Source organism: Phycicoccus avicenniae, from assembly GCF_050496545.1.
Lineage (GTDB): Bacteria > Actinomycetota > Actinomycetes > Actinomycetales > Dermatophilaceae > Phycicoccus > Phycicoccus avicenniae_A.
The window spans coordinates 56253-111049 of record NZ_JBNVZV010000001.1; the positions used below are offsets into that span (position 1 = coordinate 56253).

At 73.2% G+C, this 54797-nt stretch carries 58 protein-coding genes (1 of these 58 only partly in view); 22 read left to right on the plus strand and 36 right to left on the minus strand.

All coding sequences use genetic code 11. From position 1 onward, the window contains the following. Nucleotides 1-161 precede the first annotated feature (161 nt). Nucleotides 162-1517, minus strand: a complete 1356-nt coding sequence (locus ACQZ2A_RS00280) for an MFS transporter (RefSeq protein WP_430206487.1) — start codon at nucleotides 1515-1517, stop codon at nucleotides 162-164. Nucleotides 1518-1718: 201 nt separating this feature from the next. Between ACQZ2A_RS00280 and ACQZ2A_RS00285 the strand changes: the two genes are divergently transcribed. Next, the gene (locus ACQZ2A_RS00285; protein ID WP_430206488.1) at nucleotides 1719-2078 is read left to right on the plus strand and encodes an RNA polymerase-binding protein RbpA; all 360 of its coding nucleotides are present in this window, start codon (nucleotides 1719-1721) and stop codon (nucleotides 2076-2078) included. Nucleotides 2079-2160: 82 nt separating this feature from the next. Here ACQZ2A_RS00285 and ACQZ2A_RS00290 read toward each other — a convergent pair whose 3' ends face one another. The 6 genes from ACQZ2A_RS00290 to ACQZ2A_RS00315 are packed head-to-tail and all read right to left on the minus strand — an operon-like array spanning nucleotide 2161 to nucleotide 7773. Then, nucleotides 2161-2652, minus strand: a complete 492-nt coding sequence (locus tag ACQZ2A_RS00290) for an FxsA family protein (protein WP_430206489.1) — start codon at nucleotides 2650-2652, stop codon at nucleotides 2161-2163. Next, a complete protein-coding gene (locus ACQZ2A_RS00295) occupies nucleotides 2649-3428 on the minus strand; it encodes a polyprenol monophosphomannose synthase (protein WP_430206490.1) in 780 nt (259 codons plus the stop codon). The genes ACQZ2A_RS00290 and ACQZ2A_RS00295 overlap by 4 nt, the downstream gene beginning before the upstream one ends. Further along, a complete protein-coding gene (lnt, locus tag ACQZ2A_RS00300) occupies nucleotides 3421-4983 on the minus strand; it encodes an apolipoprotein N-acyltransferase (protein ID WP_430206491.1) in 1563 nt (520 codons plus the stop codon). Before lnt ends, ACQZ2A_RS00295 begins: the two co-directional genes overlap by 8 nt. Before the next feature lie 14 nt (nucleotides 4984-4997). Next, a complete protein-coding gene (locus tag ACQZ2A_RS00305; RefSeq protein ID WP_430206492.1) occupies nucleotides 4998-5390 on the minus strand; it encodes a hotdog domain-containing protein in 393 nt (130 codons plus the stop codon). Beyond that, entirely contained in the window at nucleotides 5387-6178 is a 792-nt protein-coding gene (locus tag ACQZ2A_RS00310; RefSeq protein ID WP_430206493.1) for an OAM dimerization domain-containing protein, read from the minus strand. Before ACQZ2A_RS00310 ends, ACQZ2A_RS00305 begins: the two co-directional genes overlap by 4 nt. Next, complete coding sequence (locus ACQZ2A_RS00315; protein ID WP_430206494.1) at nucleotides 6175-7773, minus strand: lysine 5,6-aminomutase subunit alpha; 1599 nt, start codon at nucleotides 7771-7773, stop codon at nucleotides 6175-6177. The genes ACQZ2A_RS00310 and ACQZ2A_RS00315 overlap by 4 nt, the downstream gene beginning before the upstream one ends. A gap of 171 nt (nucleotides 7774-7944) precedes the next feature. Between ACQZ2A_RS00315 and ACQZ2A_RS00320 the strand changes: the two genes are divergently transcribed. From ACQZ2A_RS00320 to ACQZ2A_RS00340, 5 genes are all read left to right on the plus strand, one after another. Further along, nucleotides 7945-8481, plus strand: coding sequence for a hypothetical protein (locus ACQZ2A_RS00320; protein ID WP_430206495.1), 537 nt, complete (start codon nucleotides 7945-7947; stop codon nucleotides 8479-8481). Between the two features lie 37 nt (nucleotides 8482-8518). Beyond that, on the plus strand, nucleotides 8519-9106 hold the full coding sequence (locus ACQZ2A_RS00325) for a GNAT family N-acetyltransferase (protein ID WP_430206496.1): 588 nt from the start codon (nucleotides 8519-8521) through the stop codon (nucleotides 9104-9106). A 115-nt stretch (nucleotides 9107-9221) separates the two neighbouring features. After that, the gene (locus ACQZ2A_RS00330; protein WP_430206497.1) at nucleotides 9222-9911 is read left to right on the plus strand and encodes a hypothetical protein; all 690 of its coding nucleotides are present in this window, start codon (nucleotides 9222-9224) and stop codon (nucleotides 9909-9911) included. Next, the gene (locus tag ACQZ2A_RS00335; RefSeq protein WP_430206498.1) at nucleotides 9856-10668 is read left to right on the plus strand and encodes an HNH endonuclease; all 813 of its coding nucleotides are present in this window, start codon (nucleotides 9856-9858) and stop codon (nucleotides 10666-10668) included. Before ACQZ2A_RS00330 ends, ACQZ2A_RS00335 begins: the two co-directional genes overlap by 56 nt. Nucleotides 10669-10955: 287 nt before the next feature. After that, nucleotides 10956-11306, plus strand: coding sequence for a hypothetical protein (locus ACQZ2A_RS00340; protein ID WP_430206499.1), 351 nt, complete (start codon nucleotides 10956-10958; stop codon nucleotides 11304-11306). Nucleotides 11307-11323: 17 nt separating this feature from the next. Here ACQZ2A_RS00340 and ACQZ2A_RS00345 read toward each other — a convergent pair whose 3' ends face one another. Beyond that, nucleotides 11324-12880, minus strand: a complete 1557-nt coding sequence (locus ACQZ2A_RS00345) for an amidohydrolase (protein WP_430206500.1) — start codon at nucleotides 12878-12880, stop codon at nucleotides 11324-11326. Between the two features lie 39 nt (nucleotides 12881-12919). Here ACQZ2A_RS00345 and ACQZ2A_RS00350 point away from each other — a divergent pair, with 39 nt between their 5' ends. Then, entirely contained in the window at nucleotides 12920-13321 is a 402-nt protein-coding gene (locus ACQZ2A_RS00350; RefSeq protein WP_430206501.1) for a nitroreductase family deazaflavin-dependent oxidoreductase, read from the plus strand. On the opposite strand, the gene ACQZ2A_RS00355 is transcribed toward ACQZ2A_RS00350, so the two are convergent. After that, nucleotides 13308-14363: an L-erythro-3,5-diaminohexanoate dehydrogenase gene (locus ACQZ2A_RS00355; protein WP_430206502.1), complete on the minus strand. Its 1056-nt coding sequence runs from the start codon at nucleotides 14361-14363 to the stop codon at nucleotides 13308-13310. The genes ACQZ2A_RS00350 and ACQZ2A_RS00355 overlap by 14 nt on opposite strands. 88 nt (nucleotides 14364-14451) lie before the next feature. Between ACQZ2A_RS00355 and ACQZ2A_RS00360 the strand changes: the two genes are divergently transcribed. Together ACQZ2A_RS00360 and ybaK are read left to right on the plus strand one after the other, a co-directional pair. Further along, the gene (locus ACQZ2A_RS00360; protein WP_430206503.1) at nucleotides 14452-15897 is read left to right on the plus strand and encodes a KamA family radical SAM protein; all 1446 of its coding nucleotides are present in this window, start codon (nucleotides 14452-14454) and stop codon (nucleotides 15895-15897) included. A gap of 24 nt (nucleotides 15898-15921) precedes the next feature. Then, a complete protein-coding gene (gene ybaK, locus ACQZ2A_RS00365; RefSeq protein ID WP_430206504.1) occupies nucleotides 15922-16407 on the plus strand; it encodes a Cys-tRNA(Pro) deacylase in 486 nt (161 codons plus the stop codon). Here ybaK and ACQZ2A_RS00370 read toward each other — a convergent pair. Further along, nucleotides 16404-16985, minus strand: a complete 582-nt coding sequence (locus ACQZ2A_RS00370) for a helix-turn-helix domain-containing protein (protein WP_430206505.1) — start codon at nucleotides 16983-16985, stop codon at nucleotides 16404-16406. The two genes, ybaK and ACQZ2A_RS00370, sit on opposite strands and share 4 nt — an antisense overlap. Nucleotides 16986-17035: 50 nt before the next feature. Between ACQZ2A_RS00370 and ACQZ2A_RS00375 the strand changes: the two genes are divergently transcribed. After that, nucleotides 17036-18007, plus strand: a complete 972-nt coding sequence (locus ACQZ2A_RS00375) for an NAD(P)/FAD-dependent oxidoreductase (protein ID WP_430206506.1) — start codon at nucleotides 17036-17038, stop codon at nucleotides 18005-18007. A 12-nt stretch (nucleotides 18008-18019) separates the two neighbouring features. Here ACQZ2A_RS00375 and ACQZ2A_RS00380 read toward each other — a convergent pair whose 3' ends face one another. Together ACQZ2A_RS00380 and ACQZ2A_RS00385 are read right to left on the minus strand one after the other, a co-directional pair. Further along, nucleotides 18020-18595 (minus strand): DinB family protein, encoded by a 576-nt coding sequence (locus ACQZ2A_RS00380; protein ID WP_430206507.1) that lies wholly within the window; start codon nucleotides 18593-18595, stop codon nucleotides 18020-18022. Beyond that, nucleotides 18592-19014 (minus strand): Lrp/AsnC family transcriptional regulator, encoded by a 423-nt coding sequence (locus ACQZ2A_RS00385; protein ID WP_430206508.1) that lies wholly within the window; start codon nucleotides 19012-19014, stop codon nucleotides 18592-18594. The genes ACQZ2A_RS00380 and ACQZ2A_RS00385 overlap by 4 nt, the downstream gene beginning before the upstream one ends. Before the next feature lie 79 nt (nucleotides 19015-19093). On the opposite strand from ACQZ2A_RS00385, the gene ACQZ2A_RS00390 reads away from it, so the two are divergent. Further along, nucleotides 19094-19453: a nitroreductase family deazaflavin-dependent oxidoreductase gene (locus tag ACQZ2A_RS00390; RefSeq protein ID WP_430206509.1), complete on the plus strand. Its 360-nt coding sequence runs from the start codon at nucleotides 19094-19096 to the stop codon at nucleotides 19451-19453. A gap of 9 nt (nucleotides 19454-19462) precedes the next feature. After that, on the plus strand, nucleotides 19463-20407 hold the full coding sequence (locus ACQZ2A_RS00395) for a 5'-3' exonuclease (RefSeq protein ID WP_430206510.1): 945 nt from the start codon (nucleotides 19463-19465) through the stop codon (nucleotides 20405-20407). A 13-nt stretch (nucleotides 20408-20420) separates the two neighbouring features. Here the strand turns inward: ACQZ2A_RS00395 and ACQZ2A_RS00400 are convergent, their stop codons facing one another. From ACQZ2A_RS00400 to ACQZ2A_RS00430, 7 genes are read right to left on the minus strand one after another with little or no spacing between them, the layout of a single operon-like run. Further along, on the minus strand, nucleotides 20421-23231 hold the full coding sequence (locus ACQZ2A_RS00400; protein ID WP_430206511.1) for a DEAD/DEAH box helicase: 2811 nt from the start codon (nucleotides 23229-23231) through the stop codon (nucleotides 20421-20423). 21 nt (nucleotides 23232-23252) lie between these two features. After that, nucleotides 23253-24140 carry a YegS/Rv2252/BmrU family lipid kinase gene (locus ACQZ2A_RS00405; RefSeq protein WP_430206512.1) on the minus strand — a complete coding sequence of 296 codons (888 nt, stop codon included), beginning with the start codon at nucleotides 24138-24140 and terminating at the stop codon, nucleotides 23253-23255. A 27-nt stretch (nucleotides 24141-24167) separates the two neighbouring features. Continuing rightward, entirely contained in the window at nucleotides 24168-24980 is an 813-nt protein-coding gene (gene tatC / locus ACQZ2A_RS00410) for a twin-arginine translocase subunit TatC (protein ID WP_430206513.1), read from the minus strand. A gap of 20 nt (nucleotides 24981-25000) precedes the next feature. Continuing rightward, a complete protein-coding gene (gene tatA / locus ACQZ2A_RS00415; protein ID WP_430206514.1) occupies nucleotides 25001-25306 on the minus strand; it encodes a Sec-independent protein translocase subunit TatA in 306 nt (101 codons plus the stop codon). A 34-nt stretch (nucleotides 25307-25340) separates the two neighbouring features. Continuing rightward, nucleotides 25341-25655 carry a hypothetical protein gene (locus tag ACQZ2A_RS00420; protein ID WP_430206515.1) on the minus strand — a complete coding sequence of 105 codons (315 nt, stop codon included), beginning with the start codon at nucleotides 25653-25655 and terminating at the stop codon, nucleotides 25341-25343. A 3-nt stretch (nucleotides 25656-25658) separates the two neighbouring features. Beyond that, entirely contained in the window at nucleotides 25659-26648 is a 990-nt protein-coding gene (locus ACQZ2A_RS00425; protein WP_430206516.1) for a helix-turn-helix transcriptional regulator, read from the minus strand. Then, nucleotides 26648-27661: a helix-turn-helix transcriptional regulator gene (locus ACQZ2A_RS00430; protein ID WP_430206517.1), complete on the minus strand. Its 1014-nt coding sequence runs from the start codon at nucleotides 27659-27661 to the stop codon at nucleotides 26648-26650. The genes ACQZ2A_RS00425 and ACQZ2A_RS00430 overlap by 1 nt, the downstream gene beginning before the upstream one ends. Before the next feature lie 35 nt (nucleotides 27662-27696). Between ACQZ2A_RS00430 and ACQZ2A_RS00435 the strand changes: the two genes are divergently transcribed. Beyond that, a complete protein-coding gene (locus ACQZ2A_RS00435) occupies nucleotides 27697-28785 on the plus strand; it encodes a DUF3866 family protein (protein WP_430206518.1) in 1089 nt (362 codons plus the stop codon). Nucleotides 28786-28792: 7 nt separating this feature from the next. On the opposite strand, the gene ACQZ2A_RS00440 is transcribed toward ACQZ2A_RS00435, so the two are convergent. The 7 genes from ACQZ2A_RS00440 to dop all read right to left on the minus strand — a co-directional run bounded on the left by ACQZ2A_RS00440 (nucleotide 28793) and on the right by dop (nucleotide 35040). Further along, nucleotides 28793-29170 (minus strand): FKBP-type peptidyl-prolyl cis-trans isomerase, encoded by a 378-nt coding sequence (locus ACQZ2A_RS00440; protein WP_430206519.1) that lies wholly within the window; start codon nucleotides 29168-29170, stop codon nucleotides 28793-28795. A gap of 41 nt (nucleotides 29171-29211) precedes the next feature. Continuing rightward, nucleotides 29212-30159: an FKBP-type peptidyl-prolyl cis-trans isomerase gene (locus ACQZ2A_RS00445; protein ID WP_430206520.1), complete on the minus strand. Its 948-nt coding sequence runs from the start codon at nucleotides 30157-30159 to the stop codon at nucleotides 29212-29214. A gap of 110 nt (nucleotides 30160-30269) precedes the next feature. Further along, entirely contained in the window at nucleotides 30270-31649 is a 1380-nt protein-coding gene (gene pafA, locus ACQZ2A_RS00450) for a Pup--protein ligase (protein ID WP_430206521.1), read from the minus strand. Further along, entirely contained in the window at nucleotides 31646-32458 is an 813-nt protein-coding gene (prcA, locus tag ACQZ2A_RS00455; RefSeq protein WP_430206522.1) for a proteasome subunit alpha, read from the minus strand. Before prcA ends, pafA begins: the two co-directional genes overlap by 4 nt. Then, nucleotides 32455-33276, minus strand: coding sequence for a proteasome subunit beta (gene prcB / locus ACQZ2A_RS00460; protein ID WP_430206523.1), 822 nt, complete (start codon nucleotides 33274-33276; stop codon nucleotides 32455-32457). Before prcB ends, prcA begins: the two co-directional genes overlap by 4 nt. After that, complete coding sequence (locus ACQZ2A_RS00465; protein WP_430206524.1) at nucleotides 33273-33467, minus strand: ubiquitin-like protein Pup; 195 nt, start codon at nucleotides 33465-33467, stop codon at nucleotides 33273-33275. The genes prcB and ACQZ2A_RS00465 overlap by 4 nt, the downstream gene beginning before the upstream one ends. 34 nt (nucleotides 33468-33501) lie before the next feature. Next, on the minus strand, nucleotides 33502-35040 hold the full coding sequence (dop, locus tag ACQZ2A_RS00470) for a depupylase/deamidase Dop (RefSeq protein ID WP_430206525.1): 1539 nt from the start codon (nucleotides 35038-35040) through the stop codon (nucleotides 33502-33504). A 20-nt stretch (nucleotides 35041-35060) separates the two neighbouring features. On the opposite strand from dop, the gene ACQZ2A_RS00475 reads away from it, so the two are divergent. The 5 genes from ACQZ2A_RS00475 to ACQZ2A_RS00495 all read left to right on the plus strand — a co-directional run bounded on the left by ACQZ2A_RS00475 (nucleotide 35061) and on the right by ACQZ2A_RS00495 (nucleotide 39665). Continuing rightward, complete coding sequence (locus ACQZ2A_RS00475) at nucleotides 35061-36044, plus strand: alpha/beta hydrolase (protein WP_430206526.1); 984 nt, start codon at nucleotides 35061-35063, stop codon at nucleotides 36042-36044. A 5-nt stretch (nucleotides 36045-36049) separates the two neighbouring features. Then, nucleotides 36050-37042: a ribose-phosphate diphosphokinase gene (locus ACQZ2A_RS00480; RefSeq protein ID WP_430206527.1), complete on the plus strand. Its 993-nt coding sequence runs from the start codon at nucleotides 36050-36052 to the stop codon at nucleotides 37040-37042. Continuing rightward, nucleotides 37039-37386, plus strand: coding sequence for a DUF3054 domain-containing protein (locus tag ACQZ2A_RS00485; protein WP_430206528.1), 348 nt, complete (start codon nucleotides 37039-37041; stop codon nucleotides 37384-37386). The genes ACQZ2A_RS00480 and ACQZ2A_RS00485 overlap by 4 nt, the downstream gene beginning before the upstream one ends. A 97-nt stretch (nucleotides 37387-37483) precedes the next feature. After that, on the plus strand, nucleotides 37484-38497 hold the full coding sequence (locus ACQZ2A_RS00490) for a peptidoglycan-binding protein (protein ID WP_430206529.1): 1014 nt from the start codon (nucleotides 37484-37486) through the stop codon (nucleotides 38495-38497). Nucleotides 38498-38654: 157 nt separating this feature from the next. Continuing rightward, nucleotides 38655-39665, plus strand: coding sequence for a peptidoglycan-binding protein (locus ACQZ2A_RS00495; RefSeq protein ID WP_430206530.1), 1011 nt, complete (start codon nucleotides 38655-38657; stop codon nucleotides 39663-39665). Nucleotides 39666-39671: 6 nt separating this feature from the next. Here ACQZ2A_RS00495 and ACQZ2A_RS00500 read toward each other — a convergent pair whose 3' ends face one another. After that, complete coding sequence (locus ACQZ2A_RS00500; RefSeq protein WP_430206531.1) at nucleotides 39672-40565, minus strand: LLM class F420-dependent oxidoreductase; 894 nt, start codon at nucleotides 40563-40565, stop codon at nucleotides 39672-39674. Nucleotides 40566-40633: 68 nt separating this feature from the next. Here ACQZ2A_RS00500 and asd point away from each other — a divergent pair, with 68 nt between their 5' ends. Further along, nucleotides 40634-41485: an archaetidylserine decarboxylase gene (gene asd, locus ACQZ2A_RS00505; protein ID WP_430206532.1), complete on the plus strand. Its 852-nt coding sequence runs from the start codon at nucleotides 40634-40636 to the stop codon at nucleotides 41483-41485. A 7-nt stretch (nucleotides 41486-41492) separates the two neighbouring features. Here the strand turns inward: asd and arc are convergent, their stop codons facing one another. Genes arc through ACQZ2A_RS00520 form a run of 3 tightly spaced genes read right to left on the minus strand, consistent with a single transcriptional unit; the run spans nucleotide 41493 to nucleotide 45355 of the window. Then, nucleotides 41493-43241 carry a proteasome ATPase gene (gene arc, locus ACQZ2A_RS00510; RefSeq protein WP_430206533.1) on the minus strand — a complete coding sequence of 583 codons (1749 nt, stop codon included), beginning with the start codon at nucleotides 43239-43241 and terminating at the stop codon, nucleotides 41493-41495. Nucleotides 43242-43263: 22 nt separating this feature from the next. Continuing rightward, complete coding sequence (locus ACQZ2A_RS00515) at nucleotides 43264-44247, minus strand: tRNA (adenine-N1)-methyltransferase (protein ID WP_430206534.1); 984 nt, start codon at nucleotides 44245-44247, stop codon at nucleotides 43264-43266. A gap of 10 nt (nucleotides 44248-44257) precedes the next feature. Further along, a complete protein-coding gene (locus ACQZ2A_RS00520) occupies nucleotides 44258-45355 on the minus strand; it encodes a site-2 protease family protein (RefSeq protein ID WP_430206535.1) in 1098 nt (365 codons plus the stop codon). A gap of 75 nt (nucleotides 45356-45430) precedes the next feature. On the opposite strand from ACQZ2A_RS00520, the gene metH reads away from it, so the two are divergent. After that, a complete protein-coding gene (gene metH, locus ACQZ2A_RS00525) occupies nucleotides 45431-49225 on the plus strand; it encodes a methionine synthase (RefSeq protein ID WP_430206536.1) in 3795 nt (1264 codons plus the stop codon). Nucleotides 49226-49232: 7 nt separating this feature from the next. Here the strand turns inward: metH and ACQZ2A_RS00530 are convergent, their stop codons facing one another. Continuing rightward, nucleotides 49233-49595 carry a hypothetical protein gene (locus ACQZ2A_RS00530; RefSeq protein ID WP_430206537.1) on the minus strand — a complete coding sequence of 121 codons (363 nt, stop codon included), beginning with the start codon at nucleotides 49593-49595 and terminating at the stop codon, nucleotides 49233-49235. 76 nt (nucleotides 49596-49671) lie between these two features. Here ACQZ2A_RS00530 and ACQZ2A_RS00535 point away from each other — a divergent pair, with 76 nt between their 5' ends. Continuing rightward, entirely contained in the window at nucleotides 49672-50517 is an 846-nt protein-coding gene (locus ACQZ2A_RS00535) for a RecB family exonuclease (RefSeq protein WP_430206538.1), read from the plus strand. Here ACQZ2A_RS00535 and ACQZ2A_RS00540 read toward each other — a convergent pair. Then, nucleotides 50500-51165 (minus strand): HAD family hydrolase, encoded by a 666-nt coding sequence (locus tag ACQZ2A_RS00540; protein ID WP_430206539.1) that lies wholly within the window; start codon nucleotides 51163-51165, stop codon nucleotides 50500-50502. The two genes, ACQZ2A_RS00535 and ACQZ2A_RS00540, sit on opposite strands and share 18 nt — an antisense overlap. 59 nt (nucleotides 51166-51224) lie before the next feature. On the opposite strand from ACQZ2A_RS00540, the gene ACQZ2A_RS00545 reads away from it, so the two are divergent. Further along, nucleotides 51225-52091, plus strand: coding sequence for a PAC2 family protein (locus ACQZ2A_RS00545; protein WP_430206540.1), 867 nt, complete (start codon nucleotides 51225-51227; stop codon nucleotides 52089-52091). A 13-nt stretch (nucleotides 52092-52104) separates the two neighbouring features. On the opposite strand, the gene ACQZ2A_RS00550 is transcribed toward ACQZ2A_RS00545, so the two are convergent. The 4 genes in view from ACQZ2A_RS00550 to ACQZ2A_RS00565 are tightly spaced (each overlapping or abutting the next) and all read right to left on the minus strand, a layout consistent with a single transcriptional unit that may run on beyond the window. Then, on the minus strand, nucleotides 52105-52512 hold the full coding sequence (locus tag ACQZ2A_RS00550) for a hypothetical protein (RefSeq protein ID WP_430206541.1): 408 nt from the start codon (nucleotides 52510-52512) through the stop codon (nucleotides 52105-52107). Continuing rightward, nucleotides 52509-52820 (minus strand): hypothetical protein, encoded by a 312-nt coding sequence (locus ACQZ2A_RS00555; RefSeq protein WP_430206542.1) that lies wholly within the window; start codon nucleotides 52818-52820, stop codon nucleotides 52509-52511. Before ACQZ2A_RS00555 ends, ACQZ2A_RS00550 begins: the two co-directional genes overlap by 4 nt. Next, on the minus strand, nucleotides 52817-54409 hold the full coding sequence (locus ACQZ2A_RS00560) for a radical SAM protein (RefSeq protein ID WP_430206543.1): 1593 nt from the start codon (nucleotides 54407-54409) through the stop codon (nucleotides 52817-52819). Before ACQZ2A_RS00560 ends, ACQZ2A_RS00555 begins: the two co-directional genes overlap by 4 nt. After that, nucleotides 54406-54797, minus strand: partial view of a prolipoprotein diacylglyceryl transferase gene (locus ACQZ2A_RS00565; protein WP_430206544.1) — the final stretch only. It continues 406 nt past the right edge of the window; the window shows 392 of its 798 coding nt (coding positions 407-798); its start codon lies off the right edge, out of view — the gene reads right to left on this strand; it ends in the stop codon at nucleotides 54406-54408. The genes ACQZ2A_RS00560 and ACQZ2A_RS00565 overlap by 4 nt, the downstream gene beginning before the upstream one ends.

Sequence of the window (54797 nt, forward strand, 5' to 3'; positions counted from 1 at the left end):
AGCGGTACTCCTGCTCGCCGGGCGGCCTCCCGCCAGGACCGGCGGGCCTCCGGCACCGGGTTCACCGCATCCCGGTGCCCGGTCGCCCGGAGAACACGACCAGCGAGGGTCCGGTGTCCCGGGCGTCGTGGCCTGGTGTCCTCATCCCGGTGGCGGACCGGTCAGGAGACGGTGTGCTCGCCGTGCTCCTTGACGGGCAGCATCACCGCGAAGCCCGCCGCGAGGATCAGCACGATCCCGAGGATGCCCCAGTACTGCGTGTTCTCCGCGCCCGTCACGGCCGCGCCGAGGGCGATGAACAGGCCGAAGGCCGCCGGCGACAGGAACGAGACCACCCGGCCGGTCGTCGCGTAGAGCCCGAAGATCTCCCCGCTCTTGCCCTCGGGGATGAGGCGCGCGAGGAAGCTGCGCGACGCGGCCTGGGCCGGCCCGACGAAGACGGTCATCAACAGGCCGAGTGGCCAGAACACCGCCTTGCCGCCGTCGTGGAAGACGAAGATGGCGATGCCCAGGAGCACCAGGGCGCCGAGCGAGATCATGATGACCCGCTTCGGGCCGATCCGGTCGTCGAGCATCCCGAAGGCCATCGTGGCCAGGCCCGCGACGATGTTGGCCGCCGCGCCGAAGATGATGACGTCGCCCGCCGAGAGGCCGAAGGTGCCGGCGGCCAGGATCGCGCCGAAGGCGAAGACGCCGGCCAGCCCGTCGCGGAAGAGCGCCGAGGCGAGGAGGAAGTAGACGGTGTGCCGCGAGACGGTCCAGAGCCCACGGATCGAGCGCCACACGAGCCGGTAGGACTGGGCGACCCCCACGCGGGGTGCGGCCTCGCGCGGGCGGTCCTTGAGGACGAGGAACGCGGGGATCGTGAAGAGCAGGGTCCACACGCCGCAGACGATCATCGAGGCCCGGATGTCGAGCCCGTCGGTGTCGCTGACCCCGAACAGCCCCACCTCGGGCTGGATGAAGGTGAAGTAGATGAGCAGCAGGACGATGATCCCGCCGAGGTAGCCCATCCCCCAGCCGAAGCCGGAGACCCGGCCGACGGTGCGCGGGTTCGCCACCTGCTCGATGGTCGCGTTGTAGTTGACGCCCGCGATCTCCGAGACGACCGAGCCGACGGCGAGCAGGCCGAGGCCGAGCCAGAGGAAACCCGGCTCGGGCTTGACGACGAAGAGCGCCGCCGAGAGCGCGGCGAGCAGCCAGGTCTGGCGGCGCAGGTTGTGCACGGTGCGGCCCGAGCGGTCCGAGTTCTGGCCGAGCACGGGCGCCAGCAGGGCCACGAAGAGCCCGGCGAGCGCGGTCGAGATCGCCAGCGCCGTCGACGTCGTGTTCGTGCTGCCGAACGAGGAGCTCGTGAGGTAGACCGAGAAGACGAACGTCGTGATGACGGTGTTGAACGGCTGGGTCCCCCAGTCCCACATGCCCCAGGCGAGCACGCGCCGCTTCGAGGTCGGCGGGGCGAGGTCGAGGGCGGCGGGTCCGGTGATGTCGGCCGGCACGGCGGGCGGTGTGCTCACGAGGTGACGGTAGCGACGAGGACGGCCCTCGCGTCGGCGCAACGCGACATCGGTGTCACGGGGACGGGAGTGTGAGGTGGATCACACCCGTCGGTACCAACCGGTAGGGGGCGGAACAACGAACCCCCTGCGCACGTTCTCTCAGCACTGACCCGGCCGCGACGACACCGGTCGGGACATCAAGAACCTCGGGAGACACCCATGGCAGAACGCAGCCTACGCGGCAGCCGACTCGGCGCCCTCAGCATGGAGACCGACGACCACGTCGTCCCCTCCGAGCGGCGCATCACGACGTACCTGTGCCCCAACGGCCACAGCATCGAGCTCCCCTTCTCGATCGAGGCCGACGTGCCGCCGACCTGGGAGTGCCGCTGCGGTGGGGTCGCCAAGCTCCAGGGTGGGGGCCCCGAGCCGGAGGCCAAGCCCGTCAAGCCGCAGCGCACCCACTGGGACATGCTGCTCGAGCGCCGCTCCATCCCCGAGCTCGAGGAGCTTCTGGAGGAGCGCCTGGTCCTCCTGCGCGAGTCGCGCGGCGAGAAGACGAAGAAGAAGAGCGCCTGAGCACCTGACGCCCCGCGCCGAACGCGCCGGTCCGCCCACCCGGGTGGCCGGCGCGTCGTCGTGTCCGGGGTACCGGGCGGCGTCAGTCGACGATCTGGCCCTGGACGACGTCCGGAGGGCCGTCCCCCGGGCGGCGTGGGCCACCGCCGAAGGGGGCGAGGAGTCGCCGCGCGACGAGGGCCTCGAGCCAGACCCGGGCCAGCGGACGCGTCCACGGCAGGACGGCCAGCAGGCCGAGGACGTCGGTGAGGAAGCCGGGCAGGACGAGCAGCAGGCCGCCGACGAGGACCAGCGCACCGTCGGCCAGCTCGCGGGCGGGCATCCGCCCGCTGCGTGCGGCCTCGCGCAGTGCCCGCCAGGCCCGCGAGCCCTCGCGCCGGATGACCCAGGCGCCGAGCACCGAGGTGAGGACGAGCAGCAGGAAGGTCGGCAGCCCGCCGATGGCCCTGGCCACCAGGACGATGGTCAGCACCTCGAGCAGGGGTACGAGGACGAAGACCAGGGCGACGATCCGGCGCACGAGCCGACCACGTCGGCCGCGGCCGGCGTACGGGGTGGCGCCGAGACGGGTCACAGCTCGTGCCAACGCTCCGGGCGGCGCACCAGTTCCTTGGCCTGGCGCGCCCGGTGGCGCACACCCCAGCCGGTGATCCGCCGCAGCGACTCGGTCATGATGTCGCGGCTCATCTTCGAGGCGCCGACCTCGCGCTCGACGAAGGTGATGGGCACCTCGACGACGGTCAGCCCGGAACGCACGGCCCGCCAGGTGAGGTCGGTCTGGAAGCAGTAGCCCTGCGAGGCGACGTCCTCCAGGCCCATCTTCCGCAGCGCGTCGGCGCGGTAGACCCGGAAGCCGGCGGTCGCGTCGTTGACCGGCATCCCGAGCAGCACCTTGACGTAGAGGTTGCCCCCGACCGAGAGCGCCTTGCGGTGCACGGGCCAGTTGACGACCTTCCCGCCGGACACCCAGCGCGAGCCGATGACGGCGTCGGCGTCGGCGGCGGCCGCGAGGAGCGAGGGCAGGTGCTCGGGGCGGTGCGAGCCGTCGGCGTCCATCTCGACGACGGCGTCGTACCCCTGCTCCAGGGCCCAGCGGAAGCCGGCGAGGTAGGCGGCGCCCAGCCCCTCCTTGCCCGCGCGGTGGATGACGTGGACCTGCGGGTCCGCTGCGGCCAGCTCGTCGGCGACGGCGCCCGTGCCGTCGGGTGAGGCGTCGTCGAGGACGACGACGTCGGCGGCCGGGACGGCGGAGCGGACGCCGCGGACGGCGACGGGCAGGTTCTCGCGCTCGTTGTACGTCGGGATGAGCACGGCGACGCGCTCGAGCGGCGGACGGGTGGTGTCAGGCAACGGGGTGGTCCTCGGGGGTGCTGGGGTCTCGCGCCACCCTAACGCCCCGGCGCAGGCGCGCCGCCGACAGGACGAGGAGGGCCAGGAGGGCGGTCGCGACGACGACGGGCGCCTCCCCCATCCGGTCCGACGGGGTCTGCTCGCTGCGCAGCACCGGGCGGCCGATGCCCTGCTCGGCGGTGAACAGGCCGGTCTTGCCGGTGACCGTGCCGTCGGGGGCGACGAAGCCGCTGACGCCGACGGTCGAGACGTGCACGACGCTGCGCCCGTGCTCGATGGCCCGCAGCCGCGAGATGGCGAACTGCTGCTCGGACTCGGCGGTGTACCCGAAGGTCGCGTTGTTGGTCTGCACCATGATGAGGGAGTCCTTCGCGCCGGCGGCGCGCACGTTGTCGCGCATCAGGCCGTCGTAGGCGACCTCGAAGCAGATCGTCGGCAGGGCCGCGTAGGTGCCGCCGGGCGCGGGGACGTCGAAGACGCCGATCGTCGTGCCGGCGACGAAGTTGCCCGCGAGGTCGGCCGCGGAGGTGAACATCCGGAAGAACGCGCGGTGCGGGATGTACTCGGCGAACGGGACCGGGTGCAGCTTCGTGTAGCGCTGCGGCTCACCGGATCCCGTGTAGAAGAGCGAGACGTTGGAGTTGGCGCCGGGCGGCTCGACGAGCACGGCGCCGACGACCAGCGGCACCCCGAGGGTCTGCTGCACGGCGCGGATCTCGGCGTTCGCGTCGGCGTTGCGGAAGGGGTCGATGTCCGAGGCGTTCTCCGGCCACACGACGAGGGTGAGGTCGTCCGGTGCGCGCTCGGCGAGGGCCTCGCTCCCCCGGACGTGGTTGTCGAGGACGGCACGGCGCTGGGCGTTGAAGTCGAGGCCGGCCTGCGGCACGTTGCCCTGGACGAAGCCCACCGCCTCGGTGCGCCCGTCGGTCGGCAGGTGGATGAGGCCGGACGCGAACGGCAGCGCGGCCAGCAGGACACCGACGACGACGCGGAGGGGGCGGCGACCGGCGAGGGCCCAGCCGGCGGCGAGGAGACCGGTGCCGACCACGGCCACGGCGAACGTCACGCCGGGGGCACCGAACCACCGTGCGAGGTGCACCAACGGGCTGTCGGCCTGGCTGAACGCGAGTCGCGCCCAGGGGAACCCGCCGTACGGCGTGGTCGAGCGGGCCCACTCCTGCGCCACCCAGGCGAGCGGCACGAGGAGGAGGGCGGCGGCGCGGTGGCCGGTGCCCACTAGGCGTCGGCCGGCCCAGCCGACGACGAGGGACATCAGGGCGATGTACAGGGCCTCGAGGGTGGCCAGGGCGAACCACGGCACCTCGCCGACGTAGACGCCGGACCACGACAGCGTCGGGACGAAGAAGGCCAGACCGCCGACGAGCCCGACCAGGAAGCCGCGCCCCGCGCCCGCGGTCAGGGTGGCGGCGCCGAGCAGGGCGACCCCGACGGGCGCGAGCCACCAGCTGTCGTGGTCGGGGAAGGACAGCCACAGGGCCAGACCGGCGAGGACGGCGGCGGCGAGGCTCGCCGGGAGCCGGGGCGGGGTGCGCACCGGCCCACGGTAGGTCACCCGGCTGGGGGCACGACGACGACCCCGCGGGCCGTCGTCGCGACGAGCGGCGGGTCGAGGACGTCGGCCGCCGACTCCCCGCGCTCCGGGGCACCACGCCCGACGACGCGCACCTCGAACTCCATCTCGCGCGAACGGGATCCGACCCGCACGAGCCGGGCCTCGATCTCGATGACGTCGCCGGCACGCACGGGCGCGCGGAACTGGACGTCGGAGTACGAGGCGAAGAGGCCCTCGTCGCCGTCGGTGCGGATGCACATCTCGGTGGCGACGTCGCCGAACGCGGCGAGCGAGTACGCGCCGTCGACGAGGTTGCCGGCGTAGTGCGCGTGGCTGAACGGCACGTAGCGGCGGTGGGTGACGGTCTGGCCGACCTCGGCGCGGGTCATCGCTGCTCTCCTCGGGGGTCGCGGGTGGTGCGGGAGGCGACGAGCTCGTGGACGAGGTAGGAGGCCACCTCCCCGGGGGTCGTGCCGCGGCCGAAGACGCGGTCGACGCCGAGCGCGGACGCCGAGCCCTCCTCGAAGCGCGGGCCGCCGACGACGAGCAGCGGCACCTCGCCGGCCGGGAAGGCCTCGCGGAAGGCGGCCGACATCGTCGTCGTGTTGTGGATGTGGGCGTCGCGCTGGGTGACGACCTGGGAGACGAGCACGGCGTCGGCGCCGACCTCGCGGGCGCTCGCGACGAGCTCGGGGACGAGCACCTGCGCGCCGAGGTTCACGACCTTCATCTCGCGGTAGTACTCCAGGCCCTTCTCCCCCGCGAACCCCTTGATGTTGAGGATCGCGTCGATGCCGACCGTGTGCGCGTCGGTGCCGATGCACGCGCCGACGACGACGAGCTTGCGCCCGAGGTGGCTGCGGATGGCCTGGTTGACCTCGGCCGAGCCGAGCAGCGGGAACTCGCGCTCGACGACGTGGACGTCGCGCAGGTCGACGAGGTGGGTGACCGAGCCGTAGACGACGAAGAAGGTGAAGTCCGGGCCCATCGCCTTGGCGTGGACCAGCAGCGCCGGGCTCATGCCCATCTTCGCGGCGAGCTGGAGGGCGGCGCCCTCCGCGCGCTTGTCGTGCGGGAGCGGGAGGGTGAAGGAGACCTGCACCATCCCGTCGCCGGTGGTGTCGCCGTAGGGACGGACGAGGGGGCCGCGCTCGGCCGGGGTGGCGGTGTCGCTCATCGGGTCGCCCCTTCCTCGAGCAGCGTGGTGGCCGGGTTGTCGTAGCCGTCCGCCTTGACGACGACGCCGTCCAAGCCCTTGCCCTTGGTCGGGGGTCGCTTCATGGCGCCGAAGGTGCCGTCCGCAATGGCCGCGAGCAATGGCGGGTCGCCGGCGGTGTCGGTGTCGTGGACGATGCGGTCGAGCAGCTCGACGGCCTCGGAGAGCACCTGCCGGGCGCGGGTCTGGATGAAGCCGTCGCGCGGCGGGTGGAAGTCCTCGGTCAGCCCGCCGGCGGCGTCCATCACGTAGCGGACGTTCTGGAGCGCGAGGTCGCGGTCGGAGAGCCAGGGCGTGACGACGGCCTCGGTCATCATCCCGACGAGGAGGATGCCCTGGCCGGTCATCGCGCCGACGAGGTTGAAGAAGCCGTCGAGGAGGTAGCCGCGGAAGACGTCGCCGGTCATGTGCTTGGTCGGCGGCATCCACTTCAGCGGGGCCTTCGGGAACAGCTGGCGGGCCAGCAGAGCGTGGGCGAGCTCCATCCGGAAGCTGTCCGGGACCTCGGGGTTGATCTCGAAGGCGTGGCCGAGGCCGAGCTGCCAGTCCTCGAGGCCGGCCTCCTTGGCGAAGTACTCGTTGAGCAGCTGGGAGACGGTGACGGTGTTGGCGGCCTCGATGGCGTCGGCCGTCGTGAGGTAGTTGTCCTCGCCGGTGTTGATGATAATGCCGGCGCGCGCGTGGACCTGGCGGCTGAAGCGCTGGTCCACGAAGGTGCGGATCGGGTTGATGTCGCGGAAGAGGATCCCGTACATCGAGTCGTTGAGCATCATGTCGAGCCGCTCGAGGCCGGCGAGGGCTGCGATCTCGGGCATGCAGAGGCCGGAGGCGTAGTTGGTGAGGCGCACGTACCGGCCGAGCTCGCGACTGGAGTCGTCGAGGGCGGCACGCATCAGGCGGAAGTTCTCCTGGGTGGCGTACGTGCCGGCGTAGCCCTCGCGGGTGGCGCCCTCGGGCACGAAGTCGAGCAGGGACTGCCCGGTGGAGCGGATGACGGCGATGACGTCGGCGCCCTCGCGCGCGGCGGCCTGGGCCTGCGGGATGTCCTCGTGGATGTCGCCGGTCGCGACGATGAGGTAGATCCACGGGGTGCGGGGGGCGTCGCCGACCTTGGCGATCATCTTCTCGCGGGCGCGGCGCTGGGTGTCGACGGCGCGGATGCCCTTGGCGAAGGCGGTGCGGGCGGCCTTGCGGGAGGAGGTCAGGTCGCGCTTCTCGGGGAGGCGAAAGGATGCGCTGCCGCTGCTGGCCTTCTGCGCAAGGGTCAGCAGGTCGGGGGCCTCGCCGCGGCGCAGGGCGTCCCAGACCGGCGTGGTGACGCCGTGCTCGAGACCGACCTCGGCGCGGACGGCGTCGACGAGGTGGTTGACCCACGGCGTGCCGTCGTGGTCGGCGCCGGCGAGCCCGGCGAGGCGCAGGGTCGCGCGCTCGACCGAGACGGTCGTGTGGGCGCGGGCGAGGTCGACGACGGGCTTCCCGGCGGTGCGTGCCAGCCGGCGGGCGGCACGGACGACGCTGGGATCGAGGTCGAGGACGGGAGGGCGACGCGAAGACACGGCGCCAATCTAGCAACGAGGCCGTAGGACTTGTAGCGCTCCGGGCTGCGTGCCGCAGATCCTCGCGTCTTGCCCCGTGCGGTTGCAGGTGGTTCACGGTCGCGGTTGCCTTGGCGGAACAAAGTCACGGCCGCCGACGACGCCGGCCGGGCTCCGAGCGAAGGGACCGCGATGACCGTCACCACCCCTGCCCCCTCCCCCGTCCGCCCCCGGCGTGGACTCTTCCGGGCCCGGTTGCGTGCGGCCTCGCTCGCGGGCGCCACGGCCCTGGTGACCGGGGTCGCCTTCGCCGGGCCGGCCGCCGCGGTGACCCAGGCCAGCGCCGAGTCCCAGTTCCGGGCGGCCGGCATCACCTGGTCCTCCTCGGGCGGGTGCACGACGCGCAGCAACTCGACCTGCACCTCGTTCGACGGCATCCGCCAGGCGACGATCGACGGCGCGAAGACGCTGAAGTCGGCGAGTGGATGCTCGCTGAACATCACCGGCGGCACCGAGGTCGGCCACGCGAGCGGCACCTACTCGCACTACAACGGGTACAAGCTCGACTTCTCGCGCACCACCTGCCTGACGAGCTGGATCACCGGCACGTACACGTACATCGGCCTGCGGGGCGACGGCGCGCGCCAGTACAAGGCGGCGTCCGGCAACGTCTACGCGGACGAGGGCAACCACTGGGACGTCACCTACTACAACTGCGGCGGCTGCTGACGGGGTCCGCGGCGGTTCGGTCTGGTTCGATGCGTCGATGACCGACTCCCCTCCCCCGTCCCCCGTGTCGTGGCCGCGCCGGGTCGGCGACCTCGTCCTGCGGCGGCCGTCCGTGGACGACGTCGAACCGGTGCTGGGCTGGCGCAACCGGCCCGAGGTGACGCGGTGGCTGCTGAGCACCACGGTGGATGCCGAGCAGCTGCGGGGGCGGCTGCTCGGCCCGCCCGATCCCGACGACCACTCGTTCGTGGCGCTGCTCGGCGAGGAGCGGGTGGCGATGGGCTACCTCCAGGTCCGGGACGGGATGGGGCAGGACGTGGGTGCCGGTCACCGACGGGCCGAAGGGCTCCTCGGGTGGAACGTGTCGCCGGACCACTGGGGCCGGGGGTACGGCACGGCGATCGCCGCGGAGCTGTTGCTCATCGCGTTCGGCGAGCTGGGGCTGCACCGCGTGACAGCCGGGTGCTTCGCGGACAACACCGCGTCGTGGAAGCTCATGGAGAAGGTCGGGATGCGGCGCGAGCAGCACGGCGTCGAGGACTCCTGGCACGCCGAGCTGGGCTGGGTGGACGGGTACACGTACGCGATGCTGCGGTCGGAGTGGGTGGCGCGGGCCGGGCGTTGAGGGGTTGTCCGGGGACGTCCATGTGCTCCCGTATGCGGGCCAAAATACCTGTCGGGCAGCAGGATTGGGCCGTGGGAACTCTTGTTGACCGTACAAGTGTTCGGTACGATGAGGCATGGACAGGGGGACGATCAGCAGCCGCATCGCGGCACTCCGGACGGAGTGCGCGCGGCTGGGTCGTGAGCTGGTGGCGTCCGGTCAGGGGCTGTCGTCGGAGGATGCGTTCGCGCTGGCCGGGGAGGCGCAGGGCTTGGCGAACTCCGCTGATGCGCTGGTGGCGGTGAGCGCGGCGTGGGGTGCGCGGTTCGAGACGCGACTGGCGGGGGATGGTCCGGCCGAGCGGGTGCACTCGGTGGGGTTCGTGGACGGCATGTCGGGGGTGATGTTCTGCCTGGAGGCGGGGCTGACCGAGGGCGTGGCGGGGCGCAAGGTCACGTTGGGGGCGGTGCTGGGGCAGCGGTTCCCTCGTACGCGTGACCTGTTGGTCGATGGCGCAGTGGGCACGATCACCGCGCAGAAGGTCGTCGATGCGTGCGCCGGTCTGGATGTGGAGGCGTGCGGTCGGGTGGATGCCGAGCTGGCTCCTCGGCTGCCGGGCCCTGACCCGGCGCGGGTGATGTCGGAGGCGCGGCGGGTGGCGACGCGGGTGGCGGCCGACCAGGTGGCGGCGCACGTGGCGTTGACGAAGCAGGGTCGGCGGGGTGGAGGTGTGCCCCGGTGCGGACGGGTTGAGCGAGTGGTTCGCGTCCTTGCCGACCGCCACCTCGGCGGCGATGTGGTCGGCGGTGGAGCAGCTCGCGGGTGAGTACCGGCAGGTGGATGACTCCCTGTCGGTGCCGGAGTCCCGCGCCGATGCCCTGACCGACCTGGTGCTGCGCAACGTGACCGTCACTGCGCAGGTGACGCTCGGGGTGCCGGTCGTGACGGACCGGCCGGCGCCGGAGCCCGAGGCCGGTGAGCGGTTCCGGGTCGACTGGGACGACGACGACACGATCATCGACCACACCACCGGGGTCGAGACCCGCTACGGCGACCTCGACCCCGCCACGCGCGAGGAGCTCTCGTGGGTGACGATGTCGCCCGAGTCGTTCAACGACCGCGCCGACGTGATGGCCGAGGTCAGCCCCGGGTTCTGCGTCTCGGGCACGCACCTGCCGAACGTGGGCTGGGTCGACCCCGCAACCCTGGCGAACCTCCTCAAGCTCCTGCCGATGGAGGTCGCCCGGGCCGTCCTGGAGGCAGAGACCGGCACCTTGGCCACCCTCACCACCGGCGCCTACAAGCCCACGAAGGCGATCACCGCGTTCGTCAAGACGAGAGACGGCACCTGCCGCATGTGGGGCTGCACCCGCCCCGCCGAACGCTGCGACCTCGACCACGTCCGAGCCTGGCCCGACGGCACCACCACCCCCACCTGCCTCGAAGACCTCTGCCGGCGCCACCACCGGTTCAAGCAGCTCGGCCACTGGCGACCCGTCCTGTCACCCGACGGCACCATCACCTGGCACGGCCCGAACGGCCGGACCCGCACCACCGAACCCCAGCACCGCCTGCCCCTCTGACCACGCCGCCGCGCCAGGTCCGTCCGGAACGGTGGATGATCGCGCCTGGGCGGCGCGCCGTCGGGCGTCGGGTGCCGTCCCGGGCTCCATCCGCCCCCGCATCCGTCCTCCCGGCGGCACCGCGGTGATGCACACCGCGGCACATGGGTCGCGCCCTGCATCACCGGGGAGCACCACGGCGATCGACGCGCTTGGTGCCTGACAACGGCGACCCGCCCATGGGGCGGGTGGCCGGCAGGGCGGGCGGACGGGCTGGTCAGGAAGCATCCCGGATGTCACGCTGAGCCATGGCACTCGCCCCGGCACGGGTCGACCGACAGGCCGAGCGCGACGCGGGTCTCGGTCTCGCCGTCGCCGGCCTCTCGGCGTCGGCCTTCGTCGTCCTCGTCGCCCTGCCGTTGCACGTCGACGCCGCGACGTTCGTGGGAGCCGGACCGCTGGGTTTCGTGCTCGGAGCGGTCCTCGCGCCGGTGGCGGCGGGACTCGCCGCCTGCAGCAGCGGGGCGGCACTGTCGTCCTCGTGGTCCGACCTGACGCGGAGGGCACGTTGCCTGCACGTCACCACCATCGCGGTCGGCGCCGTCCTCGCCGCAGGGTACGTCGCGAGCTCCGGCGCCCTGCGCACCTGGCTGGACTGACCGGAAGCCCGCCGGACTCACCCGCGCGCGTCGTGGAGGACGACGCCGTCGCGCGCGGTGAGGAGGCACTCGGGCAGCGGCGCTCCCCCGCCGAGCACCGGCAGCCCGTCGGGCGCGAAGTCACCGACGGACCACGCGGCGAAGGTCGCCGCGGCACCCACGCGCAGGACCCCGGCCCCGTCGACCCCGGCCAGGCCCCAGCCGCCCGACGTGTGCGCGGCCACGGCCACCGACGCCGACACCCGCTGCGCCTCGTCCCGGTGCTCGACCGCCGCCCGCACGCCGACCCACGGCCCGAACGGTGTCACCGGCGAGTCCGACCCGAAGCCCAGGCGCACCCCGGCACCGTCGAACCACGCCAGCGGGTTGGTCGCCACACCCCGCGACGCCCCGAGCCGCTCGGCATACATCCCCTCTCGCCCACCCCAGTACGCGTCGAACGCCGGCTGCACGCTGGCGCCGATCCCGAGCCGCGCCATCGTCGCGACGCCGGCGGCGTCCACCATCTCGGCGTGCTCCAGGCGTGGCCGCGAGGCCCGGACGACGTCCTCCCCCACCAGCTCGGCCGCCCGGACGAAGCCCTCGAGCACGAGGTCCATCCCCGCGTCACCGATGACGTGGAAGCCGCTCTGCACGCCCGCCACCGCGCACGCCGCCACGTGGTCGCGCACCCCGGCCGCGTCGCGGTACGCCGTTCCCGTGCATTCCGGTTCGTCGGTGTACCCGTCCCGCAGCAGAGCCGTGTGCGACCCGATCGAGCCGTCGATGTTCAGGTCCCCCGCCAGCCCGACCGCACCGTGCAGCGCGGCCAGCGCGCGGGCCTGCTCCGGCTCGGTCACCGCTTCGGCCCAGTAGCCCACGGTCGCCGGCAGGTCGGCGCGACGCCCCAGGTCGAGCACGTCGGCGAAGTCCTCGGCCGACGTGAGCAGCGGCCCGCCGCACTCGTGCAGGGCGACGATGCCCTGCGCCGCCGCGGCCCGCAGCGCCGCTTCGACGTCCGCCCGACGGTCCGCGTGCGAGCGCGAGGCGTCGAACGCCGCGCGCGCCGCGTTCTTCGCGTCCCGCACCAGGAACCCCGACGACGACCACCCGTCCAGCCCGTCCGCCCCGCACGCCGCCACGAGCGCCGTCGACACCACGGCCGAGTGCCCGTCGATCCGCGACGCGTAGACGATGCCGCCGCCCGTGGCCCGGTCGAGCTCGAGCGAGGTCATCGCCCGTTCGCGCGTCCAGTCCTGCTCCTGCCAGCCGTGCGCGAACACCGGTGCGCCGGGCGCCTCCCGGGCGGCCGAGGCGACGAGGTCGAGGGCCTCGGTCACCGTGCGGGTCCCGGACAGGTCGACGCCGCGCATCCCCAGGCCGGTGTGCGAGACGTGGGTGTGCGCGTCGACGAAGCCGGGCAGCACCAGCGCTCCCCCGAGGTCGACCGCGGCGTCGACACCGTCGGCGTGCGACGTCGCGCCCTGCTCGTCACCCAGCCAGGCCAACCGGCCGTCGTCCGCGACGACGAACGCCGTCGCCGCCGGGTGGTCGGGGGTGTGGACGCGTCCGTTGCGGAAGAGGGTCGTCGGCACGGGCGTCACTCTAGGAGGCGGGAGGCGTACGGTCGTGGCATGGCCCTCCCGCGCGCGATCGGCAGGTTCAACAAGCGCGTCACGAACAAGGTGACCGTGCACCTCGTCGGTCACGGCTCGTTCGCCGAGGTGGAGCACGTGGGCCGCCGCTCGGGTCGCACCTTCCGCAACCCGGTCAACGCCTTCCGCGACGGCGACCACGTCACCTTCGCGCTCACCTACGGCTCGCGGGTCGACTGGCTGCGCAACACCCGGGCCGCCGGTGGCTGCCGTCTCCGGCTCGGCCGTGAGGTCCTCACCCTGGGTGCCCCGGTCGACCTCCCGACCGGTGTCGGCCTGTCCCGGATGCCCGCCCCGGCGCGCGCGCTCCTCGGCCTGATCTCGGTGGACGAGTTCGTCGAGATGCCGGTCGTGGCGGGCGAGCCGGTCAGCCCTCGCTGAGCCGGCCCTCGAAGAGCCGCCGCACGTCGGCGTCACGGCGCACGAGGTCGACCGCGAGGTCGGCGTGGCCCGGCACGTACCCGTTGCCCACGAGCATCCGGACGTCGGCCGCCAGTCCCTCGGCGCCCAGCGCGGCCGCGGCGAAGCTCGTCGCCATCGAGAAGTAGACGATGGTGCCGCCCTGCGCGGTGGCCAGCACGGCCGGCTGCTCGCAGCCCGGGACGTCGACGCACACGACGGTGACGTCGGCCGGCCCACCGGCGGCAGCCACCGCCTCGGACAGCCCGAGCGGCGAGCGGGCGTCGGCGATGACCACCTCGTCGGCGAGCGACGTGCCCCGCAGCAGCTCCGCCTCGGACTCGTTCGGGACGACGCCGATGCGCCGCCCGGCCCCGGCCTCGCGCGCGGCCGCGAGCGACAGCGACCCCGACTTGCCGGCCGCCCCGAGCACCGCCACGGTAGGCGCGCTCCCCCGTGCGACGTGCTCGCGCACGACCCGCTCGACCAGCGCCGGCGCACCGCAGACGTCCATCACCATGAGGGCGAGCTCGGGCGAGAGGTCCTCGGGCAGGCGCGCCGCGATGGACCGCCCGAAGAGGACTGCGGTGCCGGCGGCCGGCACCCGCTCGGAGCGGCCGTCCCAGCGCGCGAGGCCGTCGGTCAGCACCAGGGGCGTCAACGACAGCGAGACGAGGGTCGCGACCCGGTCCCCCACCGCGAGCCCGAGCGGCGAGTCCGGCCCGACCTCGGCGACCGTGCCCACGAGCATCCCGCCGGACCCCGTCACCGGGTTCTGCATCTTGCCGCGCTCGGCGACGATGGCGAGCACCTCGGCCCGCACCGCCGCGCCGTCGCCGTCGTGCTTCTCGCTCAGCTGCCGGAAGGAGGCCGCATCGAGGTTGAGGGTCTCGACGTCGATGCGCACCTCGTCGGGCCACAGCTCGGGACCGGCGTCCAGGACGCGCGCGGCCTGGGGCAGCGAGGCCCCCGCGGGCTCGAGCACGCGGTGGAGGCCGACGGGCGACGACGGGGTGCTGCGCACAAGAAACTCCTCATCCTGCGACACGCGGCCGAACGTTTTGCGGCCGAGACGTGGAAATGACGTCCTTTTGTTGCGTATCCTGCCACGCATGAGCACTTCGATCGACCAGCCCTACGCCTACCGCCGGCGCGAGCTGATTGAGCCCGACTGGACTCGCCTCCCCGGGTGGCGCGACGTCACCACCGAGGACTGGGCCAGCGCCCAGTGGCAGCGCGCGCACTGCGTGAAGAACGTGGGCCAGCTGCGCGCCGTCATGGGCGACCTCCTCGAGGACCGCTTCTACGCCGACCTCGAGCGCGACCAGTCCGAGCGCGCCACGATGTCGATGCTCGTCCCGCCGCAGATGCTCAACACCATGGTCCCGGCCACCGACGCCCCGATGCCCGCCGCCGGCGCCGCGTTCACCGAGGCCTTCTACGCCGACCCGGTGCGCCTCTACATGCTCCCGGTCTTCTCCGACCGGCGCACCGACTGGGCCAGCCACCCGTTCGCCACGCGCGACAGCCTCCACGAGCACGACATGTGGGCGGTCGAGGGCCTGACCCACCGCTACCCCACCAAGGTCCTCGCCGAGATGCTGCCGACCTGCCCGCAGTACTGCGGTCACTGCACGCGGATGGACCTCGTCGGCAACTCCACGCCCCAGTTCACCAAGCTCAAGCTCGCCGGCAAGCCGGTCGACCGCTACGCCGCGATGCTCGACTACCTCCAGCGCACCCCGGGCGTGCGCGACGTCGTCGTCTCCGGCGGCGACGTCGCGAACATGCCGTGGAAGAACCTCGAGGGCTTCCTCGACAAGCTCCTCGACGTCGAGAACATCCGCGACATCCGGCTCGCCACCAAGGCGCTCATGGGCCTGCCGCAGCACTGGCTCCAGCCCGACGTGGTCGAGGGCGTGGCTCGCGTCAGCGCCAAGGCCCGTTCGCGCGGGGTCTCGCTGGCCATCCACACGCACGTCAACAACGCGCAGTCGGTCACCCCGCTCGTGGCGGACGCCGCCCGCGCGATGCACGAGGCCGGGGTGCGCGACGTGCGCAACCAGGGCGTGCTCATGCGCGGCGTCAACGACACCTCGGACCAGCTCCTCGACCTCTGCTTCGCCCTGCAGGACGAGGCGGGCATCACGCCGTACTACTTCTACATGTGCGACATGATCCCGTTCTCCGAGCACTGGCGGCTCTCACTGCGCGAGGCCCAGGACCTGCAGCACGACATCATGGGCTACCTCCCCGGCTTCGCCACCCCGCGCATCGTCTGCGACGTGCCGTTCGTCGGCAAGCGCTGGGTGCACCAGGTGCACAGCTACGACACCGAGAAGGGGATGTCGTTCTGGCGCAAGAACTACCGCACCTCCATCGAGGGTGACGACGCCGAGGCGCTGTCGCGCGAGTACGTCTACTACGACCCGATCTACACGCTCTCCGAGGCCGGCCAGTCCTGGTGGCGGAAGAACACCGACGTCGAGGGTGCGCACGCCGCCGCGATGGCCGGCGCCGGTGCCTCCCGCGCCGCCTCCGCCGCCGACCTCGTCTGACCCACCGGCCGTAGGCTCGGCGGCATGGCCCGCCGCGCCCCGTCCGGGACGCCCGCCACCGTGGCCCTCACGGCGGCGGGCGTCGTGTTCTCCCAGCACCCGTACGACCACGACCCGTCGGCGCCCTCCTACGGGCTCGAGGCCGCGGCGGTGCTCGGGCTCCCGGCCGAGCAGGTCTTCAAGACCCTCCTCGTCGACACCGGCAGCGGGTTGGCGGTCGGCGTCGTGCCGGTCGCCGGGCTGCTCGACCTCAAGGCGATGGCGGCCGCGCTGGGAGTGAAGCGGGTGACGATGGCCGAGCCCGCCGCGGCCGAGCGCTCCACCGGCTACGTCGTCGGCGGCATCTCGCCGGTCGGCCAGAAGCGTCCGCTGCCGACCGTCGTGGACGAGTCGGCCGAGCTCTTCGACGTCGTCTACGTCTCCGGTGGTCGGCGCGGCCTCGACCTCGGCCTCTCCCCCGCCGACCTCGTGCGGGTCACCGGCGCGACCGTGGCGGACATCGGGCGCTAGCCGTCGGCCGATGCGCGCCGCGGCCGGGCGCGCACGTGCATCCGCTCCCCCTGCGGGCCCATGATGCTCAGCAGCTCGACGGGGCGGTCGTCGGCGCAGCCGAACCAGTGCGGTGTGCGGGTGTCGAACTCGGCGACCTCCCCGACCCCCAGGACGACGTCGTGCTCGCCGAGGACGAGCCGCAGCCGCCCGTCGAGCACGTAGATCCAGTCGTAGCCCTCGTGCGTGCGCGGGTCGGGCCGGCGACCGTCCGGGCGCAGGACCATCTTGAAGGCGCGCGGGCCGCCGACCCGCCTCGTGAGGGGGATGACGCTGGCGTACGGGTGCTCGGTGGGGCGCAGGTGCACCCGTGGGTCACCGGTCTCCGGGGCGTCGACGAGCTCGTCGAGGGTGACGCGGTACGTGCGGGCCAGGGCGACGAGCAGCTCGAGGGTCGCCTTCCGGGAGCCGGACTCCAGCCGGGAGAGGGTGCTCGTGGAGATGCCGGTGTCCGCCGAGACCTCGGCGAGGGTCATCCGGCGCCGGGTGCGGACGTCGCGCAGCCGGGCGCCCACGGCGGTCGCGTCGAGATTTGCCACATCGGCAACGTACCTTGCCGATCTCCGGCCGTCACGCGCATCGTCGGGGAATGACCTCCTCCCCCGCCGCCCCGTCCACCACACCCTCGCCCGTCGACGTGCTCGTCGTCGGTGGCGGCGCGGCCGGGCTGTCCGCCGCCACCGTGCTGGCCCGCTCGCGCCGCGACGTCGTCGTCCTCGACGCGGGCGCACCGCGCAACGCCCCGGCCGACGGGGTGCACGCCTACCTCGGCCACGACGGCGTGCCGCCGCTCGAGCTCCTGTCCCGGGGGCGCGCCGAGGTGTCGTCCTACGGCGGCCGGGTCGTCGTCGGGGAGGCCGTGGGTGCCCACCTCGACGCCGACCGCGTCGTCGTCACCGCCGCCGACGGGTCGGCCTGGGCCGCACGCCATCTCGTCGTGACGAGCGGTGCCATCGACGTCCTGCCCGACGTCCCGGGGCTGCGCGAGCAGTGGGGCCGCGGGGTCGTGCACTGCCCGTACTGCCACGGCTGGGAGGTGCGGGACCGGCGCGTCGTCGTCCTCGCCACCTCGCCCGCCGCCGTGCACCAGGCGGGCCTGTTCGGGCAGCTGACCGAGCACCTGACCGTCCTCGTCCACGACCCCGACGCCCTCGACGGCGCGGCGCGCGAGCGGCTCACCGCCCTCGGGGTGGAGGTCGTCGACGGCCCGGCGACGGCGCTCGTCGAGTGCGACGGCGTGCTCACCGGGATCGAGACCGCGGCGGGTGTCGTCCGCGCCGACGCGGTCGCGGTGGCGTCGGTGGTCGAGGCCCGCTCGGCCGTCCTCGAGGCCCTCGGCGTACCGACCGTCGACCTCGAGATGTTCGGGCGGGTCGCCGCCCGTCACGTCGAGGTCGACCCGATGGGCCGCACGTCCGTGCCGCGCGTCTGGGCCGCCGGCAACGTCGCCGAGCCGATGGCGCAGGTCGTCATGGCCGCGTCCGCCGGCGTGCGCGTCGGGGCGATGGTCAACGCCGAGCTCGTCACCGAGGACCAGGAGCGCCGGCTGGCCGGGGGCTGAGGTGGGCGGGCGTCAGCGGTGGGCGTCCGCGGCACGCTGGACGTCGCCGACGAACCTCTCCCAGTGGTCGGCGTCGCCCTGAGCAGCGTGGTCGCGGCCGGCCTGCCCGTCGAGCAGCTCGCGCAGGATGTCGGCGTGCCCGGCGTGCTGGGCCGTCTCGGCGGTGACCCGCACGAGGAGGTGCCCGAACGTGGTCTGCCGGGTCTCCTCCGGCCACCAGGCCGGGGCCGCGGGATGGTCGTACGGCAGCTCGGCGATCGCGGCGTCGGAGAGCGCCCACGCCTGCCGGTAGAGGTCGAGCACCCACTCGCGGCTCTCGTCGGCGCGGGCCCACATGTCGCCGCCCTCCCAGACCGAGCCGTCCTCGTCCCACGGCAGCGTGGGCGCCGGGCGACCCACCGCCTCGGACAGGTACCCGATCTCGACGCCCGTGAGGTGCTTGACCAGACCGAGCAGGTTGGTTCCCGTCGGGGTCAGCGGCCGGCGGACGTCGTACTCGGAGAGGCCGTCGAGCGACCGGAGCATCGCGTCGCGGGCGTCCTGGAGGTACTTGTGGAGGTCGCTCGGGAGTCCCGGCGGGATGCTCACTCCCACGGGGTCGAGAGCACCACCGTCGTGCGGGTCGACACGTGCGCGGCGCCGCGGATGCGGGCGATGAGCTCCTCGAGCTCGGCCGGCGTCGAGACGCGGACCTTGAGGATGTAGTTCTCGTCGCCGGCGACGGAGTGGCACTCCTCGATCTGCGTGATGTCCTGGAGGCGGTCCGGCACGTCGTCGGGGGCCGAGGGGTCGAGCGGGGTGACCGACATGAAGGCCGTGAGCTCGCGCCCCAGGGCCCGGTGGTCGACGGTGGCCGTGTACCCGGTGACGACCCCGCGCTCCTCGAGCCGTCGCACCCGCTGGTGCACGGCGGACGTGGACATGCCGAGGGCCTTGCCGAGGTCGGTGTAGCTGATCCGGCCGTCCTTGGTCAGCAGGTCGACGATCCGCCGGTCGAGGTCTTCCACGAGCGTGAGCCTAGACCGGGAGGCGGGGTCGGCGCGGGACGGTGCGGGGTGTGGCCGCCGCGTCGACGAGACTGGGGCGATGGACACCGCCCGGCTCGCACCGACCGGCACCGTGCACCTGACGACCCGCGGACGCCGGAGCGGGGACCCTCGCCGCATCGAGATCTGGTACGTCGTCGTCGCCGGACGGCTGCTGGTCACCGGGACGCCGGGCCCGCGCGGGTGGCTGGCCAACCTCCGCGCCGACCCGCACGCGCGGCTCGAGGTCGACGGCAAGGTCCACGAGGTGCTGGCCCGTGAGGTCGTCGACGTGGACGAGCGGCGCCGGCTCGTCGAGGGCGCCTGGGTGGCGCAGCCCTGGTACGCCGCGCAGCGCGCAGGCCTCGAGGACTGGGTCGAGCGGTCGCCGCTCGTCGAGCTGGTGGCCCCGACGTCCTAGAGTCGCCGCATGGCGCTCGACCCGAACCGTCCGCAGAAGCTGCTCCTCCTCGACTCGGCCTCGCTGTACTTCCGGGCCTTCTTCGGAGTGCCCGACCAGCGCAAGGACGACTCCGAGCCGCCGACCAACGCCCTGCGCGGCTTCCTCGACATGATCTCGACGCTCGTCACGGCCCACCGGCCGACCCACCTCGTCGCCTGCTGGGACGACGACTGGCGACCGCAGTGGCGCGTCGACCTCGTCCCGACGTACAAGACCCACCGGCTCACCGAGGGCTCCGACGTCGTCGAGGAGAGCCCGGACGACCTGAGCCCCCAGGTGCCGCTCATCCGCGAGGCGCTGGCGGCGGTCGGCATCGCGCGGCTCGGTGTCGCCGACCACGAGGCCGACGACGTCATCGGCACCCTGGCCACCCGCCATCACGGCGTGATGCCGGTCGACGTCGTCACCGGCGACCGCGACCTCCTCCAGCTCGTCGACGACGCGCAGTCGGTCCGCGTCCTCTACACGGGCAAGGGCGGGGTGCGCGAGCCCGATGTCGCCACGCAGTCCCTCCTGCAGGAGAAGTACGGGGTGCCGACGGGCGAGGCCTACCTCGAGATGTCGGTGCTGCGCGGCGACACCAGCGACGGCCTGCCCGGCGTCAAGGGCATCGGTGACAAGACCGCCGCCCAGCTCATCGCGCAGTACGGCTCGCTCGTCGGCCTGCGCGAGGCCGTGGACTCCGGCGACCCCTCGATCAAGGGCGCCCGACGCGCCAACCTCGAGGCCGCCGCGGCCTACCTCGACGTCGCCCCGACCGTGGTGCGCGTCGTGCGCGACGCCGCGGTGCCCGATGTCGACGTGGCCCTGCCGACGGCCGTCGCGGACCGCCTCGCCCTCGACGAGCTCGCCGCCCGCTACGGCATCGAGAACCCGGTCGGCCGGCTGCTCACCGCGCTCGGGATCGACTGAGCCGCAGGCCTGCTCAGTCCAGGCGGTCGGCGGCGACGACGCCGCGCATCATGGCGTCGACCGCCGTGCGGGCGGTGCGGCGCAGGACCCCGTCGGTGGCGGCGTCGGCCACCTGGTCGAGCAGGTCGACGAGCTGCTTGCAGCGCCGGACGAAGTCGCCGGCGGCCATGTCCTGCCCGCGCAGGACGTCGTCCAGCCGGCCGCCGGAGGCCCAGCGGTGGACCATCCAGGCCATCCCGCCGTCCGGCATCGAGGTCGACGGCAGGTCGTGCTCGGTCTCCAGGGCCTCGATGTCGGCCCACATCCGCTCCATCGACCGGACCGCCTCGGCGACCTCGTCGTTCGGCATCCGCGGGGAGACGTCGGCCTCCTCGTGGCGCGGCTCGTGGACCAGCGCCGACACGGCCGCGGCGAGGCCGGGGGCGTCGAGGCGCTTCCAGACGTCGTGGCGCAGGCACTCGGCGGCCAGCAGGTCCTTCTCGGTGTAGAGCCGGCGCAGTCGCTCGCCCCGCTCGGTGACGACTGTGCCCCGCTCGTCGAGGTAGCCGAGCGCCTCGAGCGCGTCGCAGATCCGGTCGAAGGTGCGGGCCACGGTGTTCGTGCGGCCCTCGACGCGGCGCTGCAGCCCGGTGGTCTCGCGCTTCAGGCGCCACCACCGCTCGGCCCAGCGGGCGTGGTCCTCGCGCTTCGGGCACTGGTGGCACGGGTGCTCGCGCAGCTGGCGGCGCAGGTGCTCGACGACGTCGTTCTCGGCCGCGGTCGGGTCGGGGCGCCCCCGGCGCGAGGGCGCGTCCTCGAGGCCGCGCGGCGTCGCGATGCGCAGCGTCGTCGCGAGGTCGCGGCGGGCCTTGGGCGACTTGGGGTTGAAGTGCGACGGCACCTTGACGTGCGCCATCGCCTCGACCGGCTCGGGCACGTCGACGAGGGTCAGCCGGCGGAACTGCTTGTCCTCGGTGACGACCGCCGGCCCTGACGGCGCGCCCTTCGCGGTGCGGGCCGGCTGGACCACGACCGCCCACCCGGCCCGCCGGCCCGACGGGATGCGGATGACGTCACCGATCTTCAGGGCCTCGAGGGAGACTGCGGCCTCGGCACGGCGTGAGGCCGCGCGCGCCTTGCGCCCGTCCTTCTCGGCGTCGACCAGCTCGCGGCGGATGCGGGCGTACTCGCGGAAGTCGCCGTAGTCGCAGTGCATCGCCTCGCCGTAGCCGTCGAGGCCCTCCTCGTTCTTGCGCAGCTGGGTCGCGATCCCGACGACCGAGCGGTCGGCCTGGAACTGCGCGAACGAGGTCTCGAGGACCTCGCGAGCCACCTCGCGGCCGACCTGGGCGACGAGGTTGACGGCCATGTTGTACGTCGGGCGGAAGCTCGAGCGCAGCGGGTAGGTACGGGTCGTCGCGAGACCACCGACGGCCATCGGGTCCATCCCCCGCGTCCACTGGACGACGGCGTGCCCCTCGATGTCGATGCCCCGGCGCCCGGCGCGACCGGTGAGCTGCGTGTACTCGGCCGGCGTGATGTCGACGTGGGCCTCGCCGTTGTACTTGACGAGCTTCTCCAGGACGACGGTCCGCGCGGGCATGTTGATCCCGAGCGCCAGTGTCTCCGTCGCGAACACGGCCCGGATGCGTCCCTCGGTGAAGAGCTCCTCGACGATCTCGCGGAACAGCGGGAGCATCCCGGCGTGGTGTGCGGCGAACCCGCGCGACAGGCCCTCGACGAAGTCCCAGTAGCCGAGCACGCCGAGGTCCTCGTCGGCGAGGGACTCCACCCGCATCTCGACGTGCCGCCGGATGCGGTCGCCCTCGCGGTCCGGCACGAGCTTGGTCCCGGCGGCGAGCAGCTGCCCCACGGCGGCCTCGCAGCCGACCCGGCTGAAGATGAAGGTGATGGCCGGCAGCAGGCCCTCGCGCTCGAGGTCCTCGACCACCTCGGCCCGCGTCGCGCCACCCGCGGGGCGGCTGCCGCGGGCGAAACCGCGACCCCCGGCCCCACCGCCGGGACCGCGCGGCGGCGTACGGTCGCGCCCACCGCGACCACCGCCCCTGCCGCCGCCCTGGCCACCGAGTCGGCGGGCGTCCTCGCCGTACCTCCCGCGCTGCTCGGCGTTCCGGATGGCGTGCAGGAGATCGGGGTTCACGCGGTTGCCGGCGAAGAGGTCGAACATCGTCGTGCCGACGAGCATGTGCTGGAAGAGCGGCACCGGGCGGTGCTCGGAGACGACGACCTCGTGGTTGCCGCGCACCTCCGCGAGCCAGTCGCCGAACTCCTCGGCGTTGCTCACCGTCGCCGAGAGGGAGACCACCTGCACCGACTCCGGCAGGTGGATGATGACCTCCTCCCACACGGCGCCGCGGAAGCGGTCGGCGAGGTAGTGCACCTCGTCCATGACGACGAAGCCGAGGCCGGTGAGGGTCGAGGAGCCGGCGTACATCATGTTGCGCAGGACCTCGGTGGTCATGACGACGACCGGCGCCTCGCCGTTGACCGAGGAGTCACCGGTGAGCAGGCCGACGTTCTCGGCCCCGTGGCGGCGCACGAGGTCGTGGTACTTCTGGTTCGACAGCGCCTTGATCGGGGTGGTGTAGAACGCCTTCCGGCCGCTCGTCAGCGCGAGGTGGACGGCGAACTCGCCGACGATGGTCTTGCCGGCGCCGGTGGGAGCCGCGACCAGCACGCCGCGACCGGCCTCCACGGCCTCGCAGGCGCGCAGCTGGAAGTCGTCGAGCGGGAAGTCGAGGGCCGCGGTGAACCGGCCGAGCTCCGAGCGCTCGCGCCGCCGGCGGGCAGCGTCGGCGGCGTACCGCTCGGCGGGGCTGGGCATGGCCTCAGGCTACGTCAGGGCTCAGGCCAGGACGCTCAGCGCGCCCGGCACGACCTCGAGGTCGACCGGCAGCGGGGCGAACCGCTCGCCGTCGGCGTACGAGACGATGCCGGTGGCCTCCAGGCGCACGGTCCGCGCCCGCCGCACCTCCACGGCGGGATGGCTCGTGTGGCCGCCGGAGAAGACCTTCGGGAACACCCGCAGGAACTCGGGCACCGGGAGCCGGTGCAGGACGAGCACGTCGAGCAGCCCGTCGTCGAACGACGCGTCGGGCGTGACCCGCATCCCGCCGCCGTACGACGGGCCGTTGCCCACGGCCACGAGCATCGCCTCGGTCTCGACCCGCTCGCCGTCGAGCACGAGCACGTACGGGATGGGGCGGAAGACCGGCAGCTCGCGCAGGATGGCCAGGTTGTAGCGCATCGACCCCTTCGGCCAGCGCCACTGGTTGGCCCGCTCGTTGACGACGGCGTCGAACCCGGCGGCCAGCACCCCGAGGAACCAGCGCTCCTCCCCTGCCGCGCCGACGAGCCGCGCGGCGTCGACCGGGCGGGTCCGGGCCTCGAGGACGCGCTCGACGGCCTTCGCGGCGTCGCGCACCGGCAGGCCGAGCTCGCGGGCGATGTCGTTGCCCGTCCCCGCGGCGATGATGCCGAGCGGCACGTCGGTCCCCGCGCAGAGGTTGGCGCCCAGGTGGACCATGCCGTCACCCCCGGCGACGACCACGGCGTCGACGGCCCGGTCGGCGACGGCGGCCCGGCCGTGGGCCAGCGCCCCGGCGGCATCGGCCGCGGACAGGTCGACCACCTCGGCACCGGAGGCCCGCAGCAGGGTGAGGGCCTCGAGCCCGATCCGGGCGCCGGTGTTCTTGCCCGACGTCGGGTTGACGATGAGGCCGAGGCGCGTCATGGCGCGCACGCTAGCGGAGCGTGCCGCTCAGAGCTGGGAGGCCTCGGTGTCGTCGACGTCGAGCCAGTCCGGGCGGTTCGCGGCCTTGCGCTTGTCGAGGCGCCGGCAGACCAGCCAGGCGCCGAAGTACAGCGCCGTGAGCGGCAGGGCGAAGACGAACATCGTGAAGGGGTCGGCCGTCGGGGTGGCGACGGCCGCGAAGACGAAGATCAGCACGACCGCGATGCGCCAGCCCTTGATGAGCCGCGCGGCGGGCATCGCCCCGATCGCGTTGAGCCCCACCAGGACCACGGGGAAGAGGAAGCCGATGCCGAAGACGAGGATGAAGCGGGTGACGAACGAGAAGTACATCGACGCCTGCTGGATGTTCGACGTCCCCGACGGCGAGAGGCCGTACAGGATCGACAGGCTCTGCGGCAGGATCGCGTACGCCAGACCGCAGCCCAGGAGGAAGAGGGGGATCGTCGCGCCGAGGAAGGCCAGCGAGATCCGCTTCTCCTTGCGCGTCAGCCCCGGGACGATGAACGCCCAGATCTGGTAGAGCCAGACCGGGCTGGAGCCGATGATCCCGACGAAGATCGACAGGCTGATGAGGTTGGACAGCGCCGCCGTCGCCTCGGCGAAGTTGATGCTCGCGTCGACCTGCGGGTTGTTCCGGGCGTACTCGTAGAACGGGTCCGTCAGGAGGTCGAAGATCTCGCTGTAGTAGAAGCCGGCGACGACGGCACCGACGATGACCGCGGCCGCCGCGATGAAGAGCCGACGCCGGAACTCGCGCAGGTGCTCGGACAACGTCATCCGGCCCTCGGGGTCGCGAGGGCGCCGGCGCAGGCGGGCCATGGGGCGGGTGCGCTCCGGGGTCAGGCGACCGGGCCGGACTGGTTGTCCGTGCGCGGGGTCTTCTCGTGGACGGCGTTGCCGTTCGGGTCCGGGGTCACGACGTCGTCGACGGAGCGTGCCGTGGTGATCGACTCACCCCGGACGGTCTCGGAGGAGGACGGCGCCTTGTTGGCCTCGTTCTCCTTCTTCATCTCGTCGACCTCGGACTTGAAGACACGGGCCGAGCGGCCGAGGCTGCGGGCGGCGTCGGGGAGCCGCTTCCAGCCGAAGATGAGAATGACCAGCACCGCGATGATGATGATCTCGGTCGGTCCGATCCTGCCCATGTGGGTCCATCCCCTTCAGAGGTTCGAGTCGCTGTCAGTGTACGCGGGCCCAGGGCGGCATCCGCTCCGCTCGACGAACCGCGCGGTCTTCGGCCTGTCGGGCCCGCTCCCGCCGATGCTCCTCCTGGAGGCTGTGCGGAGGCTGGGTGACGGCTGTGACCGGTGGCGCGGGTGGGTCGTGCTCGTCGAGCGCCCGCTGGAGGTCCTCCACGAGCGCCGTCGCCCGTCCCAGCTCGGCGGTCAGGGCCTTGGCGCTGCGCCACGTGGCCCGGGCGCGCACGCCGACGAGCAGCCCGCCCCCGAGCACGATGACGGCCCAGAGCAGGATCCAGCCCCACCACGGCAGCACGGCTCAGCGCTCCCGGACCGCGGCGTAGGCCTCGAGGGCGGCCCGGGCACCCTCGCGGACCTCGGCGACGACGTCGGCGGGCTCGGTGACGTACCCGCGTCCCCCCAGCCGCCAGACGAGGCGGCGCAGCCACGCGGTGTCGGCCGTGCGGATGCGCACGAGCTGTCCCCCGCCGTCGGCCTGCGGGATCTCCTCGAGGGACTCGACCGGGTAGTAGTCCGAGACCCAGGTGGCGCCGGGCAGCAGCCGGACCGTCACGACGAGGTCGTCCGGGGCCGGGCGGAAGGTGCCCTCGGAGAGGTCGCGCTCGGAGGCCTCGGGCGGTGGCGTGCCGTCGACGTCGAGGACGTCGAGGTGCTCGATGCGGTCGAGGCGGAAGAGGCGGGTGTCCTCGGCGCGGTGGCACCAGCCCTCGAGGTACCAGCGGCCGTCGATGCCGACGACACGCATCGGGTCGACGTCGCGCTCGGTGGCCTCGTCGCGGGCGGGCACGAGGTAGCGCAGGTGCAGGCGCCGTCGGTCCGTGACCGCGCCGCGGATGCGGGCGAGCAGGTCGGCGGAGGTCTCGTCGGCGACCTCGGCGAGGACGCGGTCGGCCGGTGCGGCGGCCTCCCCCGCGGCGGCCTCGAGCTTGGCCAGCGCGCGGTCGACGGCCTCGCGCTCCCCCAGCCCGGGCACCTCGCGCAGCGCCCGCAGCCCGACGATGAGCGTGACCGCCTCGTCGACCCCGAGGCGCAGCGGCCGGGCGATGGAGTCGGCGTTGCCGACGAAGACGCGCCCGCCCTCCCAGTCGGCCTCGATGAGCTCGTCGGGCATCTGGCCGTAGCCGCAGAGGAAGAGCAGCTGGAGGTCGGCCTCGAGCTGCTCGGTGCTCACCCCGAGGTCGTCGGCGGCCTGCCGGAGGTCGATGCCCTGCCGGTTGACCAGCCACGGCACCATCGTCAGGAGCCGGGCGAGCCGCGCGGTCGCGGTCTCGGTGGGTGCGGGCGGCATCAGGCCTCCCCTCCGCCGTGCGCGGCCAGCGCGCCGCGCAGCCGCTCGAGGACGGCGTCGACGAGCTCGGCGGGCTGCTCGACGACGACGTCGGCCCCGTAGCCCGCGACCTCCTCGGCGAACGCGTAGAGGTCGGCGTAGTCGAGGTCGACGAGCGACCACGTGTCGTCGACCTCGCCGACGGTGCGGGCGCGCCGGCGCAGGGCGTGGCCCGACCCGGTGCGCACCCGCAGGACGGCCGGGCTCGGCTGCGTGGCGGTGCCGCCGAGCGTCCGGGCCATCTCGCGCGGGTCGTGGTCGGCGGGCACCTCGAAGGCACCGGGCCGGCCGGTGGTGCGCACCGTGCCGCTGATGCGCGAGAGCCGGAAGACGCGCGGCGCCTGCCGGTCCTCGTCGAAGGCGTTGAGGTACCACCGGCCGTGCCACGAGACGAGCGACCACGGCTGCACGTGCCGCTCCGCACCCTCGGCGGCCTCCGGGCGGCGGTAGGTGAAGGTCAGCGCGCGACGGCGCACGACGGCGTCCTTGACGGCGTCGAAGGCCGGCTCGGAGGTGCGCAGCCGCGGCTCGATGCCGATGAGGGCGTCCGCGTCCCGCTCGACGCCGGCCGCCCGCAGCTTGCGCAGCGCCTGGGCGGCCGGACCGGCGAGCGAGGCCTGGGCCCAGGTGCGGCTGGCCAGGCCGAGGACGGCCAGCTCGTCGGGCTCGAACGCGATGTCTGGGAGGGCGTAGTCGCGCTGGTGGATGCGGTAGCCCGGCTCGTCCTCCCAGAGGGCGTCGATGTCCTCGGTGACGAGCGGGATGCCGAGCTCGCGCAGCTCGTCCTTGTCGCGCTCGAACATCCTCTCGAAGGCCTCGGTCGAGGCCGACTGGCCGTACTGCGGCACGAGCTGGCGGACCTGCGCCTTGGACAGCGGGCGGCGGGCCCAGAGGAGCACGAGGACGAGGTTGAGGAGTCGCTCGGTCTTCACCTGGGCCGCGCTGGGTGCACCGCCCCCGGACTCGCTGCTCACCCGGGAGAACCTACCCGACGGCTACGCTGCCCCGCGTGATGCAGTGGCGTGCCGGGACCGTGGTCGAGCAGGGGCGTGCCTGGCCGGGGGCGGTCGAGCTCGTCGTCGACCTCGAGGGGTCCGGCGAGCGGGTCCGCGCGCTGGCCTACACGGCCGTCACCGGGGTGCCGGAGGTCGCCGAGCGGGTGCTGCTCAACGCGTCCGCGCTGCTCCGGGGGCTGGGCACCGGCGGGCTCGCGTTCGTCGTCGCCCGCGCCGACGTCCTGCCGCCCGACCCCGCACCGGGAGACGGCCACATCGTCAAGGCCAGGTACACCCCGCTGCAGCAGATGCTCCTCGCCGTCGACGAGCAGGACAGCCCGCACCACGGCGTCCTCGCCGACGCCGACGACCTCTCGGGGCTCCCCGTCGTCGTCGCCGACCTGCACAGCGCCCTGCCGGCCGTCATCGCCGGGGTGCGGTCGGTGCGTCCTGACGCGCGGGTGGCCTACGTGATGACCGACGGAGGCGCCCTGCCCGCGGCGTTCTCCCGGGCCGTCGCCGGGCTGCGCGAGGCGGGCTGGCTCACGTCCTGCCTCACCGTGGGCCAGGCCTTCGGCGGCGACCACGAGGCGGTCACCGTGCACACCGGCCTGCTCGCGGCCCGGCACGTGGTGGGGGCCGACGTCGTCGTCGTCGCGCAGGGGCCGGGCAACGTGGGCACCGGGACACGCTGGGGCTACTCCGGGGTCGCCGCCGCCGAGGCGCTGCACGCCGCCGACGTGCTCGGGGGGCGAGGCATCGCCTCCCTGCGGGTGTCGGGCGCCGACGCGCGCGAACGGCACCGCGGCGTCAGCCACCACAGCCGCACCGCCTACGGCCGCGCCCTGCTCACACCGGCCGACCTTCCCTTCACGACGCTTCCCGACGCCGACCTCGACGCCCTCGTGCGCCGCCAGGTGGCCGAGCTCGTCGCCGGTGCCCGCGCACCCCTCGCCCCCGTGGAGGTGCCGGCCGACGACCTACGCGCAGCCCTGGAGGGCTCACCGGTGGGACTGACGACGATGGGGCGGGGTCTTCGTGAAGACCCCGCCCCGTTCCTCGCGGCCGCGGCCGCGGGTGCTCACGCCGCCGCGTGCACCTGAGCCGTGCTCAGCGCACGTCCATGAGGTCGACGACGAAGATCAGCGTCTCGCCGGGTGCGATCGCCGCGCCGGCTCCGCGGTCGCCGTAGGCCTTGTGCGCGGGGATGGTCAGCTTGCGCCGGCCCCCGACCTTCATGCCCGCGATGCCCTCGTCCCAGCCGGCGATGACCATGCCGACGCCGAGCCGGAAGTCCAGCGGCGCGCCGCGGTTCCACGAGGCGTCGAACTCCTCACCGGTGGAGTGCGCGACCCCGACGTAGTGCGCGGAGACGGTGCTGCCGGGCGTGGCCTCGGCGCCCTCGCCGACGGTGATGTCCTCGATGACGAGCTCGGTCGGCGGCTCGTCTCCGGGGAAGTCGATCTCGGGCTTGGTGGGCTCGGACATGCTGCTCCCTTGCGGTGGGTGTGGTGGGACGGTGTCGCCGGTCAGTACGCGGCGAGGATGTCGACGGAGAAGACGAGGGTGTCGGTGCCCTTGATCTTGTCGCCGCTGCCCTGCTCGCCGTAGCCGTCGGCCGGCGGGATGACGAGGAGCACGCGGCTGCCGACCTTCTGGCCGACGAGACCGGCGTCCCAGCCCTTGATGACCTGGCCCTGGCCGAGGACGAACTCGAAGTACGGCTGCTCGGGACGGCTCGCGCTGGAGTCGAAGACCTCGCCGTTGCGGTACAGCGCGCCGGTGTAGGCCACGCGGACGGTCTGCCCGGCCTTGACGGCGGCGCCCTCACCGGTGATGAGCGGCTGCACGACGGTCTTCGTCGGGGCCTTGACGCCCTTGGGCGGGGTGATGGTGGCCGGCTTGCCCTTCTCGACGGCGACGGTCGGCAGGCCCTTCTTCGGGGCCACGGCCGTGCCCTGCGCCTCGGCGAGGACCTTCGTGGTGCCGAGCAGGTCGAGGACGAAGACCACGGGGTCGTCCTTGGCGATGCCGATCTGCTGGTTGCCGGTGTCGCCGTAGGCGTCGGCCGGCGTGGAGGTGATGAGCAGGCGCGAGCCGATCTTCTTGCCGGGGATCTGGCTCTTGAAGGACTTGAAGAGGTCGGCGGAGCCGAGGTCGAGCCCGACGGTGCCGCTCTTCCAGGTGCTCGTTGCGACCTTGCCGTCCTTGCCGTTGACGAGGACCGCCTGCAGGGTCACGAGGTCGTCCTTGGCGATGGCGGCGCCGTCGCCCTCGGAGAGGACCTTGGACTCGGTGCGGCTGACGGTCAGGGGCGTCTTGACCTTGACGGTCGGCTCCTTCTTCGCCTCACCGGTGACGGTGACGGCGCCGAGGGTGGACGAGGAGGGGCCGGCCTCCTCCTCCCCACAGCCGGCGAGGAGGAGCGCGCCGGCGACGGCGAGGGCGGACACGGTGGCGGTGAGGCGACGGGGCACGGGTGAGCAAACCTTCGGTCGGGGGCGCCGGAGGGCGACGTGGACGACTGTCCACGATAACCGCGGACCCTCCGAACGCTGACATCGGAGGCTGGGAGCAGCCTGAGCCCTCAGGCCGTCATGCCCTCGATGAGCCGGTCGACGCGGGCGTCCTCGGCGAGGAACGGGTCCTTGCAGAGCACGGTGCGCTGGGCCTGGTCGTTGAGCTTGAGGTGCACCCAGTCGACGGTGAAGTCGCGGCGGTTCGCCTGCGCGGCGCGGATGAAGTCGCCGCGCAGCTTGGCCCGCGTGGTCTGCGGCGGGCGCACCTTGGCCTCGAACACCTCGGGGTCGGAGACGACGCGCGCGATGCGCCCCCGCTTCTGGAGCAGGTAGTACAGACCCCGGCTGCGGTCGATGTCGTGGTACGCGAGGTCGATCTGGGCCAGCCGCGGGTGGTCGAGGTCGAGCCCGTGCTTCGACGCGTACTCGTCGAGCAGCCGGTACTTGATGACCCAGTCGATCTCGGTGCCGACGAGCCCGAGGTCACCGGTCTCGACGGCGGTGAGAGTGCGGTCCCACAGATCGAGCACCCGCTCGTGCAGGGGGTCGGTGGCTCCCTCGCGGGCGACGAACTCGGCGGCCTTGGCGTGGTACTGGCGCTGGAGGTCCAGGGCCGAGAGCTCACGGCCGTTGGCGAGCCGCACGGTGCGGCGGCCGGTCATGTCGTGCGAGATCTCGCGGATCGCCCGGATCGGGTTCTCCAGGGTGAGGTCGCGCATGACGACGCCGGCCTCGATCATCCGCAGGACGAGGTCGGCCGACCCGACCTTGAGCATGGTGGTCGGCTCGGCCATGTTCGAGTCGCCGACGATGACGTGGAGACGGCGGTAGTGCTCGGCGTCGGCGTGCGGCTCGTCGCGGGTGTTGATGATCGGGCGGCTGCGGGTGGTGGCGGAGGACACGCCCTCCCAGATGTGGTCGGCCCGCTGGCTGAGGGCGTACGAGGCGCCCTTGCTGGTCGTCACGAGCTTGCCTGCGCCGCAGGTGAGCTGGCGGCTGATGAGGAACGGCAGCAGCGTCTCGGAGAGGGTCTGGAACTCCCCCGCTCGGGTGACGAGGTAGTTCTCGTGGCAGCCGTAGCTGTTGCCGGCGGAGTCGGTGTTGTTCTTGAAGACGTAGATGTCGCCCGCCACGCCGTCCTCGCGCAGCCGCTGCTGGGCGTCGGCGACGAGTCCCTCGACGATCCGCTCCCCCGCGCGGTCGTGGGTGACGACGCCCCGCACGGTGTCGCACTCGGCGGTCGCGTACTCGGGGTGGGAACCGACGTCGAGGTAGAGGCGGCTGCCGTTGGTGAGGAAGACGTTGCTCGAGCGCCCCCAGGCCACGACCTTGCGGAAGAGGTAGCGCGCCACCTCGTCGGGCGTCAGCGTGCGCTGACCGGCGGTCGAGCAGGTGATGCCGTACTCGTTCTCGATCCCGAAGATGCGCCGCGTCCCCCGGGTGCTCACGCCTGCGTGCCGCCGTCCGTCTCGGGCCGCTGGGTCTGCGGGTTGGTGCTCGCGCTGCGGGCCGAGTCGGTGTCGTCCTCGCCGACGGGGACGTCGGCCGTGGGGTCGTCGGTGCTGAGCAGCCGGGCCAGGAGGTCGCCGTGGACCCGGCGGAAGCGCCGGCGCGGGCGGTGGCGGTCGAGGACGGCCACCTCGAGCTGCTCGGGCGCCAGCGAACGGGCCTCGCCGCCGTTCGGGTCGGCGCCGAGGAGCCGGACGCACAGCGCGAGGACCTCGCCGAGGTGCATCCCGGGGCGCCAGGACTCCTGGAGGCCGGCCTCGATCTGCTCGGCTCCCCCGCCCATCGCCACGAAGCCCTGCTCGTCGGCCACGGAGCCGTCGTAGGTGAGCCGGTAGACCTGGTCGCCCTCCGGGGTGGCCCCGACCTCGGCGACGACGATCTCGACCTCGTAGGGCTTGGACTCCTGGGTGAAGACCGTGCCGAGGGTCTGCGCGTAGGCGTTGGCCAGCCCGCGGGCGGTGACGTCGGAGCGGTCGTAGGAGTAGCCGCGCAGGTCGGCGTAGCGCACGCCCGCCACCCGGAGGTTCTCGAACTCGTTGTACTTGCCGACCGCGGCGAAGGCGATGCGGTCGTAGATCTCGGAGACCTTGTGCAGGGCGCGGCTGGGGTTCTCGGCGACGAACGCGATGCCGCCGTCGTACTGCACGACGACGACCGAGCGGCCGCGCGCGATCCCCTTGCGCGCGAAGTCCGCCCGGTCCTTCATCAGCTGCTCGGGCGAGACGTAGAACGGCATCCCGGCGCTCATCGGGCACCCCCCTCGGACCGCTCGGCGATGATGGCGTCGACCACCGGCGCGATGTCGTCCTCGGGCACGAAGCGCGCGCCCTCCGGGTCGACGACCCCGACCGTGGGCCAGATGCGGCGCCCGACGTCCGGGCCGCCGGTGGCGGAGTCGTCGTCGGCGGCGTCGTAGAGCGCCTCGACGGCGATGCGCACCGCGTCGGCCCGCCCCATCCCCCGGCGGTACAGCTTCTTGAGGGCCCCCCGCGCGAAGAGCGAGCCGGAGCCCACGCTGTGGTGGTCGTGCTCCTCGTAGCAGCCGCCCGTGACGTCGTAGGAGAAGATCCGGCCTCGGCCCTCCTCGAGGTCGAACCCGGCGAACATCGGCACGACCGCCAGGCCCTGCATCGCCATCCCGAGGTTGCCGCGGATCATCGAGGCCAGCCGGTTGGCCTTGCCCTCGAGGGACATCAGCGTGCCCTCGATCTTCTCGTAGTGCTCGAGCTCGACCTGGAAGAGGCGGACCAGCTCGATGGCCAGCCCGGCCGTGCCCGCGATGCCGACGAGGCTGAACTCGTCGGTGGCGAACACCTTCTCCATGTCGCGGTTGGCGATGATGTTGCCCATCGTGGCGCGGCGGTCCCCGGCCATGACGACCCCGCCGTCGTACGTGACGGTGACGATCGTCGTTCCGTGCGGCGCCTCGAGCGCCCCGCCCGCGGGCAGCGGCCGGCGCGAGGGCAGCAGGCCCGGGTCGTGCGCGGAGAGGAACTCGGTGAACGAGGACGACCCCGTGGCGAGGTAGGCCGCCGGGAGCCGACCGGACCCGTCGCGTGCGGTCACTGGCCGCCCTTCTGGACGAACCCGCGGACGAACTCCTCGGCGTTGGACTCGAGGACGCCGTCGATCTCGTCGAGGATGTCGTCGATCTCGCTGACCTGCGCCGTGGCCGCCGCCGGGCCCGGCTCCGGGGCGCCACCGTCGTCCGGCTCGCCGTCGCGCCGCTGGGGCTTGATCTGCTCCTGACCGGCCATGGTCACCCTCCTCGGGTCGTCGTCTGCCCCGAGCCTAGTCGGACGGACCGCCCTGGTCGTCGGCGGTGGCGAGGGCGCGCAGGAGGGAGGCGGCGTCGGGGGCCGAGCGGACGATGTCGCCGACCCCGGCCTCGGTGCCCCGCAACGGCTCGAGCATCGGCACCCGCTGGAGCATCCGCTGCCCCGCGACGTCGAAGATCACCGAGTCCCACGACGCCGCGACGACGTCGTCGGGGAAGCGCGCGAGGCAGGTGCCGCGGAACCACGCCCGCGTGTCGGCCGGTGGCTCGGTGACGGCCCGCACCACGTCCGCCTCGTCGACGAGCACCTCGAGTCGGCCCGTGGCGGCCAGCCGGTGCGCCAGACCGCGGTCGGCCCGCACGTCGGACCACTGGAGGTCGACGGCCTTGAGCCGGGGGTCGCCCCAGCCGAGGGAGTCCCGCTCGCGGTAGCCCTCGAGGACGGCGAGCTTGGCGACCCAGTCGACCTCGCGCCGGGCCTCCATCGGGTCCCGTCCCAGCTTGTCGAGCACGACGGACCACCAGTGCATGACCTCGGTCGTGTCCTCGTCGGGCGAGCCCCCGTACCGCTCGTCGAGGAACCGGGCCGCGCGGTCGTGGTACTCCCACAAGAGCTCGACGGCGGTCATCCGGCGCCCGTCGGCCAGCTCGAGGCGGGTCCGCAGGGTCGGGTCGTGGGACACGTCGTGGAGCGTCGCGACCGGGCGCCGGACGGTGAGGTCGGGGCCCACCGCGTCGGCCTCGATCATCGCGAGGACGAGCGAGGTGGTGCCCATCTTCAGGAGGTTGGCGACATCGGCGTGGTTGCAGTCGCCGATGATCACGTGCAGGCGCCGGTACTTGTCGGCGACGGCGTGCGGCTCGTCGCGGGTGTTGATGATCGGCCGCTTGAGCGTGGTCTCGAGGCCGACCTCCACCTCGAAGAAGTCACTGCGCTGGGCGATCTGGTAGCCCGGCGTCCGCGAGTCGACGCCGATGCCGACGCGGCCGCTACCGCACATCACCTGGCGGGCGACGAAGAACGGCGTGAGGTGGCGCACGACCGAGGCGAACGGCGTGGCCCGCGACATCAGGTAGTTCTCGTGCGTGCCGTAGGAGACGCCCTTGCCGTCGGCGTTGTTCTTGTAGAGGTTGACGCCGGGCGGCACGGTGGCCAGCCGGGCGACGGCCTCGCGCATCACGAGCTCGCCGGCGCGGTCCCAGGTGACGGCGTCGCGCGGGGTGGTGACCTCGGGCGAGCTGTACTCGGGGTGGGCGTGGTCGACGTAGAGCCGGGCGCCGTTGGTGAGGACGACGTTCGCCAGCGTCGGGTCGTCGACCTCGTGGGTGAGCTGGCTCGGGTGCGCCCGGTCGCGGCCCATGTCGAAGCCGCGCGCGTCCCGCAGCGGGGCCTCGTCGGCGTAGTCCCAGCTGGCCCGGGCCGGGCGGATGCCGCGCGAGGTGGCGTAGGCGGTGACCACGTCGCCCGAGGCGACCATCGGGTTGGCCGCCGGGTCACCGGGGACGACGATCCCGTACTCGGTCTCGATCCCCATCACCCGGCGCACGGTCATGGCTCGACGATACTGACGCCGTGCGCAGCTACCGCGGGATGTCCCCCCTGACCACGCTCGTGAGCCTCGTCGCCGACCTCGGGCGCCCACCGGTCGAGGACCTCGACCTCGACGGCATCCAGCAGGCGCGCACCAGGGTGCGGCCGCGGAACGCGGTGCTCGACCGGGTCCTCGGCACCGTCGACCCGGCGGTCGGCATCACCTTCGGCACGGCTCCGGCCCGCGACGACCACGAGATCCCGCTGCGCATCTACCGCCCGCGCTCCCTCCCGGACTCGCGCGCCGACGTCCCGGTCGTCCTGTGGTTCCACGGTGGGGGCTGGGTGTGGGGCAACGTCGTCGACTACGACGCGATCTGCACGCTGATCGCGTCCCGGGTGGGCGCGGTGGTCGTCTCGGTCGACTACCGGATGGCCCCCGAGCACCGCGCGCCCGTCGCCGCCCTCGACTGCGTCGACGCGACGACGTGGGTGGCGGCCCACGGCGACGTGCTGCGCGCGGACACCACGCGGATGGCCGTCGCCGGCGACTCGGCCGGCGGCAACCTCGCGGCCGTGGTCGCCCAGGTCCTGCGCGACCACGGGATGACGAACCTGCGCCACCAGGCCCTGCTCTACCCCGCCACCGACCTGACGATGGCCTCGCCCTCGCTCGACGAGCACGCGAACGCCCCGGTCCTCAGCCGGCGCTCGGTCGACGCCTTCCGCGACCACTACCTCCCGCCCGGCGAGGACCCGCGCGACCCGCTCGTCTCGCCGCTGTGGGGCGACCTGGCCGGCCTGCCGCCGGCGCTGGTGCAGACCGCCGACCTGGACCCCATCCGCGACGACGGCATCCGGTACGCCCGGGCGCTCGAGGCCGCCGGGGTGCCGACCCGGCTCACCAACTACCTCCGGGTCCCCCATGGCTTCGCGTCCTTCCCGGGCGCGACACCGGTGGGCCGGATGCAGCAGGCCGAGCTGGTGACCGAGCTCTCCCGCGCCCTCACCGGCCCGATACGCTGACGCCCATGCGCGAGATCGTGGTCTTCTCCGGCTCCGCACACCGCGAGCTCGCCCACCGCATCTGCGACGCCCTCGGCGTCCCGCTGTCGCAGTCGGTCACCAGCCGCTTCAGCAACGACTGCCTCCAGGCCCAGCTGCTGGCCAACTGCCGCCAGCGCGACGTCTACATCGTCCAGCCGCTGGTGGCACCCACGCAGGACGCGCTGATGGAGCTGCTGCTCATGGTCGACGCGGCCCGCGGTGCCTCCGCCGCCATGGTCACCGCGGTCATCCCCCACTTCGCCTACGCGCGCTCCGACAAGAAGGACGCCTCGCGGATCTCGTTGGGCGGCAAGCTGGTCGCCGACCTCATCGCAACCGCCGGGGTCGACCGCGTCATCACGATGAACCTCCACGCCCCGCAGGTGCACGGGTTCTTCTCGATGCCCGTCGACCACCTCACCTCGCTCGGCGTGCTCGCCGACCACTTCCGGGAGCACGACCTCGAGGACACCGTCGTGGTCTCCCCCGACCTCGGCAACGCCAAGGACGCCACGCAGTTCTCGCGGCTGCTCGGCCTGCCGGTGGCGGCGGGCTCCAAGAAGCGCCTCGGGGACGACCGCGTCGTCATCGACTCCATCGTCGGTGACGTCGAGGGCAAGCGGGCCATCGTCCTCGACGACGAGATCGCGACCGGCGGCAGCATCGTCGAGCTGATGGACCGGCTCGCCGAGCGCGGGGTCACCGAGGCGTCCGTCGCGTGCACGCACGGGCTGTTCGCCGGGAAGGCCGTCGAGCGGCTGAGCACGCACCCGATGATCCGCGAGGTCGTTACCACCGACACCGTCCCGGCGCCGGCGGGATGGCCGGCGCTGCGGGTGCGCTCGGTCGCCGGCCTCTTCGCCGAGGCGATCAAGCGGATCCACGAGGGCGAGTCGGTCTCCAGCCTGTTCGACGGCGTCGACCCCACGCACGCCCCGCCCCGCCAGCGCTCGCTCTTCGACGGGGTGGGCGGGTGAGCCGGCTGCTGCCGGCGGTCCTCGACGTCCTGCTCGTCGTCGTCTTCGCCGCCGTGGGGCGGCGCTCGCACGCCGAGGGCCTCGACGTCGCCGGTGTCCTGCGCACCGCCCTCCCCTTCCTCGTCGGCACGGCGGCCGGATGGCTCGTCGCCGGCATCACCCTCGACGGCGGCCCGCGCACGCTCGGCTACGGCGTCGTGGTCGTCGTCCTCACGGTCGTCGTCGGGATGGGTCTGCGCGCCCTGGCCGCGCAGGGCACGGCGCCGAGCTTCGTGGTCGTCGCCACGGTCGTGCTCTCGGTGCTGCTGCTCGGCTGGCGGCTCGTCGCCCGCCTCCTCGGCTGAGCCGGAGGGTAGTCCTCCCCATCGACCCCGCACGCGCCCGGCTCCTACGGTCGGCTCGCGTGCGGGAGAGGCCCGCGCCATCACCCACGGGGGCACCATGTGCGAGCACCACGGTCCGACGTCCGAGAGCGACCGGGCGGGGAGGCCGGGACGCCGGGCGCTCGTCCGCGGGGCGGGCGGGATGGTGCTCGCCGGTGGCGTGCTCGCCGTCGGCGCGGAGGGTGCGGCAGCGGCCACCTCGCAGAACGGCTGGCCGGCCGGCAGCTCCTCGAGCGTGCCGCTGACCCGGCTGACCGTCGGCGCCGCGACCTTCCCGGCCGGCGTCCGCAGCGGCCAGGTGGCCACGGTCCTCGGGTACGTTGTCCGGCGCTACGACCGTGAGGTCGAGCGGCTGGTCTCCGGGTGGTGCTGGGGCCACGCCTACCGTCCGATCCGCGGGGCGAGCACGCTGTCGAACCACTCCAGCGGCACAGCGATCGACTGCAACGCCCCTCGCCACCCGCTGGGGAAGGCGGGCACCTTCAGCGCCGCGCAGCGCTCGCGCATCCACGCCATCCTCGCCGACTGCGACGGGGTGGTCCGCTGGGGCGGGGACTACTCGGGCCGCAAGGACGAGATGCACTTCGAGATCGACGTGCGGCCGGGCGACGCCCGGCTCGCGGCCCTCGTGAAGCGCATCGGCGGTGGCGGGGGCGGGAGCACCCCGCCGGCCACCACCTGGTCGACGGTGCGCCAGGGCTCGACGGGGTTCCGGGTCACCGCGGTCCAGCACCTGCTGCGCCACCGAGGGGCACGCCTCACCGCCGACGGCATCTTCGGCGCCGGCACGAAGGCCGCCGTCGTCGCGTTCCAGCGCGGGAAGGGGCTGGCCGCCGACGGAGTCGTGGGGGCGCGCACCTGGGCGGCGCTCGTCGTCACGGTCCAGCAGGGCAGCCGGGGCCAGGCCGTCGTCGCGGCCCAGAAGGCCCTCACCGCGCGGGGCCATCGTCTGGCCGCCGACGGCATCTTCGGCGCGGGCACCCGGTCCGCGGCGCTCGCGTACCAGCGGTCCGCCTCGCTCACCGCCGACGGCGTCGTGGGCCAGCGCACGTGGGCCCGACTCACTCTTTGAGGAAGTTTTACCCACCCCTCCTGACCTGCGAGGACACCGCCCGCGGGGGCCCTGCACCCCCGCGGGCGGGCCACTTCCGGTGGCGACGGGCGAGGGCCGCTCCTAGCGTCGAACGGGTCCGTGTCCCCGTCCGTTGCCCCCGAAGGAGCACCCCACCATGTGCGACGACCACGCCAGCACCCCCACCCGCAGCACCCGTCAGCTCGGCCGCCGGACGCTGATCCGTGGGGCCGGTGGGTTGTTCGTCGCGGGCGGCGTCGGGGTCGCCACGGCCCAGCAGGCGCTGGCCGCGACGTCGCAGAACGGGTGGCCGGCGGGCACGTCGAGCCAAGTGCCGCTCGCGAGCCTGGCGGTCGGCGCGGCCACCTTCCCGGCCGGGGTGCGCACCGGGGACGTCTACACGGTGCTCCGCTACGTGGCGCAGCAGGTGAACTCGACCGTCGAGGCGCTCTACTCGCCCGGCTGCTGGGGCCACAACTACCGGGAGATCTCGGGCAGCGCGACGCTGTCGAACCACGCGAGCGGGACGGCGATCGACGTCAACGCCCCGGACCACCCGCTCGGCGCATCGGGCACCTTCACCGCGGCGCAGGTCTCGGCCATCCGGACCATCCTCTCGCGCTGCAACGGCGTGGTCCGCTGGGGTGGTGACTACTCGGGCCGCAAGGACGAGATGCACTTCGAGATCAACGTGCCGCCGGGCGACTCGCGCCTCGCCACGCTGGCCGCGTCGCTCGGTGGCGGCGGCGGCACGCCGGACCCGGAGCCCATCGCCTGGACGACCGTCCGCAGCGGCAGCAGCGGGTTCCGGGTGACGACGGCCCAGTACCTCCTGCGGGCGCGCGGGCAGTCGCTCACCGTCGACGGCGTGTTCGGCTCGGGCACCGACAGCGCGGTGCGCGCCTTCCAGTCCTCGCGCGGCCTGACGGCGGACGGCATCGTCGGCACCAACACGTGGACCGCCCTCGTCGTCACGGTGCAGTCGGGCTCGTCCGGTGACGCGGTGCGCGCCGTGCAGACCTGCCTGTCCGCCAAGGGTTTCGCGGTGTCGGTCGACGGGGCGTTCGGCTCCGGCACCGACAGCGCGGTGCGGTCCTTCCAGTCCTCGCGCAAGCTCGTCGTGGACGGCGTCGTCGGCTCGGACACCTGGCAGGCCCTCGAGGCCTGACCGGCCTCACGCCACGCGGCTCACGACCTCCGCCACGAGGTCGTACGCCGCGTGGTCGGTCGTGTTGGCCATCGAGCAGATGACGTGGTCGATACCGGCCTCGCCCAGCCGGCCGAGCCGGTGGACGGCCTCCTCGACGGAGTGGCCGTGCACCCCCTCGGGCAGCGGCGCCCCGGTGTCCATCGTCAGCCGCGCGAGGCAGGTCTTCGAGATCTCGTCGTAGTCCCGGCCGACGTCCTCGCAGTGGCCGCCCAGGACGTCGAGCTTGCGCGGGATGCCCTCGGGGCCGAGACCGGTGTCGAAGAGGTTGCAGGCGTCGGCGTACTGCGCGACCAGCCGCAGCGTCTTCCGCTCTCCGCCACCGCCGACCATGATGGGCGGGCGCCGGACCGGCTGCGGGTGGTTCAGCGGGCGCTCGGCGGTGACGACGCGACCCTCGAACCGGCTGTCGTCGTCGGCGAACATCCGGTGGGCCAGCTCGAGGGTGTCCTCGAGCAGCTCGAAGCGTTCGCCCGTCGAGGGGAACGGCACGCCGAGGCCGACGTGCTCCTCCTCGTACCAGCCCGCGCCGATCCCCAGCCAGGCCCGGCCGCCGGAGAGCACGTCGAGCGTGGTCACCGTCTTCAGCAGCAGGCCCGGGTGCCGGTAGGTGACACCCGTGACGAGGGTGCCGAGCTCGATCCGCTCGGTGACCGCCGCGGCGTGGGAAAGGGTCGTGTAGCCCTCGAGCATGTCCTCGCCCGGGTCGCCGACCATCGCCATCTGGAACCAGTGGTCCATGACCCACAGCGAGGCCAGCCCGGCCTGGTCGGCGTCGCGGGCCACCGCCCACCACGTCGCACCGGTCGACGCCGGTGCACCCTCGAACGCGAACCTGCTGACCTGGAGCCCGAGTCTCATGGGGCCATCCTCGCCCGCCCGGGGGCGCGTGGGCCCGGAGAGGACGCAGCGCTTGTTACGTTGTCGGCGTGCCCGGACGACTGCTCATCGCCCTGCTGTCGGTGCTGCCCAAGCACGCCCTGAGCCGGGGGGCGGGATGGCTCGCCGAGCGGCGCGTCCCGGTGCGCTGGAGGGCGCGGGTGCACGGGACCTTCAGCCGCCTCGTCGGCGCCGACCCGGCCGAGGCGGCCGCCCCGCTCGAGGAGTACGCCACCCTCAACGCGTTCTTCACGCGGACCCTGCGGCCCGGGCTGCGCCCGATCGCGCCCGGCGCCCTCGTCTCCCCCGTCGACGCCACCGTCGGCGCGTACGGCCCGGTGTCCGCCGACACGCTGGTCCAGGCCAAGGGGCACGACTACTCCCTGGCCGCCCTGCTCGCCGACCGGGAGTTCGCGGCCGTCTTCGACGGCGGCACCTACACGACCCTGTACCTGTCGCCGCGGGACTACCACCGCATCCACGCGCCCCTCACCGGCCACGTCACGGCGGCCACCTACGTGCCCGGCGACCTGTGGCCGGTGAACGCCGCGGCGGTGGCCAACGTGGCCGACCTCTTCGCCCGCAACGAGCGGATCGTGCTGCGCCTGGAGGCCCCCGGCGGCGGGTGGCTGGCCCTCGTGCCGGTGGGCGCCACGATGGTCGGGATGACGCGGCTCGCCTTCGACGACCACCTGCACACGAACGCCCGACGCCGTCGGGTGGAGCACCGCTCCTACCCGTCGCCGCATCCCGTCGAGGCCGGAGGGCCGGTGGGGCACTTCGAGTTCGGCTCGACCGTCGTGCTGGTCTGCTCCCCCGAGGCGGGGAGCATCGACCCCCTGGAGGTCGGCGCCACCGTGCGGATGGGTCAGCGGATCGGGTCCCCGGCCGGGGGCGCCTGACCCGGCCTCAGAGGTACTGGCCGGTGTTGGCGACCGTGGTGATCGACTTGCCGGGCTCGGTGCCCTCCTTGGTCTTGATGAGCGTGCGGATGTAGACGATCCGCTCGCCCTTCTTGCCGGAGATGCGCGCCCAGTCGTCGGGGTTCGTCGTGTTCGGCAGGTCCTCGTTCTCACGGAACTCGTCGGTGCAGGACTGCAGGAGGTGCTCGACGCGCAGGCCGCGCTGGCCGGTGTCGAGGAGGTCCTTGATGGCCATCTTCTTCGCCCGGTCGACGATGTTCTGGATCATCGCGCCGGAGTTGAAGTCCTTGAAGTACAGGATCTCCTTGTCGCCGCCGGCGTAGGTGACCTCGAGGAAGCGGTTCTCCTCCTCCTCGGAGTACATGCGCAGGACGACGGCGTCGATCATCGCCTCGACCGTGGAGGCCTCCGAGCCGCCGTTCTGCTCGAGGTCGTCCGGGTGCAGCGGCAGCGACGCGGTGAGGTACTTGGCGAAGATGTCGCGGGCGGCCTCGCCGTCCGGGCGCTCGATCTTGATCTTCACGTCGAGGCGCCCGGGCCGCAGGATGGCGGGGTCGATCATGTCCTCGCGGTTCGAGGCGCCGATGACGATGACGTTCTCGAGCCCCTCGACACCGTCGATCTCGGCGAGCAGCTGCGGCACGATCGTGGTCTCGACGTCGGAGGAGACGCCCGAGCCGCGGGTGCGGAACAGCGACTCCATCTCGTCGAAGAACACGACGACGGGGTAGCCCTCGCTCGACTTCTCGCGGGCCCGCTGGAAGATCAGCCGGATGTGCCGCTCGGTCTCGCCGACGTACTTGTTGAGCAGCTCGGGGCCCTTGATGTTGAGGAAGAAGGACTTGCCGGGGTCGCGGCCCTCCTTCTCGGCGACCTTGCGCGCCAGCGACGCCGCGACCGCCTTGGCGATCATCGTCTTGCCGCAGCCGGGCGGGCCGTAGAGCAGGACGCCCTTCGGGGGCTTCAGCTCGTGCTCGACGTACAGGTCGGCGTGCAGGTACGGCAGCTCGACGGCGTCGCGGATGGCCTCGATCTGGCCGCTGAGGCCACCGATGTCCTCGTAGCCGATGTCGGGGACCTCCTCGAGCACGAGGTCGGCGACCTCGGCCTTGGGGATCCGCTCGAAGACGAAGCCGGAGCGCGGCTCGAGGAGCAGGGCGTCGCCGGCGCGGACCTTCTCGTCCGCCAGCGAGGCGGCCACCCGGCACACCCGCTCCTCGTCGGCCTGGGCGACGACGAGCACGCGGCCGTCCTCGAGGACCTCCTTGCAGAGGACGACCTCGCCGACGGTCTCGAAGCCGTGGGCCGCGACGACGTTCATCGCCTCGTTGAGCATGACCTCGCGGCCGGGCGCGAGGTCGGCGGTCTCGATGGAGGGGCTGACCGCGACGTGCATCTTGCGGCCGGAGGTGAGGATGTCGGCGGTGCCGTCCTCGAACATCTCGATGACCGTGCCGTACGCCGCCGGGGGCTGGGCGAGGCGGTCGACCTCGGACTTGAGGGTGACGATCTGCTCGCGCGCGTCGCGGAGCGTCCGGACCAGTCGCTCGTTCTGGGCGGAGAGCGTGGCGGCCTGCGACCTCAGCTGGGCGAGGTCGCGCTCGAGGGAGCGGATCTGGGCCGGGCTCGCCTCACCGCGCGAGCGCAGCGCGGCGAGCTCGGACTCGAGGGCCTGCCGCTCCGCCTCCAGGCGTTCGCGCTTGCCCTCCCGGCCACGGGGCTCGTCGGTGCTCATGCTCCACCGTAACTCTCCGGGGTCACTGCGGGTCGGAGGATCCGACCACCGAACGGTGCACCTTACGAACCCTCTTCTCCGAGGGCACCCGCTCCCCCACGTTCTCGGGGGTCCAGTCGGCCTCGGTGGCCTCCTCGCTGGTCACGTAGCCGCGCCCGGGACGGCGCTTGCGCAGCGGCGGGGTGGTGCCGGGCGCCAGCCGCCGGGTCGTGATGAGGAAGCCGGTGTGGCCGTGCATCCGGTGCTGCGGGCGGACCGCGAGCCCCTCGAGGTGCCAGCCGCGCACGAGCGACTCCCACGCCTGGGGCTCGGTGAAGGTGTTGTGGTCGCGCATCGCCTCGGCGACCTTGGAGAGCTGGGTGGCCGTGGCGACGTAGCAGATGAGCAGCCCGCCCGGCACGAGCGCCTCGGACACGACGTCGAGGCACTCCCAGGGCGCGAGCATGTCGAGGACGACGCGGTCGACCGAGCCGGGCTCGACCGCCGCGGGCAGGGACTCGACGAGGTCGCCGACCTGCACGGTCCAGGCCGGGTGGTCGCCGCCGAAGAACTCGCGGGCGTTGGCCCGGGCGATGGCCGCGAAGTCCTCGCGGCGCTCGAAGGAGTGCAGCCGCCCGTGCTCCCCGACCGCGCGCAGCAGCGACATCGAGAGCGCGCCGGACCCTACGCCCGCCTCGACGACGACGGCGCCGGGGAAGACGTCGGCCATCATCACGATCTGGCCCGCGTCCTTGGGGTAGACGACGGCGGCGCCACGCGGCATCGACATCACCCAGTCGGCGAGCAGCGGGCGCAGCGCCAGGTACTCGACGCCGGCGGTGTTCGTGATGGTCGAGCCGTCGGGGCTGCCGATGAGGTCGTCGTGGGCGATGTGCCCGCGGTGCGTGTGGAACTGCTTGCCCGGGGCGAGGGTGATCGTGTGCAGCCGGCCCTTGGGGTCGGTGAGCTGGACGCGGTCGCCCTCGGTGAAGGGGCCGCGGCGGCGCTCGGCTCCGGTGGCGGTCATGGGCGGGAGTCTAGGTGCGGGACCGGACCCGCTTCGACGCGGCGTCGACCGCCGAGGCGAGGGCCACGCCCCACGGCGCCCCGCCGCGGGTCAGCACGACGAGGCCCACCCCCGTCACGGTCATCGCCCGCAGCACCGGTCCGACGAGGGCCTCCGGCTCGGCCTCGACGACGTTCGCGTCGGGGACCCGCGTGACCAGGGCGTCGACCGGGGTGGCGGGCGGGACGCCGTCGGGGACGAGGCCGAGGACGAGGGTCGGGCGCGAATCGTCGTCCAGGCAGACGACGAACCCCGGTGCGGTCCGGGCGACCTCGAGCGGGGTGGCGCGGTCGAGGACCACCGCCCGCTCGGCGACGTCCGCGACCCGCACGGTGTCGAGGACCCGCTCGAGGTTGGCCCGGCGGATGGCGGCGGTGGCGCCGGACCACAGGACCCAGGCCATGAGCAGCCCGACGAGGGTCTGGAAGAGGTCCGGCCGCCCCGAGAGCAGGTACGGCCCGCCGATGAGGAGGACCGGCACGGCGACGGCGACGACCCGGCCGACCCAGCCCGCGACGACGAGCCCGAGGTCCCGGCGTCCGCTGACCGCCCAGACGAGGGACTGCACCGCCGCGCCGCCGTCGAGCGGAAGGCCCGGCAGCAGGTTGAAGACGGCGAGCAGGGCGTTGAGGAGGCCGAAGTACCACGCGAGGTCGGAGGTCAGGCCGCCGGAGGAGTAGGCGACGGCGAAGCCCGCGACCGACAGGACGACGTTGACCAGCGGCCCGCTCAGCGCGACGAGGGCGCTGCGGCCCGGGGTCGCGCCGGTGGCGTCGTACGAGGTGTGCCCGCCCCAGACCGTCGCGACGACCTGGTGCACCCGGAACCCGAGCCCGCGGGCGGTCAGTGCGTGCCCGACCTCGTGGCCGACGACGGCGACGAAGATCGACAGGACGTTCCACGCGGCGAAGGCCACGGCGATCTCCGTGCCGCGCCCCTGCCCGGACTGGAAGCCGGTGTAGGCGAACAACGCCGCGAGCAGGAGCCACGTCCGCTCGAGGTACACGGGCACGCCAGCCACGCTGGCGATGCGCAGCGCCCCCGTCGGCGCCGGAGGGGACGTGGACATGGCGCCGACCCTACGCGAGCCGGACGGCATACTGATCCCTTGCCCCCCAGCCCTCGAGAGGACCCGAGCACCCCCGTGAGCGCCCAGCACCGGCCCGATGCCACCGATGCCCTGACCAGCGCGCTCCGCGAGCGCGTCCTCGTCCTCGACGGCGCGATGGGCACGATGATCCAGGGCCGCCAGCTCTCCGAGGCCGACTACCGGGGCGAGCGGTTCGCCGACCACCCGAGCGACCTGCGCGGCAACAACGACCTCCTCTCGCTCACGCAGCCGGACGTCATCCGCGAGATCCACGAGGCCTACCTCGAGGCCGGGGCCGACCTCGTCGAGACCAACACCTTCAACGCCCAGCGGATCTCGCTCGCGGACTACGGGATGGAGGAGCTCGCCTACGAGATGAACCTCGCCGCGGCGCAGCTGGCCCGGGCGGCGTGCGATGCGGTCGAGGGGCGAACGGGCCGTCCGCGCTGGGTGCTCGGCACCCTCGGGCCGACGAACCGCACCGCCTCGATCTCCCCCGACGTCAACGACCCCGGGGCCCGGAACACCTCCTTCGACGAGCTGGCCGGGGCCTACCTCGAGCAGGCCCGCGGCCTCGTCGACGGTGGCTCCGACGTGCTGCTCGTCGAGACGATCTTCGACACGCTCAACGCCAAGGCCGCGATCTTCGCCCTCGAGACCCTCTTCGAGGAGCACGGGCGCCGCTGGCCGGTGATGATCTCGGGCACCATCACCGATGCCTCGGGCCGCACGCTCTCCGGCCAGGTCACCGAGGCGTTCTGGTACTCGATCCGGCACGCGCGCCCGCTGGCCGTCGGCCTCAACTGCGCGCTCGGGGCCAAGGACCTGCGGCCCTACGTCGCCGAGCTGTCCCGCATCGCCGACTGCTTCGTCACCGCCCACCCGAACGCCGGTCTGCCGAACGCGTTCGGCGAGTACGACGAGGGTCCGGAGGCGATGGCCGAGGTCGTCGGCGAGTTCGCCTCCGCCGGGCTGGTCAACGTCGTCGGCGGCTGCTGCGGCACCACGCCCGAGCACATCGCGGCCATCGCCGCCGCGGCCGCTGGCGGCACCCCCCGCACCCCGGCCGACGTCGCGCCGGCGCTGCGCCTCGCCGGCCTCGAGCCCCTCGTCGTCACCGCCGACAGCCTGTTCGTCAACGTCGGCGAGCGCACCAACATCACCGGGTCGGCCCGCTTCCGCCGGCTCATCCAGGAGGAGGACTACCCGACTGCCCTGTCGGTGGCCCGCCAGCAGGTCGAGTCGGGCGCGCAGGTCATCGACGTCAACATGGACGAGGGGATGATCGACGGCGTCGCGGCGATGGACCGCTTCCTCAAGCTCATCGCGTCCGAGCCCGACATCTGCCGCGTGCCGCTGATGGTCGACTCCAGCAAGTGGGAGGTCATCGAGGCCGGCCTCAAGGTCACCCAGGGCAAGGCGATCATCAACTCGATCTCGATGAAGGAGGGCGTCGAGCCCTTCCTCGACCACGCGCGCCTGGCCCGCAAGCACGGTGCCGCGGTCGTGGTCATGGCCTTCGACGAGCAGGGCCAGGCCGACACGCTCGAGCGGCGCAAGGAGATCTGCGAGCGGGCCTACCGGCTGCTCGTCGACGAGGTCGGCTTCCCCGCCGAGGACATCATCTTCGACCCGAACATCTTCGCCGTGGCCACCGGCATCGAGGAACACGCCTCGTACGGAACGGACTTCATCGAGGCGGCGCGCTGGATCAGCGAGAACCTGCCGCACGCGCTCATCTCGGGCGGCGTCTCGAACGTCTCGTTCAGCTTCCGCGGCAACAACGCCGTGCGCGAGGCCATCCACGCGGTGTTCCTCTACCACGCGATCCGCGCGGGCATGGACATGGGCATCGTCAACGCCGGCGCCCTCGTGCCGTACGACACCGTCGACGAGCGGCTGCGCGACGCCATCGAGGACGTCGTGCTCAACCGGCTCGACGACCCCACGGCCGCCACCGAGAAGCTCCTCGAGCTCGCCGAGGAGTTCCGCTCCGACGGCCAGGTCGCCGAGGCCGCCACCGAGGAGTGGCGCGGGCTGCCGCTGCGCGAGCGCATCACGCACTCCCTCGTGAAGGGCATCGACGACCACGTCGTCGACGACACCGAGGCGCTGCGCCAGGAGATCGCCGAGGCCGGGGGCCGGCCGCTCGAGGTCATCGAGGGTCCGCTGATGGACGGCATGAACGTCGTCGGCGACCTCTTCGGCTCCGGGAAGATGTTCCTGCCCCAGGTCGTGAAGTCGGCACGCGTGATGAAGAAGGCCGTCGCCCACCTCGTGCCGTACATCGAGGCCGACAAGGACGAGGCGGCGCGGGCGAAGCCCAAGGGCAAGGTCGTCACCGCGACGGTCAAGGGCGACGTCCACGACATCGGCAAGAACATCGTCGGGGTCGTGCTCCAGTGCAACAACTACGACGTCGTCGACCTCGGCGTCATGGTGCCGCTCCAGAAGATCCTCGACACCGCCCGCGAGGAGAAGGCCGACGTCATCGGCCTGTCCGGCCTGATCACCCCCAGTCTCGACGAGATGGTCCAGGTCGCCGCCGAGATGGAGCGGCAGGGCTTCGAGGTGCCGCTGCTGCTCGGCGGGGCCACGACCTCGAAGGCGCACACCGCCGTCAAGGTGGACGAGCGCTACTCCGGGCCGGTCGTGTGGGTCAAGGACGCCTCGCGTTCGGTGCCGGTCGTCAGCCAGCTGCTGTCCGACACCCAGCGCGACCCGTTCGTCTCGGGCGTGGCCGACGAGTACGCCGAGCTGCGGAAGCGGCACGCGGCCAAGTCCGGCGAGCGGCCCTTGACCACCCTGACCGAGGCGCGCGCCAACGCGCCGGCCATCGACTGGTCCGGCTACCGGCCCATGCGCCCGCACCTGCTCGCCCACCAGGAGGGCGACCAGTGGTCGGCTCCCCGGGGGTCGAAATGGCGCCGCGCCGCACACCAGTTCACCCGCGTCTGGGAGGACTACCCGGTCGCCGACCTGCGCGAGTACATCGACTGGACACCGTTCTTCCTCGCGTGGGAGGTCCGCGGCCGCTACCCCGACGTCCTCAACAACCCGACGACGTCCGAGGTCGCGCGCAAGCTCTTCAACGACGCCCAGCGGATGCTCGACCGCGCCGAGCGCGAGCGCTGGTTCCACCCGCGCGGTGTCGTCGGCATCTTCCCGGCGAGCTCGGTCGGCGACGACCTCGAGGTCTACGCCGACGAGGACCGCACCTCCGTGCTGACCACGCTGCACGGGCTGCGCCAGCAGGGCCGCCACCGCGAGGGCGTCGCCAACAAGTGCCTGTCGGACTTCGTCGCGCCGAAGGAGACCGGCATCGCCGACCACGTGGGTGCGTTCTCGGTGACGTCGGGGCTCGGGCTCGAGGACCGGCTCCAGGCCTTCAAGGACGACCTCGACGACTACTCGGCCATCATGCTCGAGGCGCTCGCGGACCGGCTGGCCGAGGCCTTCGCCGAGCGGCTGCACCAGCGGGTCCGCACCGACCTCTGGGGCTACGCGGCCGACGAGCGGCTCGAGAACAGCGCCCTCATCGCCGAGAAGTACCAGGGCGTGCGCCCGGCGCCGGGCTATCCCGCCTGCCCGGACCACACCGAGAAGGAGACGCTGATGGCGCTCCTCGGCGGCGAGGAGCGCACGGGCGTCAAGCTCACCGAGTCGATGGCGATGTGGCCGGGCGCGTCGGTCTCCGGCTGGTACTTCTCGCACCCCGAGAGCCAGTACTTCGTGGTCGGCCGGCTCGGGCGCGACCAGGTCGAGGACTACGCCGCGCGCAAGGGCTGGGACCTGCGCACCGCCGAGCGCTGGCTCGGCCCGAACCTCGGCTACACCCCGGAGGACTGAGGCCGGGTCAGGGGGCGCAGCCGACCTTCTCGAGCACCGCCTCGGCCCTCGGGCCGTCCGGCAGGGTCGTCGCCCGGTCGTAGAGGACGACGAGGTCGATGTCCTCCGGCCCCGTGACGGTGAGGGTGTAGGCCTTCTGCGTGCCGGTGGAGAAGGTCACGTCCTTGCGCTCGGCGCTGCCGGCCAGCGTGTCGGGGTCGACGTCGTACCCGGCGGCCTCCAGGCACGGTCCGAGCGTCGTGCCGCCCCCGCCCGGAGAAGACAGTGCGATCGACGCGGCCCGCGACTCCTCCTGGGTCGGTGCGCTCGAGCACCCCGCCACCGCCACCCCCGCCGCGACGACCATCCCCACGACCACCGGTCTCGTCACGGGGCGAGGGTAGCGCTCCCGCGTCCCCCGGGGTGGCGGCTCGGTGGTGTCGGCGCCGGCGCCTACCGTGGGCGCCATGACCCCCGCCCTGTCCCCGAGCCGCGCCGCGGACTTCAAGCAGTGCCCGCTGCTGTTCCGCTTCCGGACGATCGACAAGCTCGAGGGTCCGCCGTCCCCCGCCGCCGCCCGCGGCACCCTCGTCCACGCCGTGCTCGAGCACCTCTTCGAGCTCCCCGCCGCCGAGCGCACGCCGGCCGCCGCCACCGCGCTCCTCGAGCCGCGGTGGCGTGCTCTCGTCGAGGAGCGCCCCGAGCTCGCGACGATGCTCGCCGACGACGAGCAGCTCACCGAGGAGGCCTGGTTCGCCGGCGCCCGCACCCTCGTCGAGCAGTGGTTCGACCTCGAGGACCCCACGCGCCTCGAGCCGGCCGCCCGCGAACTCTACGTCGAGACCGAGATCGAGGGGCTGACGCTGCGCGGCTACGTCGACCGCCTCGACGTCGCCCCCGACGGCTCGATGCGCGTGGTCGACTACAAGACCGGCCGCTCCCCCAGCGAGCTGTTCGAGGCCAAGGCCCTCTTCCAGATGAAGTTCTACGCCCTCGTGCTGTGGCGCCTCCACGGCGAGGTGCCCAAGATGCTCCAGCTGGTCTACCTCGGCAACGGCGAGGTCGTCCGCTACGTCCCGGACGAGCGCGACCTGCGGGCCATCGAGCGCAACGTGCGGGCCATCTGGGACGCCGTCGTGCGCGCCGCCCAGACCGGTGACTGGCGGCCGCGCACCTCCAGGCTCTGCGACTGGTGCGACTTCCGCGAGTACTGCCCCGAGTGGGGCGGCACGCCCCCGCCGCTCCCCGAGGGCGCCGGGCTCATCGCCCTCGACCCCGCGCGCTCCGGCGAGGCCTCACCCGACGACGAGTGACTCCACGGCCTCGGCGAGCCCCTGCGGGGTCATCCCGGCCAGCCCGCTGACCTGCACCGCGCCCTCCGTCGGTGGCACGGGCACGACGTGCGGCACGGCGAGGGTCGGCACCCCGGCCGCCACGGCCGAGCGCACGCCGGTCGGGCTGTCCTCGATGGCCACGCACCGCCCCGGCTCGACCCCCAGCAGGCGCGCGGCGGCGTGGTACGGCTCGGGGTGCGGCTTGCCGTGCTCGACCTCGTCGCCGGTGACGACGACGGTGAACGCGCCCTCGGGCAGCGCGGAGAGCACCGCGTCGGCGAGCACCCGCCACGACATCGTCACGAGCGCGTTGGGCACGCCGGCCTCACCGAGGGCGGCGAGCAGCTCGCGGGCTCCGGGCCGCCAGGGCACGTGCTCGCGCACCTGGACGACGACCCGCGCGAGCAGCTCGTCGACGATCCGCTCCGGCTCCCAGGTGATGGGTGAGTGCTCGCGGATGAAGGCCGCCGAGACCATGAGGTCGTTGCCGACGAGCTCATGGGCGAACGCGTCGTCCCACGTCCCGCCGTGCTCGGCGACGATGGCCCGTTCGGCGTCGATCCAGTAGGGCTCGGTGTCGACGAGCGTGCCGTCCATGTCCCAGAGCACGGCTGCGGGGAGGCTCATGGGTCAGCAGCCTAACGAGCCGTAGGGTGGAGTCCTGACCGGCCCGAGGAGGACGCCCCGTGATCGAGCTCGAGGACATCGGCGAGCTGCGCGACCCCGTGATGATCGCCGCCTTCGAGGGCTGGAACGACGCCGGGGAGGCGGCCAGCGCCGTCATCGAGCACCTCGCCGAGGTCTGGGACGCCGACGTCGTGGCCGCCCTCGACCCCGAGGACTACTACGACTTCCAGGTCAACCGGCCGCGGGTGGTGTCCGAGGGCGGCAAGCGCCGCATCAGCTGGCGCACCACGCGCGTCCTCGTGGCCCGCGACACCTCGCTCGGCCGCGACGTCGTCCTCGTCCAGGGGGTCGAGCCGTCCTTCCGCTGGCGGGCCTTCGCCGTCGAGCTGATGGAGCTCGCCGAGGCCACAGACGTCTCGATGGTCGTCACGCTCGGCGCGCTGATGGCCGACGTCGCGCACTCGCGGCCGATCCCGATCTCGGCGACGTCCGACACCGAGGACACCCGTCACCGGTACGACCTCGAGCCCAGCGGCTACGAGGGCCCCACCGGCATCGTCGGGGTGCTCGCGGACGCCGCGGGCCAGGTCGGCATCCCGTCGGTCTCCTGCTGGGCGGCGGTGCCGCACTACGCCGGCCACTCCCCCTCGCCCAAGGCCACGCTCGCCCTGGTCGGCCGGCTCGAGGAGCTGCTCGACGCGCCGATCGAGCACGGCGAGCTCGACGAGGACGCCCGCGCCTGGGAGCGCGGCATCAACGAGCTCGCGGAGTCCGACACCGAGGTCGCCGAGTACGTCGAGAGCCTCGAGGAGGCCCAGGACACCGCCGAGCTCCCCGAGGCGAGCGGCGACGCCATCGCCAAGGAGTTCGAGCGCTACCTGCGGCGTCGGGGCACCGACGAGCCCGGGACCCCCGGCCCGGTCTGACGCCGCAGGCGGCTCACTGGCCGAGCCCGCTGATCAGGGCGATGCACGCCCCGCCGAGCACGATGAGCACGACGGCTCCCCCGGCCAGCGCCCCGAGCGCGACCCATCGGGAGCGGCGGTAGACCAGGGCGGCCGCGACGAGGGCGACCGGAACGAAGACGACGAGGAGCTGCAGGGCGACGCTCGGCCCGTCGGAGGAGCCGGACACGACTGCGAGGAGGACGAGCAGCCCGATGGCCAGAGCCGGCGCGCCGAAGACACCGACGACCACGCCGATCCAGAAGAGCCCCTTGTTCGACATCCCGCGGCGCGGGCCCGGCGGGGGCGGCGCGCCGTAGGGGGCCGACGGTCCCGGCGGTCCGGGGGGCAGGCCCGGAGGCGGGCCGGGCGGGGGCGGTGGGGGCGACGGGGGTGTGCTCATCCGGTGACCGTCCTCACGGCGAAGACCGTGGCCACGGCGGCCACGGCGACGAGGTAGGCGATGACGAGCCGGGTGTCCCCGAGCTTGCACCGCGAGCGCAGCAGGCCGGCCCGCCGGGCGGAGAGGTACCCGGCGGCTCCCATCCCGGCGAAGACGAGGACGGCGAAGGGCCCGAGGAGCCACCCGAGCAGCGAGACCGTTGCGAGGACGCACAGGCGGAGCGGGTCGCTGACGTCGAGGGCGCCGTGGCCGGCGACGCCCGCGTGCGGGGTGTCCACCTGCCGCGGGTCGCGCGCGGGGGTGCTCACCGGGCCACCAGCGGGAGCTCACGGGCCCCGGTGGCCGTGGACAACCGGCTGCGGGACAACGGTGCCCACGCCTGGACGGCGCAGAAGGGTGCGCACTGGTGGCCGCCGGAGTCCTCGTTGACGGTGGCGACGTGGACGCAGCACTGCACGAGCCGCTCCTCGATCATCGTGTTCATGTCCATGAACGGCTTGACGGTGACCCGCAGCACCCGCTCCCCGAGCAGCCGCCGCAGCCGCTCGTGGCGGCCGGGCAGCCGCGACGAGGCCAGCGTGGCCAGCGTGCCGAGCCCGAGGTCGCAGTGGGTGCAGATGTCGCGCCAGATGTCGGCCATCGACGGGTGCGAGAGCGAGGACTGCTCCGAGAGCAGGTCCAGGAGAGAGGACTTCACGACGCCGCGCAGCTGCTGCGGGATGGTGTCGTCGGCGATCCGGTTGGCGAGCAGGTCGGGCTCGAGGTCGAGCCACTGCTTGAGCCGCTCGTGCCCGATCACGGACACGAGCGAGACCCAGCGGCCGGAGTCGTCGCGCAGGAGGTAGCCCACCGAGCAGCAGTGGGGGTGCGAGCAGGGCAGCGCCGTGAGGTCGCGCCAGGTGACCCGTCCCTGCGTCTGCTCCTCGAGGCGCGCCAGCACGCCGGTGTGCGTGAGACGGTCCGTCGGGTCGAGCCCGGCGCTGCGCCCGGACCCGAACACCGGCTGGATGCTGACGCCCCCGACGTAGGGGGTGGCCATCGCCCGGTCGATGACCGCGCCGATCTCGCCGTCGTTGACGCCGAGGGCGGCCGTCATCGTCAGGGTGGTGAAGACCTCGGCCTCCGAGAGCCGCTGCAGCGCACGGTCCTTGATGCGCCTCAGGTCCGCACCGCGGTGGTGGGCCGAGGCCTGGGCGGACTCGCCGTCGTACTGCAGGTAGACCTCGACCCGCTCGCGGTGCCGGCGGAGCAGGGCCAGGAGCTCGTCGTCGCTCGCCACGAGCAGGCCGTTGGTGTTGAGGAGCACCCGCACGACCGGCCGGCGCGCGACTTCGTCGAGCAGCTCGGCCAGGTGCGGGTACAGCGTCGGTTCGCCGCCGCTGAGCATGAGGACGTCGAGCCTGCCGTTCTCGCGCTCGAGGCGGGCGTCCATCGAGGCCAGCACATCGGCGAGCGGCGCCACGGAGGCCAGCGCCGGGGCGGAGGCCGCGAAACAGGTCGGGCACTTGAGGTTGCAGTGGTCGAGCAGGTCCTCGAGCAGGATGCAGGTGTGCTGCGTCTGCATCTCGGGGAGCCCGTCGGCGTAGGCGGCCGGGACGGGGGCGAAGTTGCCGGCGACGTCCGGGGCGTGCACCTTGGTCGGGGCCGTCCACTCCTCGAGGTAGGACAGGATCTGCGGGGACTCGTCGTACATCGTCCGGACGAGACCGTGGCGGGTGCACCCGCGCTCCAGCCAGATGCGGCCGTCGCGCTCGACGAGCCAGCCCGAGAGCCGCACGACCTCCTCGAGCGGCCGGTCGGGCGAGTCCTCGTGGCAGAGCGGACAGAACGCGGTGACGTAGCGGTGGATGCGGTCGCCGCGCAGCGGCATCCCGCTCCCCCGACCCCCGGTGCTCACGCGACCGTCCCGGCGCCGACCGGCGCGCGCGGCGCGTCCCGGAACACCCCGGCGTAGTCTCCCCGCCTGGCCCGGACCGCGATCCGCAGCAGCACGAGCGGCACCGTGACGGCGAGGAAGAGCTGCGGGCGGGTCAGCCCGTGCCACACCACCTCGTTGCCGCGGACCTCCTCGACGAGGAAGCGGAAGGTGCCGTAGGCGGCCACCCACCACACGAACAGCTCACCCGGTGGGGTCGGGCGGTGCCGCAACCAGGCCCAGACCACCGCGAACACCACGACGTGGAAGGCGATCTCGTAGAGGAACGAGGGGTGAAGCGGCACCCCGGCGGGCGCAGCGAGCCGCGCTGCGGCGGCGTCGTCGAGACGGATGCCCCAGCCGGCGCCGG

Bases quoted from the DNA above. Each gene is read 5' to 3' on its own strand.
- ACQZ2A_RS00285 (WP_430206488.1), top strand. From the start codon at position 1,719: ATGGCAGAACGCAGCCTACGCGGCAGCCGACTCGGCGCCCTCAGCATG.
- ACQZ2A_RS00305 (WP_430206492.1), bottom strand. From the start codon at position 5,390: ATGACCCGCGCCGAGGTCGGCCAGACCGTCACCCACCGCCGCTACGTG.
- ACQZ2A_RS00310 (WP_430206493.1), bottom strand. From the start codon at position 6,178: ATGAGCGACACCGCCACCCCGGCCGAGCGCGGCCCCCTCGTCCGTCCC.
- ACQZ2A_RS00320 (WP_430206495.1), top strand. From the start codon at position 7,945: ATGACCGTCACCACCCCTGCCCCCTCCCCCGTCCGCCCCCGGCGTGGA.
- ACQZ2A_RS00325 (WP_430206496.1), top strand. From the start codon at position 8,519: ATGACCGACTCCCCTCCCCCGTCCCCCGTGTCGTGGCCGCGCCGGGTC.
- ACQZ2A_RS00330 (WP_430206497.1), top strand. From the start codon at position 9,222: ATGGACAGGGGGACGATCAGCAGCCGCATCGCGGCACTCCGGACGGAG.
- ACQZ2A_RS00340 (WP_430206499.1), top strand. From the start codon at position 10,956: ATGGCACTCGCCCCGGCACGGGTCGACCGACAGGCCGAGCGCGACGCG.
- ACQZ2A_RS00350 (WP_430206501.1), top strand. From the start codon at position 12,920: ATGGCCCTCCCGCGCGCGATCGGCAGGTTCAACAAGCGCGTCACGAAC.
- ACQZ2A_RS00360 (WP_430206503.1), top strand. From the start codon at position 14,452: ATGAGCACTTCGATCGACCAGCCCTACGCCTACCGCCGGCGCGAGCTG.
- ybaK (WP_430206504.1), top strand. From the start codon at position 15,922: ATGGCCCGCCGCGCCCCGTCCGGGACGCCCGCCACCGTGGCCCTCACG.
- ACQZ2A_RS00375 (WP_430206506.1), top strand. From the start codon at position 17,036: ATGACCTCCTCCCCCGCCGCCCCGTCCACCACACCCTCGCCCGTCGAC.
- ACQZ2A_RS00390 (WP_430206509.1), top strand. From the start codon at position 19,094: ATGGACACCGCCCGGCTCGCACCGACCGGCACCGTGCACCTGACGACC.
- ACQZ2A_RS00395 (WP_430206510.1), top strand. From the start codon at position 19,463: ATGGCGCTCGACCCGAACCGTCCGCAGAAGCTGCTCCTCCTCGACTCG.
- ACQZ2A_RS00400 (WP_430206511.1), bottom strand. From the start codon at position 23,231: ATGCCCAGCCCCGCCGAGCGGTACGCCGCCGACGCTGCCCGCCGGCGG.
- ACQZ2A_RS00405 (WP_430206512.1), bottom strand. From the start codon at position 24,140: ATGACGCGCCTCGGCCTCATCGTCAACCCGACGTCGGGCAAGAACACC.
- tatC (WP_430206513.1), bottom strand. From the start codon at position 24,980: ATGGCCCGCCTGCGCCGGCGCCCTCGCGACCCCGAGGGCCGGATGACG.
- tatA (WP_430206514.1), bottom strand. From the start codon at position 25,306: ATGGGCAGGATCGGACCGACCGAGATCATCATCATCGCGGTGCTGGTC.
- ACQZ2A_RS00425 (WP_430206516.1), bottom strand. From the start codon at position 26,648: ATGCCGCCCGCACCCACCGAGACCGCGACCGCGCGGCTCGCCCGGCTC.
- ACQZ2A_RS00440 (WP_430206519.1), bottom strand. From the start codon at position 29,170: ATGTCCGAGCCCACCAAGCCCGAGATCGACTTCCCCGGAGACGAGCCG.
- prcA (WP_430206522.1), bottom strand. From the start codon at position 32,458: ATGAGCGCCGGGATGCCGTTCTACGTCTCGCCCGAGCAGCTGATGAAG.
- ACQZ2A_RS00465 (WP_430206524.1), bottom strand. From the start codon at position 33,467: ATGGCCGGTCAGGAGCAGATCAAGCCCCAGCGGCGCGACGGCGAGCCG.
- dop (WP_430206525.1), bottom strand. From the start codon at position 35,040: ATGACCGTGCGCCGGGTGATGGGGATCGAGACCGAGTACGGGATCGTC.
- ACQZ2A_RS00480 (WP_430206527.1), top strand. From the start codon at position 36,050: ATGCGCGAGATCGTGGTCTTCTCCGGCTCCGCACACCGCGAGCTCGCC.
- ACQZ2A_RS00490 (WP_430206529.1), top strand. From the start codon at position 37,484: ATGTGCGAGCACCACGGTCCGACGTCCGAGAGCGACCGGGCGGGGAGG.
- ACQZ2A_RS00495 (WP_430206530.1), top strand. From the start codon at position 38,655: ATGTGCGACGACCACGCCAGCACCCCCACCCGCAGCACCCGTCAGCTC.
- ACQZ2A_RS00500 (WP_430206531.1), bottom strand. From the start codon at position 40,565: ATGAGACTCGGGCTCCAGGTCAGCAGGTTCGCGTTCGAGGGTGCACCG.
- arc (WP_430206533.1), bottom strand. From the start codon at position 43,241: ATGAGCACCGACGAGCCCCGTGGCCGGGAGGGCAAGCGCGAACGCCTG.
- ACQZ2A_RS00515 (WP_430206534.1), bottom strand. From the start codon at position 44,247: ATGACCGCCACCGGAGCCGAGCGCCGCCGCGGCCCCTTCACCGAGGGC.
- ACQZ2A_RS00520 (WP_430206535.1), bottom strand. From the start codon at position 45,355: ATGTCCACGTCCCCTCCGGCGCCGACGGGGGCGCTGCGCATCGCCAGC.
- ACQZ2A_RS00535 (WP_430206538.1), top strand. From the start codon at position 49,672: ATGACCCCCGCCCTGTCCCCGAGCCGCGCCGCGGACTTCAAGCAGTGC.
- ACQZ2A_RS00540 (WP_430206539.1), bottom strand. From the start codon at position 51,165: ATGAGCCTCCCCGCAGCCGTGCTCTGGGACATGGACGGCACGCTCGTC.
- ACQZ2A_RS00550 (WP_430206541.1), bottom strand. From the start codon at position 52,512: ATGAGCACACCCCCGTCGCCCCCACCGCCCCCGCCCGGCCCGCCTCCG.